42 protein-coding genes and 1 tRNA gene (1 of these 43 only partly in view) are annotated in these 46,190 nt (G+C 68.9%); 23 read left to right on the top strand and 20 right to left on the bottom strand.

Features of this window, described 5'->3' with window-relative positions; all coding sequences use genetic code 11:
- Nucleotides 1-192 precede the first annotated feature (192 nt).
- The 7 genes from thiS (at nucleotide 193) to K344_RS0109795 (ending at nucleotide 5,507) form a co-directional block, all read left to right on the top strand.
- Nucleotides 193-393 (top strand): sulfur carrier protein ThiS, encoded by a 201-nt coding sequence (thiS, locus tag K344_RS0109825; protein WP_028080524.1) that lies wholly within the window; start codon nucleotides 193-195, stop codon nucleotides 391-393.
- 75 nt (nucleotides 394-468) lie between these two features.
- A complete protein-coding gene (locus K344_RS0109820) occupies nucleotides 469-2,742 on the top strand; it encodes an AsmA family protein (RefSeq protein WP_028080523.1) in 2,274 nt (757 codons plus the stop codon).
- On the top strand, nucleotides 2,739-3,320 hold the full coding sequence (locus K344_RS23010; RefSeq protein ID WP_051362089.1) for an SRPBCC family protein: 582 nt from the start codon (nucleotides 2,739-2,741) through the stop codon (nucleotides 3,318-3,320). Before K344_RS0109820 ends, K344_RS23010 begins: the two co-directional genes overlap by 4 nt.
- The gene (mutY, locus tag K344_RS0109810; RefSeq protein WP_028080522.1) at nucleotides 3,317-4,369 is read left to right on the top strand and encodes an A/G-specific adenine glycosylase; all 1,053 of its coding nucleotides are present in this window, start codon (nucleotides 3,317-3,319) and stop codon (nucleotides 4,367-4,369) included. The genes K344_RS23010 and mutY overlap by 4 nt, the downstream gene beginning before the upstream one ends.
- Nucleotides 4,366-4,644, top strand: coding sequence for an oxidative damage protection protein (locus K344_RS0109805; protein WP_028080521.1), 279 nt, complete (start codon nucleotides 4,366-4,368; stop codon nucleotides 4,642-4,644). Before mutY ends, K344_RS0109805 begins: the two co-directional genes overlap by 4 nt.
- Nucleotides 4,645-4,701: 57 nt before the next feature.
- Nucleotides 4,702-4,777: transfer RNA gene (locus tag K344_RS0109800), tRNA-Phe, on the top strand.
- Nucleotides 4,778-4,910: 133 nt separating this feature from the next.
- The gene (locus K344_RS0109795; RefSeq protein WP_028080520.1) at nucleotides 4,911-5,507 is read left to right on the top strand and encodes an Arm DNA-binding domain-containing protein; all 597 of its coding nucleotides are present in this window, start codon (nucleotides 4,911-4,913) and stop codon (nucleotides 5,505-5,507) included.
- Nucleotides 5,508-5,567: 60 nt separating this feature from the next.
- Here K344_RS0109795 and K344_RS0109790 read toward each other — a convergent pair whose 3' ends face one another.
- The 5 genes from K344_RS0109790 to rluD all read right to left on the bottom strand — a co-directional run bounded on the left by K344_RS0109790 (nucleotide 5,568) and on the right by rluD (nucleotide 12,719).
- A complete protein-coding gene (locus K344_RS0109790; protein WP_028080519.1) occupies nucleotides 5,568-8,393 on the bottom strand; it encodes an efflux RND transporter permease subunit in 2,826 nt (941 codons plus the stop codon).
- A 15-nt stretch (nucleotides 8,394-8,408) separates the two neighbouring features.
- Nucleotides 8,409-9,425 (bottom strand): YCF48-related protein, encoded by a 1,017-nt coding sequence (locus K344_RS0109785; RefSeq protein WP_028080518.1) that lies wholly within the window; start codon nucleotides 9,423-9,425, stop codon nucleotides 8,409-8,411.
- A 63-nt stretch (nucleotides 9,426-9,488) separates the two neighbouring features.
- A complete protein-coding gene (locus K344_RS21075; RefSeq protein ID WP_051362088.1) occupies nucleotides 9,489-10,895 on the bottom strand; it encodes a DUF1329 domain-containing protein in 1,407 nt (468 codons plus the stop codon).
- Between the two features lie 103 nt (nucleotides 10,896-10,998).
- The gene (gene pgeF / locus K344_RS0109775) at nucleotides 10,999-11,739 is read right to left on the bottom strand and encodes a peptidoglycan editing factor PgeF (protein WP_028080517.1); all 741 of its coding nucleotides are present in this window, start codon (nucleotides 11,737-11,739) and stop codon (nucleotides 10,999-11,001) included.
- Entirely contained in the window at nucleotides 11,736-12,719 is a 984-nt protein-coding gene (rluD, locus tag K344_RS0109770; RefSeq protein WP_245586180.1) for a 23S rRNA pseudouridine(1911/1915/1917) synthase RluD, read from the bottom strand. The genes pgeF and rluD overlap by 4 nt, the downstream gene beginning before the upstream one ends.
- Nucleotides 12,720-12,757: 38 nt before the next feature.
- Here rluD and K344_RS23005 point away from each other — a divergent pair, with 38 nt between their 5' ends.
- Nucleotides 12,758-13,759: an outer membrane protein assembly factor BamD gene (locus K344_RS23005; RefSeq protein WP_051362087.1), complete on the top strand. Its 1,002-nt coding sequence runs from the start codon at nucleotides 12,758-12,760 to the stop codon at nucleotides 13,757-13,759.
- 112 nt (nucleotides 13,760-13,871) lie between these two features.
- On the opposite strand, the gene K344_RS0109760 is transcribed toward K344_RS23005, so the two are convergent.
- The 3 genes from K344_RS0109760 to sucC form a co-directional block, all read right to left on the bottom strand.
- The gene (locus tag K344_RS0109760) at nucleotides 13,872-15,515 is read right to left on the bottom strand and encodes an NAD+ synthase (protein WP_028080515.1); all 1,644 of its coding nucleotides are present in this window, start codon (nucleotides 15,513-15,515) and stop codon (nucleotides 13,872-13,874) included.
- A 183-nt stretch (nucleotides 15,516-15,698) separates the two neighbouring features.
- A complete protein-coding gene (gene sucD / locus K344_RS0109755; protein ID WP_028080514.1) occupies nucleotides 15,699-16,574 on the bottom strand; it encodes a succinate--CoA ligase subunit alpha in 876 nt (291 codons plus the stop codon).
- Between the two features lie 136 nt (nucleotides 16,575-16,710).
- The gene (gene sucC, locus K344_RS0109750) at nucleotides 16,711-17,874 is read right to left on the bottom strand and encodes an ADP-forming succinate--CoA ligase subunit beta (protein WP_028080513.1); all 1,164 of its coding nucleotides are present in this window, start codon (nucleotides 17,872-17,874) and stop codon (nucleotides 16,711-16,713) included.
- Between the two features lie 164 nt (nucleotides 17,875-18,038).
- Here sucC and K344_RS21065 point away from each other — a divergent pair, with 164 nt between their 5' ends.
- The 6 genes from K344_RS21065 (at nucleotide 18,039) to K344_RS0109720 (ending at nucleotide 23,517) form a co-directional block, all read left to right on the top strand.
- The gene (locus K344_RS21065; RefSeq protein WP_043114215.1) at nucleotides 18,039-18,239 is read left to right on the top strand and encodes a hypothetical protein; all 201 of its coding nucleotides are present in this window, start codon (nucleotides 18,039-18,041) and stop codon (nucleotides 18,237-18,239) included.
- Nucleotides 18,240-18,261: 22 nt separating this feature from the next.
- Complete coding sequence (locus K344_RS21060) at nucleotides 18,262-19,866, top strand: sensor histidine kinase (RefSeq protein ID WP_051362086.1); 1,605 nt, start codon at nucleotides 18,262-18,264, stop codon at nucleotides 19,864-19,866.
- A 1-nt stretch (nucleotide 19,867) separates the two neighbouring features.
- Nucleotides 19,868-21,202, top strand: coding sequence for a sigma-54-dependent transcriptional regulator (locus K344_RS0109735; protein WP_028080512.1), 1,335 nt, complete (start codon nucleotides 19,868-19,870; stop codon nucleotides 21,200-21,202).
- Between the two features lie 226 nt (nucleotides 21,203-21,428).
- A complete protein-coding gene (locus K344_RS0109730) occupies nucleotides 21,429-21,995 on the top strand; it encodes a GAF domain-containing protein (protein ID WP_169729280.1) in 567 nt (188 codons plus the stop codon).
- A gap of 77 nt (nucleotides 21,996-22,072) precedes the next feature.
- Nucleotides 22,073-22,876: a sensor histidine kinase gene (locus K344_RS0109725; RefSeq protein ID WP_051362085.1), complete on the top strand. Its 804-nt coding sequence runs from the start codon at nucleotides 22,073-22,075 to the stop codon at nucleotides 22,874-22,876.
- Nucleotides 22,873-23,517, top strand: a complete 645-nt coding sequence (locus K344_RS0109720; protein WP_028080509.1) for a response regulator transcription factor — start codon at nucleotides 22,873-22,875, stop codon at nucleotides 23,515-23,517. The genes K344_RS0109725 and K344_RS0109720 overlap by 4 nt, the downstream gene beginning before the upstream one ends.
- Before the next feature lie 51 nt (nucleotides 23,518-23,568).
- On the opposite strand, the gene K344_RS0109715 is transcribed toward K344_RS0109720, so the two are convergent.
- The 5 genes from K344_RS0109715 to K344_RS0109695 form a co-directional block, all read right to left on the bottom strand.
- Complete coding sequence (locus K344_RS0109715) at nucleotides 23,569-24,450, bottom strand: 2OG-Fe(II) oxygenase (RefSeq protein ID WP_028080508.1); 882 nt, start codon at nucleotides 24,448-24,450, stop codon at nucleotides 23,569-23,571.
- 4 nt (nucleotides 24,451-24,454) lie between these two features.
- Nucleotides 24,455-25,099: a hypothetical protein gene (locus tag K344_RS0109710; RefSeq protein WP_051362084.1), complete on the bottom strand. Its 645-nt coding sequence runs from the start codon at nucleotides 25,097-25,099 to the stop codon at nucleotides 24,455-24,457.
- A gap of 53 nt (nucleotides 25,100-25,152) precedes the next feature.
- Nucleotides 25,153-25,797, bottom strand: a complete 645-nt coding sequence (locus tag K344_RS0109705) for a hypothetical protein (protein ID WP_211234515.1) — start codon at nucleotides 25,795-25,797, stop codon at nucleotides 25,153-25,155.
- Nucleotides 25,798-25,819: 22 nt separating this feature from the next.
- Entirely contained in the window at nucleotides 25,820-27,244 is a 1,425-nt protein-coding gene (locus tag K344_RS0109700) for a cytochrome-c peroxidase (protein ID WP_028080505.1), read from the bottom strand.
- A 175-nt stretch (nucleotides 27,245-27,419) separates the two neighbouring features.
- Entirely contained in the window at nucleotides 27,420-29,756 is a 2,337-nt protein-coding gene (locus K344_RS0109695) for an alkaline phosphatase family protein (RefSeq protein ID WP_028080504.1), read from the bottom strand.
- Nucleotides 29,757-30,566: 810 nt separating this feature from the next.
- On the opposite strand from K344_RS0109695, the gene petA reads away from it, so the two are divergent.
- The 5 genes from petA (at nucleotide 30,567) to K344_RS0109665 (ending at nucleotide 34,442) form a co-directional block, all read left to right on the top strand.
- Nucleotides 30,567-31,163: a ubiquinol-cytochrome c reductase iron-sulfur subunit gene (gene petA, locus K344_RS0109685; protein ID WP_028080503.1), complete on the top strand. Its 597-nt coding sequence runs from the start codon at nucleotides 30,567-30,569 to the stop codon at nucleotides 31,161-31,163.
- Complete coding sequence (locus K344_RS0109680; RefSeq protein WP_028080502.1) at nucleotides 31,163-32,425, top strand: cytochrome b; 1,263 nt, start codon at nucleotides 31,163-31,165, stop codon at nucleotides 32,423-32,425. The genes petA and K344_RS0109680 overlap by 1 nt, the downstream gene beginning before the upstream one ends.
- Nucleotides 32,412-33,206, top strand: a complete 795-nt coding sequence (locus K344_RS0109675; RefSeq protein ID WP_051362083.1) for a cytochrome c1 — start codon at nucleotides 32,412-32,414, stop codon at nucleotides 33,204-33,206. The genes K344_RS0109680 and K344_RS0109675 overlap by 14 nt, the downstream gene beginning before the upstream one ends.
- Before the next feature lie 157 nt (nucleotides 33,207-33,363).
- Nucleotides 33,364-33,999, top strand: a complete 636-nt coding sequence (locus K344_RS0109670; RefSeq protein WP_084197230.1) for a glutathione S-transferase N-terminal domain-containing protein — start codon at nucleotides 33,364-33,366, stop codon at nucleotides 33,997-33,999.
- 26 nt (nucleotides 34,000-34,025) lie between these two features.
- Nucleotides 34,026-34,442 (top strand): ClpXP protease specificity-enhancing factor, encoded by a 417-nt coding sequence (locus K344_RS0109665; RefSeq protein ID WP_028080499.1) that lies wholly within the window; start codon nucleotides 34,026-34,028, stop codon nucleotides 34,440-34,442.
- 24 nt (nucleotides 34,443-34,466) lie between these two features.
- Here K344_RS0109665 and K344_RS0109660 read toward each other — a convergent pair whose 3' ends face one another.
- From K344_RS0109660 to K344_RS21055, 5 genes are all read right to left on the bottom strand, one after another.
- Nucleotides 34,467-34,757: an EF-hand domain-containing protein gene (locus tag K344_RS0109660; RefSeq protein ID WP_028080498.1), complete on the bottom strand. Its 291-nt coding sequence runs from the start codon at nucleotides 34,755-34,757 to the stop codon at nucleotides 34,467-34,469.
- Between the two features lie 81 nt (nucleotides 34,758-34,838).
- Nucleotides 34,839-36,230 carry an FAD-binding oxidoreductase gene (locus K344_RS0109655; RefSeq protein ID WP_245586178.1) on the bottom strand — a complete coding sequence of 464 codons (1,392 nt, stop codon included), beginning with the start codon at nucleotides 36,228-36,230 and terminating at the stop codon, nucleotides 34,839-34,841.
- A gap of 20 nt (nucleotides 36,231-36,250) precedes the next feature.
- The gene (locus K344_RS0109650; RefSeq protein WP_028080496.1) at nucleotides 36,251-36,859 is read right to left on the bottom strand and encodes a phosphoheptose isomerase; all 609 of its coding nucleotides are present in this window, start codon (nucleotides 36,857-36,859) and stop codon (nucleotides 36,251-36,253) included.
- Between the two features lie 21 nt (nucleotides 36,860-36,880).
- Nucleotides 36,881-37,219 (bottom strand): YraN family protein, encoded by a 339-nt coding sequence (locus tag K344_RS0109645; protein ID WP_028080495.1) that lies wholly within the window; start codon nucleotides 37,217-37,219, stop codon nucleotides 36,881-36,883.
- Nucleotides 37,216-38,481 carry a penicillin-binding protein activator gene (locus K344_RS21055; protein ID WP_169729279.1) on the bottom strand — a complete coding sequence of 422 codons (1,266 nt, stop codon included), beginning with the start codon at nucleotides 38,479-38,481 and terminating at the stop codon, nucleotides 37,216-37,218. The genes K344_RS0109645 and K344_RS21055 overlap by 4 nt, the downstream gene beginning before the upstream one ends.
- 114 nt (nucleotides 38,482-38,595) lie before the next feature.
- Between K344_RS21055 and rsmI the strand changes: the two genes are divergently transcribed.
- From rsmI to K344_RS0109625, 3 genes are all read left to right on the top strand, one after another.
- Nucleotides 38,596-39,468, top strand: coding sequence for a 16S rRNA (cytidine(1402)-2'-O)-methyltransferase (gene rsmI, locus K344_RS0109635; RefSeq protein WP_028080494.1), 873 nt, complete (start codon nucleotides 38,596-38,598; stop codon nucleotides 39,466-39,468).
- A gap of 503 nt (nucleotides 39,469-39,971) precedes the next feature.
- A complete protein-coding gene (locus K344_RS0109630; RefSeq protein WP_028080493.1) occupies nucleotides 39,972-42,188 on the top strand; it encodes a Calx-beta domain-containing protein in 2,217 nt (738 codons plus the stop codon).
- 7 nt (nucleotides 42,189-42,195) lie between these two features.
- The gene (locus K344_RS0109625) at nucleotides 42,196-42,627 is read left to right on the top strand and encodes a hypothetical protein (RefSeq protein ID WP_028080492.1); all 432 of its coding nucleotides are present in this window, start codon (nucleotides 42,196-42,198) and stop codon (nucleotides 42,625-42,627) included.
- 22 nt (nucleotides 42,628-42,649) lie between these two features.
- Here the strand turns inward: K344_RS0109625 and K344_RS23000 are convergent, their stop codons facing one another.
- Nucleotides 42,650-43,216 carry a GDYXXLXY domain-containing protein gene (locus K344_RS23000; protein ID WP_051362081.1) on the bottom strand — a complete coding sequence of 189 codons (567 nt, stop codon included), beginning with the start codon at nucleotides 43,214-43,216 and terminating at the stop codon, nucleotides 42,650-42,652.
- A complete protein-coding gene (locus tag K344_RS0109615) occupies nucleotides 43,213-44,481 on the bottom strand; it encodes a DUF2157 domain-containing protein (protein ID WP_028080491.1) in 1,269 nt (422 codons plus the stop codon). Before K344_RS0109615 ends, K344_RS23000 begins: the two co-directional genes overlap by 4 nt.
- A gap of 104 nt (nucleotides 44,482-44,585) precedes the next feature.
- Between K344_RS0109615 and K344_RS0109610 the strand changes: the two genes are divergently transcribed.
- A protein-coding gene (locus K344_RS0109610; RefSeq protein ID WP_043114212.1) for an MFS transporter crosses the window boundary here: on the top strand, nucleotides 44,586-46,190 show its 5' portion. It continues 300 nt past the right edge of the window; only the first 1,605 of its 1,905 coding nucleotides appear in the window; it begins with the start codon at nucleotides 44,586-44,588; its stop codon lies beyond the right edge, outside the window.

Raw genomic sequence — 46,190 nt, 5'->3', positions numbered from 1 at the left:
CATGCTGCCGCACGCCTATCCGTACCACATCGCCACGGCGGGCCGGGAGCGCTGCCACCGCTACCGGGCCAGAAGCCAGCTTCCTACGGGGCGACGCACACACGGGACCTTGCGCCATTGAACTGCGCGGCCCCAGCGGCGACCATGTTGGTCCCAGCGTCGTCGCGCACGCAGTAATCGCCCCAAAAACCCATGCAGCTGACCGTCAACGGCGAACCCCGCCGCCTCGCCACGTCCCTCAGCATCGAAGCCCTGCTCGCCGAGCTGCAGCTGGCCGGGCGGCGCGTCGCCGTCGAACTCAACGGCGCCATCGTGCCGCGCTCGCGGCACGCGGCGGCGCTGCTCCGCGACGGCGACGAGGTGCTGATCGTGCAGGCGATCGGCGGCGGCTGAGGCCGGGCGCCGTTCATGCGCGGGCCAGACGCCCGCACTAGACTCCGCTGACCCGCCGCCAGGATCCGATCGCTCATGGCCAAACCGCTGAAAATCGCCCTTCTCGTCCTCGGCGGCATCGTGCTGCTGGTGATCGCCGCGCTGGTCGCCGCCGTGCTGCTGTTCGATCCGAACGCTTACCGCGGCCGCATCCAGGACGCGGTGAAGGACGAGACCGGACGCGAGCTGACGCTCGGTGACATCCAGCTGAAGATCTTCCCCTGGCTGCGGGTCTCGCTCGCCGATGCGCGCCTCGGCAACGCGGCCGGCTTCGGCGACCGGCCCTTCGCCGAGGTGAAGAACGTCAGCGTCGGCGTGCAGCTGATGCCGCTGCTGTTCGACAAGCAGATCAAGGTCAGCGCGGTGGAGCTCGACGGCCTGCATCTGAATCTCGCGAAGAACGCTGAAGGCGTCAGTAACTGGCAGGACCTGATCAAGCACCAGGAAGAAAAGCCGAAGGAGCCGAGCGCGCCGAAGAGCGAAACGGAATCGCAGTTCTCGCTCGACAGCATCGATATCGACGGCGTGAAGATTGACGATGCGGCGGTCGTCTACGACGACGCGCAGGCCGGCAAGCACTACGAGCTGCAGAAGCTGAAGCTGAAGACCGGCTCGCTGCGCGCGCGCGATCCCTTCGACGTGGATCTGTCGGCGACCGTATTGTCCAAGGCGCCCGAGGCGCAGGCCGACGTCACGCTGTCCGGCACCATCAAGCCGGATTTCCAGACGAAGAAGCTCGACACCGAGGGCCTCAAGCTCGGCGTCCGCGGCAAGGCGCTCGGCTACGACATCGACAGCACGCTCAAGACCCGCCTGGTCGCCGATCTCGGCGCGAAGATCTTCAACCTCAACCAGCTCGCGCTCGAGGCCAAGCTCGGCGGCAAGGCGATCCCCAACGGCAGTCAGACCGTCCGCCTCGGCGGCGATCTCGCCTACAACCTCGCGCAGGGCGCGCTGCGCTTCCAGAACGTGAAGCTGCAGGCCGCCGATCTGACGCTGAGCAGCGATATCGCCGGCAGCGGCCTCAACGGCGACAGCCCGAAGCTGGCCGGACCGTTGACGATCGCGCCGTTCAGCCCGCGCAAGCTGCTGGCGGACTTCGGCATCAAGCTCAACACGGCCGATCCGCAGGCACTGGCGCAGGCGAGCTTCAACGCGCAGATCGGCGGCACGCCGAAGAGCGTGGCGCTGCAGAACGTCGTCATCACGCTCGACCAGACCCGGCTCAAGGGCAGCTTCAGCGTGCAGGATTTCGCGACGCTGGCGATGGCCTTTGCACTGCAGGTCGACAGCATCGACCTCGATCGCTATCTGCCGCCGAAGGCCAAGGAAGAGGGCAAGGTCGAGACCGCGTCCGGCGAGAAGAAGGACATCAATGCCGTGGAACTGCCGGGCGATACGCTGAACAAGCTCAACGCCGAAGGCACGTTCGACATCGGCAAGCTCAAGGTGAAGAACCTCAAGCTCAGCGACATCCGGCTCAAGCTGACGGGCCGCGGCGCGGGCGCGGCCAAGGAGCAAAATCTCAGCGCGCAGCTCTACGGCGGCAGTGTCACGCTGGCGCATCGCTACAGCCCCGGCGCGACCCCGGGCTATGCCCTGAAGACGCAGCTGTCCTCCTTCCAGGCGGCACCGTTCCTTCTCGACTTCACCGGCAAGGATTCGGTGAGCGGCGTCGCCGATTTCAGTGCCGATCTGTCGGGCCGCGGCAAGACCGTCGGCGACCTGCGGCGCACGCTGGACGGCAAGCTCGCCGCGCAGGCGCGCAACGGCGCGGTCAAGGGCTTCAATCTCGGCGCGCTGATCCGCAAGGCGCAGGCGGCCATGGCCGGCAATCTCGACTACAGCGAAAGCAGCGCGCCGGAAACCGACTTCACGACGATCTCGGTCAGCGGCACGATCAACAATGGCATCCTGCACAGCGAGGACCTCAGCGCCGCGAGCCCGCTGTTCCGCGTCGGCGGCACCGGCGACATCAACCTCGTCGACGAGACCATCAACTACACGGCCAAGCCGACCATCGTCGAGACCAGCAAGGGCCAGGGCGGCAAGGACCTCACGCAGCTCAACGGCGTGACGATCCCGATCCGCCTCACCGGCAGCCTGTGGAAGCCGAAGTACAAGGTCGAGATCGGCGACGCCGTGAAGCAGAAGGCGCAGGAGAAGATCAAGGAGAAGCTCGCCGATCCCGAGGTCAAGCAGAAGATCAACGACAAGCTCAACGAGCTGCTGTTCGGCAAGAAAAAGAAAAAGGACCAGAGCACCGAGCAGCCGGCGGAGCCGCAAACGGAGCCGTCGTCGAATCCGTGAGGCGCGCGGCGCTGCTGCTGCTTTGCGGCCTCGCCGTCGCGCCGGTGCGCGCGGCGACGGTCGACGCGCTCGAGGTGACGCACGAGGACGCGCGTTACCGTATCGAGCTGCGCGCCCGGCTCGACGTGCCGGCGGCCGATGCCTATGCGGTGTTCCGCGATTTCCGCAATCTGCCGCGCATCAACGACGCCGTCGAAGACGTCGAGGCGCAGGCGCCGGCCGCGGCCGGCGGCGAGCGCTGGCGCACGACGGTGCGCGTCTGCATCAGCTTCTTCTGCACCCGCCTGCATCAGGTGCAGGACGTGCGCGACGCCGCCGATGCGCAAGGCTGGCGTCTCGATGCGACGGTGATCCCCGCGCTCAGCAATCTGCGCTACGGCCTCGCCGCCTGGCGGCTCGACCGTTGCGATGCGCAGACCTGCCTGTGGTTCCAGGCCGAACTCGAGCCCGATTTCTGGGTGCCGCCGCTGCTCGGCCCCTGGATGATCGAACGCACCATGCGCCGGCAGGCGCAAGCCACCGCGCAAGGCATCGAACGCCTCGCGCGCGAGCGCGGACAAGGTACGCTGTCGCCATGAAACCCTTCGCGGAACGCCTGCTGGCCTGGTTCGACGACCACGGCCGGCACGACCTGCCGTGGCAGCACCCGCGCACGCCGTATCGCGTGTGGCTGTCGGAAATCATGCTGCAGCAGACGCAGGTCAACACCGTCATCCCCTACTTCGCGCGCTTCCTCGAACGCTTTCCGGATCTGCCGTCGCTTGCCGCCGCGCCGCTCGACGAGGTGCTCGCGTTGTGGGCCGGCCTGGGCTACTACGCGCGGGCGCGCAATCTGCATCGCTGCGCGCAGGTAATCGTCGCCGAGCACGGCGGCGAGTTCCCGCGCGACATCGATGCGGTCGCCGCCCTGCCCGGCATCGGCCGCTCGACGGCCGGCGCCATCCTCGCGCAGTCTTTCGGTGATCGTCACGCGATCCTCGACGGCAATGTGCGCCGCGTGCTCGCGCGGCACGCCGCCGTGTCCGGCTGGCCCGGCGTGCCGGCCGTGCAGAAGAAACTCTGGTCCGAGGCCGAGGCGCGCCTGCCGCACGCACGCCTCGCCGACTACACGCAGGCCCTGATGGATCTCGGCGCCTCGGTGTGCACGGCGCGCAAGCCGAAATGCCTGCTGTGCCCGGTCGCCGCGGACTGCGTGGCGCGGCGCAGCGACACCGTCGCCCAGTATCCCGGCGCCAAGCCGCAGCGCGCGCGACCGCAGCGACGGGCGCAACTGCTGCTCATCGAAGACGCGGATGGCCGCCTGCTGCTCGAGCGCCGTGCGCCGAGCGGCCTGTGGGGCGGCCTCTGGTGCCCGCCGCTGCTCGGCGAGAGCGATCCGCCGCTCGCCGACTGGCTGCATGCGCAGGCGCTGCGCGGCGACGCGCCGCAGCCACTGCCGGCGTTCACGCACGCCTTCACACACTTCGACTACGAGCTGACGCCGATGCGCGTGCGTGCCGCCGCGCACGGCGGCGCCATTGCCGAAGACCGCTGGCAATGGCTCGACGCCGGGCAGCTCGCGCGCTTGGGCCTGCCGGCGCCGATCCGTAAAATGCTCGACTCCCTGCACAAGGCGAATTCCCGATGAGCCGTACCGTTCACTGCGTCAAGCTCGGCATCGATGCCGAAGGTCTCGATCGTCCGCCGATGCCCGGCGCGCTCGGCCAGCGTATCTACGAGCAGGTGTCGAAGCAGGCCTGGCAGATGTGGGTCCAGCACCAGACGCGCCTGATCAACGAATACCGCCTGCAGCTCGCCGACGCCAGCGCGCGCAAGCAGCTCAGCGAGGAGATGGAGAAATTTTTCTTCGGCGGTGAGCTGACGCAGACCGGCTATGTGCCGCCCGCGCCGACGCGCGAATGAAGCACGTCGCTTGACGCGCTCGATGCCCGCCGCTTTAATACGCGGCCCGCAGCACCCGGCCGGGTAGCTCAGTCGGTAGAGCAGGGGATTGAAAATCCCCGTGTCGGCGGTTCGATTCCGTCCCCGGCCACCATTTGGTGTCGTGAGAGGCTGTAAACCCTTGATGTTGCTCAATCGCACCGGCCATCGTGGCGCGTGCGGTTTTGCTGTGCGTGCCGTTCTATGTTCCCCCCGTGTTCCCACGCGGGCTATTGAGGGCACAAGGCATGAGCAAGGGCATGTTGAAGCTGGTGGTGAACAACGACGAAGCGGCCATCGTTGAACCGGAACCCGCACCAGCAGAGGAAATCACCAAGGCAACCATTGACCGACTGGCGAAGCGGCCGAAGTCGGAACGGGACGAGTACGTCCAAGACACTGAGGTTCCGGGCTTCAAGCTGCGACGGACACGACAAGGCACCATCGTCTTCTTCTTCCACGGGCGTGTGCGTGGCGGCGAAGGCACCACCAAAGGCAAGCTGGTCAAACGCACCATCGGGCGAGCCAAGGGCAAGGGCGCCATCAGCGTCGCCAAGGCTCGCGCTGAGGCCGTGGCACTACGTGACGCACTGGCGAAGGGGGTAGACCCCGCCGAGGAACTGCGCGCCAAGGCAGACGCCGCAGAGGCCAAGCAGCGGGAACGTGAGCAGCAGAAGGTTCTGAGTACCTGGACACCAGCCTACGCACTGACGCACATGCTCGAATGGCGAGCCTCGCGCCCCGATTTGGAAGGGCGGACATGCAGCACAAGACTGGCTCCCCGGATAAGGCGGGCGCAGGAACTGCCGCAGCGCTCATTTGAGCGCCTACAAATTGGGGAATGAGAATGGCCCGCGCGAGGCGGGCCATTCGATGCAGCCGGAGAGGTCCTGGCGATGCGGCGATCAGTGCCGCGGCTTGAACACCGGCTCCTCGCCCGGCGCCAGTTCCTTCGGCTTGAGCAGGAAGGAGGCGATCGCCGGCAGCAGCAGGATGGCGCCGAACATGTTGGCGGTGAACATGAAGACCAGCAGCTTGCCCATGTCGCGCTGGAACTGCAGGCCCGACCACAGCCAGGTCGCCACGCCGATGCCGAGCGTGATGCCGGTGAAGACCACTGCCTTGCCGGTCATCTTCAGGGTCTTGAAGTAGGCGTCGCGCAGCCGATACCCGCCGGCCGTGGCATCGGCCAGCGTCGCGTACACGTAGATGCCGTAGTCGACGCCGATGCCGGCGGCGAGCGCGACCACCGGCAGCGTCGCCACCTTCATGCCGATGCCGAGCAGCACCATCACCGCGTAGGCCATGAACGACACCACCGACAGCGGCAGCATGATGCAGACGATGGACTTCAGCTCGAAGAACGACAGGAACACGCAGATCGCGATGCCGAAGTAGACGATGTAGAGGATCGGCCGCTCGAGGCGATGCACTTCCTCGTTGGTCGCCGCCATCACGCCGACGTTGCCGGTGGCCAGCGCGAAGTTCACCGGGCAGGCCTTGTCCATGCCCTTGAGCTTGTCCTTGGCGGCGTCGAACTTCGCGGTCAGATCCTTGACCGTGCCGTTGTTGGCGATGTCTTCGTCGCTGAGTTTCTTGCCGCTCTTCTTCAGCTTCTCGACGTACTTCTCCATCTTCACGCGCGTGACGCCGACCTCGCGCCGCGCCTCGAGCTTGTCGCCGCAGTATTTGGCGTCGACGTCCTTGTGCGTTTCATAGAACTCCGCGGCGTTGCTCTGGTTGAACGCCTTGGTCTTGTCGACGATGCGCTCCAGCGTCGCCGCCGTGTGGTCCTTGGTGAACACGAACACCGCGAGCGCCGAGCAATCCTGGTTGAGCAGGCCGGTCGAGGTCGGGATCGGCGTGATCGCCTGCACCATGGTGTACTGGTTGCGCGGCAGCACGCGGAATTTCGGCGAGCCTTCGGAGAAAGCCGAGTTGGCCTGCTTGGCCGCCCAGGGCAGCGACATCACGCCCTGCACGCCGACGGTGTTCTCCATCTGCGTGTCGAAGCGGTCGATCTGCTCCATCATGTCGTAGCGCACGCAGGACTCGGGGTCCATCTCGGCGACGATCTTGAAGATGTCGGTGCCGATCGAGAAGTTGTCGGTGATCGCCACCATGTCCTTGTTGAAGCGCGAATCCGGCAGCAGCTCCGGCGCGCCTTTCTGGCTGTCGCCGACCTGCAGTTCCTCGCCCTTCCAGAAGCTCCAGCCGTACAGCACCGCGCCGATCATGATGGCGATGATCGCCGGCTTGGGCTGCACGATGCCGGAGATCCAGCGCCACAGCGGATCGAAGATGCCGTCGCGCTGGTCCTGCTTGGCCTGGAAGGCGACCGGATCGCCGATGTCGACCCAGGTGAGCATGATCGGCATCATCACCTTGTTGGTGATGATGATCGCCAGCATGCCGAGCGTGGCGTTGAGCGCCATCTCGCGGATGATGTCGATCGGGATCAGGCCGATCAGCGCGAAGCCGACGACGTCGGTCATGATCGCCATCGTTCCGTAGATGGCGAGCCGCCGCCAGGTTTCGAGCGAGGCGTCGAAGCTGTTGCGGCGGTTCATGGTGATCTCGCCGACCCAGGCGTTGACGTACTGCACGCCGTGGCTGACGGATACCGCGAGAATCAGGAAGGGCACGAGGATCGCGAACGGATCGAGGCCCTTGCCCATCAGGCGCAGCAGGCCGAATTCCCAGATCACGGCGGTGATCGAGCAGATCAGCGGCAGCACCGCGAGCTTGAAGCTGCCGGTGTAGAGCCACAGCAGGATCAGCGTCATCACCAGCGTCAGCAGGAAGAACAGCACGACCTGCATGGTGGCGTCGATGACGTCGCCGACCGCCTTGGCGAAGCCGACGATGTGCACGTCGACGTCCGGGTTGTACTGCGGATTGTCGACCTGCTCGGTCGAAACCTCGTAGCCGTGCACGACGATCGGCGGCGCGTTCGGATCCTGCGGATCCTGTACCTTGAAGTCCTTCAGCGCGAGCTTCCAGCCGTAGTCGACGAAGCCCTCGGCGACCTGCGTGCCGGCCTTCAGCGAACCCTTGTCCTTCTTCAGCTTGTAGAGGATCTTCCGTGGACTCATGAAGCGCCCGCGCAGCTTCTCCTCGAGGCCGTCCGCCACCTGCGCGTAGTCGAGCTTCTCGCCGGTGACCGGATCGATCTCCAGCAGCTCCGAGTAGATCATCGCGCCGTTCTGGTCCTTGGCGACGTAGCGGCCGACGTGGCCGCCCTTGCCGACATTGGCGCGCACCTTGTCGAAATATTCCTGGGTCGGCTGGTAGTCGGCGGGAATGACATTGCCGCCGGCGAAGCCGCCTTCGATGACCTCGATGTAGCGCACGTCCGGCGTGAAGATCGACGACACGCGCGAGCGGTCGACGCCGGGCAGGAAGAACAGCTCGTCGGTCGCCGTCTTCAGCGAGGCCAGGAACTTCTCGTTGTAGATGTCGCCCTTGCCGGGCTTCTGGATCAGCGCGACGAGCACCGTGTTGGCGCCGCCGAACTCCGCCATGTACTGCTTGAGCACCTGCATGTACGGATGCTCGAGCGGAATCGACTTGTCGAAGCCGGCGTCGCGCTTGATGTGCATCATCTGCCAGAACAGGAAAACAGTGGCGATGACGAGGATTGCCATCGTCAAGCCGCGCCTGGCGTAGATTAGCGGTTCGATGGCGCGCAGCACGCGCTGCGTGCGGGTCAGTTCGTGGTCGTTGCTCATGGATGCGGGCCCGTTCTACTGCAGCGGATTGTCGAGCTTGATCGCCTGCACGCCGGACTCGCCGACCGCCAGCAGAAGATCGTTGCCGTACGGCAGCACGCCCGACAGCGGCGTGCCGGCCGGCGCCTGCACCAGCGTCGGCTGGCCCTTGCCGGAAACCAGCATGACCAGGCCATTCAGACCCACGAGCACTTCGCCGTCGCCCGGCACCGCGGCGCCGCCGAACATCGAGGCGACGGTGCCGGTCTCGAGCTTGCTCCAGCGCCCGGCGCGCGCGTCGTCGCTCAGGTACACGTTGCCGCGCAGGCCGTAGATCAGCGCACCCTTCTCGCCGTGCGGCAGCACGCCGAAGTACGAACCCTCGTAAGGCGAATCCTCCTTCTTCCAGGTCGCGCCGGCGTCGGTGGACACCGCGAGCAGGCCCTGCTCGCCGGCGATGAACAGATCGCCGTTGTTGAGCTTGGCGATCGAGTTGAGGTGCAGTTCCTCGTCATTGAAGCCGTGCGTGTCGACAGCGTTCCAGCTGGCGCCGCCGTCCTTGGTTTCCATCATCAGGCCGTAGGCACCGACCGCGAGCACGTGCTGCGCATCGAGCGCGAGCACGCCGAGCAGGGGCTTCTCCAGTTCCGGCTGGAAGTTCTGCAGCTTCCAGCTGCGGCCGCCGTCGCTGGTGGCCACCACCGTCGCGTCATGGCCGACCGCCCAGCCGTGCTGCGGGTCGGCGAAGGCGACGGCCGTCAAGGCGGCGCGCACCGGCACGTCGACCTGCGCCCAGTTCTTGCCGTCGTTGGAGACCAGGATCGCGCCGCGGTCGCCGACCGCGACCAGATGCGCGCCGGTGTTCTTGATGTCGAGCAGCAGCGACTGCGGTGTGCGCGGCATGATCTCGGCCGGCATCGGCTTGACGCTGCCCTGGTTCGCCGGCTTGTCGGCGCTGTCGCCGCCGCCTTCGTCCTGCGCGTAGGCCGCGCCGCCGGACAGCAGGCCGAGCGCGAGCGCGCCGGCCAAGCTCCACACCTTGTTCACGTTCATGAAACCCCCAACGCACGCGGCCGTCGCCGCTTCAGAGATGATTCTTTGTTCCCCATGCGCGCCTTAGCGTTGCGCGGCACGATTCAGTTTTCTTCCGCGCCGCGCCAGCTCGCTCGCGTCGAAGTCGGCGGCGTCCAGTTCCGGATAGGAGACTTCCGCGCCTTCGTTGTTCAATGACTGCACAAGATAGCGACTGTCCTTCAGATCGTACACCGTCTGTGCGACCGGCAATTCGTACTGCCGGTCGTAGGCCATCACCGTGTGCGCCTCCTGCACGCGCCACGGTTCGTCGTCGGCGTCATAGACGTCGACGATGCGGATCTGCCAGCCGTCCTCGTCGAGATAGAAGCGGCGGTGCCGGTACGGATGAATGCGGCCGCGCGCGACCACGGCGTCGACCACCCAGACGCGACGCCGCTCGTAGCGCGTCTTCTCGGGATTGAGATGCCGGGGGCCGACGAGATCGCCGTACGACACGGTCTCGTCGTGCAGCGCATAGCTGTTCGCCGGCACCAGCAGTTCCTGCTTGCCGATCAGCTTGAGGTCGTAACGGTCGAGCGGCCCGAAGAAGGTGTCGAGCTGATCGTTGCTGGCGAGATCGTCGCTGGCGATCGCCGCCGTCTCGTAGCCGAGATTCGGCACGCGCTCGACGTGCTCGGCGCCGCTGCCGAACTGCCAGGCATGGCGCGCCAGATCGGCGGGCCGCGCGACATCGTCGATCAGCATGCCGACGCCGGCCAGGCTCGCCGGCTGTTCGACCCAGCGCATCAGTCGCGTCAGCACGCCGCGCGCCGATTTCAGATCGTAGCCGTCGGCGCCATACGGGAAGCGGATTCGCTCGCGGATCAGCGTCGGCGTCTTCTCGCCGCTGGCGGCGACGACGAACTGCGTCGCCAGACGCTCGCTGACCAGCGGCCGCCAGCGCAGGCGGTGATTCCACATTGCCTCGGCGCCGTTGGCCGGCAGCGGGAACGGCACGCCGGTCGCCGCGTCGCGCAGCGTGCCCTCGTCGAGGAAGGCGCGCGCGGCATTGGCGACCGAAGCCGCGTACACCGCCGGCGGATTGGCGAAGCTGCGCCGCGTCGGGAACACGCGCATGCGGAAGCTGTCCGGATAGCGCGCCAGGAGGGCGCGCTGGCCGGCGCTGAGCAGATCGGCGTATTGCGCGACGTTCTCGGCGGTGACGACGAACAGCGGCGCGTCGTCGGCATACGGATCGCAGTAGCGGCCATGCGAATCCGCGAAGCACGGCGGCACGGCCGTGAGCCCGCCGATCCACGGCGGGATGCTGCCGCTGGCGTTGCCGGCCGCCTCGGCGCCGAACGGCGTCAGGCGCGCGCCGAGCTGCGCGACATCCTGCGGCGCGGCATTGGCACGCGCAGCCGCCGGCGCACCGCAGGCGACGGCGACGGCACAGAGCAGCCACGCTGACGGAGCGCGCCTTCTCGTTATCGTGGCGCTCCGGTCCACTCCTCGTTCTCGGACCATGGCGGCCAGTGTAGGCAGCGCCGCGCGCGGCGGCCATCGCCCGAGCGCAAAGACCGCCGGTCAGCCGGGCAAAGCCGACGGCGCCTCAATCGCGCCAGATCAGCGCCGCCATGCGGCCGGTGTGCGGCTCGCGGCGGAAGGAGTAGAAGCGCACGGCGTCCGCATAGGTGCACAAGCCGCCGCCGTGGACCCGCAGCAGACCGGCGCCGGCCAGACGCAGGCGCGCCAGGGCATAAAGATCGGCCTGCCAGCGATCGCCGCGGCCCGGCGCGAAGGCGGCGCCGGCCTCGGGCCGGGCGCCGACGAACGCCTCGCGCACTTCCGGCCCGACCTCGAAATGACCGGGACCGATCGCCGCGCCGAGCCAGGCCATGAGCCGCGCCGGCGGCAGCGGCGCGCAGCGCAGCGTCGCCTCGAGCACGCCGGCCGCCAGACCGCGCCAGCCGGCGTGCGCGGCGGCCACCCAGGAACCATCGTCGGCGCAGAACAGCACCGGCAGGCAGTCCGCCGTCAGCACCGCGCAGACCACGCCCGGCAGGCCGCTCTGCCCGGCGTCGGCGGCCGGCGCTTCGCCGGCGACCGTCGCCGCGTCGACGACCGTGCAGCCGTGCACCTGACGCAGCCAGGCCGGCTCGCGCGGCAGGGCCAGCGCCGCGCGCAGGCGCGCGCGATTGCTCGCGACCCGCGCCGGATCGTCGGCGGTGTTGCTGCCGAGATTGAGGCTCGCATACGGTCCCGCCGACACGCCGCCGAGCCGCGTCGTCTGCAGCGCATGCACGCCCGCCGGCGCCGGCCAGTCGGCGTGCAGGAAGGCGGCGGCGTTCATGCCTTGAGTTCACCGCGCGCGTGCGCGCGCAGCAGGGCGAGCAGTTCCTGCATGTCGGCCGGCGGTTCGGCGATGGCGCCGACGCGCTTGCCGCTAGCCGGATGCGTGACCTCGAGCTCGCGGGCGTGCAGGGCCTGGCGCGGAAACGCTTTCAGCAGCTCGCGCAGCGACGCCGGCAGGCCGGCGCCGCGCATCGGTCCGCCATAGGAAAAATCGCCGACGATCGGCTTGCGGATATGGGCGAGATGGACGCGGATCTGGTGCGTGCGGCCGGTTTCGAGACGCACGCGCAGATGCGTGTGCTGCGCGAAGCGCTCCTGCACGCGGTAATGCGTGACGGCCGGCCGGCCGTCGTCGACCACCGCCATCTTCAGGCGATCGCGCGGATGACGGCCGATCGGCGCGTCGACGGTGCCGCCGGCGATCATCTCGCCCTGCACGATGGCGTCGTATTCGCGCGTGAACTCGCGACGCGCCAGCTCGTCGACCAGACGATGGTGCGCCTTCAGGGTCAGCGCGACGACCAGCAGGCCCGAGGTGTCCTTGTCGAGCCGATGCACGATGCCGGCGCGCGGCACCGCCGCCGTCTGCGGGAAGTGATGCAGCAGCGCGTTCTGCAGGGTGCCGGCGCGCTGGCCGGCGCCCGGATGCACGGTGAGCCCGGCCGGCTTGTTGACGATGGCGATCGCCTTGTCGGCCAGCACCACGTCGAGCGGGATGTCCTGCGGCGTGATGCCGCTGTCCTCCTCGGGCTCGGCGTCGAGCTCGATGCGGTCGCCGACCGCGACCGGCAGCCGCGTCTTCAGCTCGGTGCGGCCGTTGACGCGCACGCGCCCGCGCTCGATCCAGGTCTGCAGGCGGGCCCGCGAATACTGGTCGAACAGGCGCGCGCAGGCCAGGTCGAGACGCCCGCCGTCGAGGTGCTCGGGAACCTCCGCGCTCAGTGACAGGTCTTCTTCGTCCGTGTGGGCGGGGCTCAAGCTATACTCCGGGGACATCGCTGGATGTTTTGCAATCAATGAAACTCAGACACTTCGCCGTGGCACTCGCGGCCATCGGCTTCGCTGCGTGCAGCTCCAACCCGGACAAGCTGCCGGGCCGCAATCCGTTCAAACCGGAACAGGTTTCGCAGCGCGAGCAGCGTGCGCAGGCCGCGCAATTGTACGCGGCGGCGCGCGACGCGCTCGATTCGAGCGATTACGGCACGGCCGCCGAGCGCTACGACAACCTCGCCAAGCGCTTCCCCTTCACCGATTACGCGATCCAGGGCCAGCTCGAGAAGGTCTACGCCGAATACCGGGCCTTCAAGCCCGATGAAGCGCTGACCGACGCCGACCATTTCCTGCGCGACTACCCGCGCCATGCCAACGCCGATTACGTCCAGTACCTCAAGGGCCTGATCAATTTCGACCGCGACCGCGGCTTCGAGGCGATGCTCGGCATCGACGTGTCCAAGCGCGACATCACCAACCTGCGTCGCTCCTTCGACGATTTCCAGCTGCTGATCCAGAAATACCCGAACAGCCGCTACAACGGCGACGCGCGCCTGCGCATGATCGACCTGCGCAACCGCATCGCCGATCACGACATGACCGTGGTCCGCTACTACATGCGGCGCGGCGCCTACATCGCCGCCGCGCGGCGCGCCGAACAGATCGTCGCGCAGTACCCGGGCTCGCCGGCGACGCTCGAGGCACTGACGGCGCTGGAGACGGCCTACAGGAATATCGGCCTCAATGATCAGGCCGCCAACGCGCACCAGCTGCACCAGGCCTACATCGACGCCGCGGCGCGCTCGAACTTCCTCAAGACCGGCAAGATGCCGAAGAAGAAGAACTGGTTCGTGCGCGTGGTGACGCTGGACTTCCGCTCGCACAATGACTTCAACGTCAGCGAAGACATCATCAAGGGCATGCAGAACGGCGCCGATGGCCCGAGCGCGCCCGCCACGCCGCCGACGCTGCCGCCGGCCAGCGACGCCTCGCAGTCGCCGGCTTCGCAGAAGCCGCCGCAACAGTAGTCGCGGGTCCTGTGCGCAAAAATGCCCGCGTCAGCGGGCATTTTCGTCGAGGACGCCGCGCGGGCGACGTTCAGATCGCCGGAGACGCTGCCGTCGCGCCAGGGAAGGCGGATCAGATGTCGCCGTAGACGGCGGTCAGCGGATACCTGCGCTCGCGGCCGAACGCGCAGCGCGTGACCTTCGGTCCCGGCGGCGCCTGGCGGCGCTTGTACTCGGAGCGGCGCACGAGACCGGCGACGCGCTTGACGGTCGCCTCGTCGAAACCGCGCGCGACGATTTCCGGGATCGACAGCTGGTTTTCGACGTACAGCTCGAGCAGCGGATCGAGCACCTCGTATGGCGGCAGGGAATCCGAATCCTTCTGGTCGGGGCGCAGCTCGGCGCTCGGCGGCCGCGTGATGACACGTTCCGGGATGACCGGCCGGCCGGGCGGCGCGATCGCGTTGCGGTAGACCGCGAGCTTGTAGACCAGCGTCTTGTAGACGTCCTTGATCGGCGCGAAGCCGCCGCACATGTCGCCGTACAGCGTCGAGTAGCCGACCGCCATCTCGCTCTTGTTGCCGGTCGTCAGCACGACGTGGCCGAACTTGTTCGACAGCGCCATCAGCAGCACGCCGCGCGAACGCGACTGGATGTTCTCCTCGGTCAGGTCGACGGCCTTGCCCTTGAAGGTCTCCGCAAGTGTGCTGGTGATGGTCTCGAAGGTCGGCTCGATCGGCAGGATCGAATAGCGGATGCCGAGCGCCTCGGCTTCCCGGCGCGCGTCGTCGTTCGACATGTCCGCCGTGTAGCGCGACGGCAGCGACACGCCCCACACGCGCTCGGCGCCGAGCGCGTCGGCGGCGATCGTCGCCACCAGCGCCGAATCGATGCCGCCCGACAGGCCGATCAGCGCACCGGGAAAACCGTTGCGATTGACGTAGTCGCGCACCGACTGCACGAGCCCCTTGTAGACGACCGCCTCGAGCGGCTGCTCCTCGCGCCGCGCGCCGCCCTGCCAGCGGCCGTCGGCGAAGCGCAGCGCGAACACGCCCTCCTCGAACAGCGGCGCCAAGAAGGCGATGCGGCCGTCGCCGTCGATGGCCGTCGAGTCGCCGTCGAACAGCACATCGTCCTGGCCGCCGACGCAGTTGACGTAGGCGATCGGCAGGCCGGACTCGGCGACGCGCGAATCGAACACGCGGCGGCGGCCGGCGGTCTTGCCGATATCGAACGGCGAAGCATTGATGTTGAGCAGCAGCTCGGCACCGGCCTTTTTCGCCGATGCGGCGGGATTCGGACCCCAGAGGTCCTCGCAGATGCACAGGCCGACGCGCACGCCGTTCTGCTCGAACACCAGCGTACCGGCGCGGCCGGCGCGGAAGTGGCGGCGCTCGTCGAACACGCCGTAGTTCGGCAGCAGCTGCTTGCGCGTGCGCGCGACGATGCGGCCGTCGCGGATCACGTAGGCGGCGTTGTAGATCACTCTCTCGCCGGCTTCCTCGGCGTACTCCGGAAGACCGACCACGACGGTGATGCCGCGCACCTCGTCGAGCAGGCGCTGCACGCCATCGCCGATCACGCGCGGCATCGCCGAGCGCAGCAACAGGTCATCCGGCGGATAACCGATCAGCGACAGCTCGGGCGTCGCCACCAGATCGGCCTTGAGCACGTCGCGCGCCTGCGTCGCGGCGTCGATGATCTTCTGGACGTTGCCTTCGACGTCACCGACCCAGAGGTTGAGTTGCGCGAGTGCGAGTTTGAGCGGTTTCGACATGAGCGGAACTTTAGCCTGTAAACGAAACGGCGGCCCGAGGGCCGCCGTTTCTCAGTGCACCGCGAGCAGCGCGCAGATTCGCGACGCCGGGATCCCCATGCATGCGCATGGGCGAGGGCCCAACTCGGACTGACATTGAGTCAGTCCTCGCCGAAGCCATCGCCCTCCACGCTGCTCACTGCGCTACTTGAGCAGCGACAGCATCGCCGCGCCGAGATCGGCCGGCGAACGGACGGTCTTGACGCCGGCCGCTTCAAGCGCCGCGAACTTCTCGTCGGCCGTGCCCTTGCCGCCGGCGATGATCGCGCCGGCATGGCCCATGCGCTTGCCCGGCGGCGCGGTGACGCCGGCGATGTAGGCGACGACCGGCTTCTTGACGTTGGTCTTGATGTAGGCCGCCGCTTCTTCTTCCGACGAGCCGCCGATTTCGCCGACCATGATGATGCCTTCGGTCTGCGGGTCCTTCTCGAACAGCGCGATCACGTCGATGAAGCCCATGCCGCGCACCGGATCGCCGCCGATGCCGACGCAGGTCGACTGGCCGAGACCGTTCTGCGTGGTCTGGTAGACGGTTTCGTAGGTCAGCGTGCCCGAGCGCGAGACGACGCCGATCTTGCCCGGCTTGTGGATGTGGCCCGGCATGATGCCGATCTTGCACTGGCCCGGCGTGATCACGCCGGGGCAGTTCGGGCCCACCAGCACGGCGCCCGGATACTGCGAACGCAGCGTGGCCTTGACCTTGATCATGTCGTTGACCGGGATGCCTTCGGTGATGCAGATGATCACCTTGATGCCGGCATCGGCCGCTTCGAGGATCGCGTCGGCGGCGCCCGGCGCCGGCACGTAGATCATCGTCGCGTCGGCGCCGGTTTCCTTGACGGCATCGTGCGCGGTGTTGAAGACCGGCAGGTTGAGATGCTTGCCGCCGCCCTTGCCGGGCGACACGCCGCCGACCATCTTGGTGCCGTAGGCGATCGCCTGTTCGGAGTGGAAGGTGCCCTGCTTGCCGGTGAAGCCCTGGCAGATGACCTTGGTGTTCTTGTCGATGAGGATGCTCATTTCATCTCTCTGAAAATTTAAGTTGGCCGTCCCTGGCGCGACGGTAGTCAATTCTTTCCGGCCCCGGCCCGGCCATGCATGGCCGCGCGTTCGCCGGGCCGGACTGCCATTCCAGGCAGTCCGGCGCAGATCCGGCTCACCCCTGGGCGAGCTTGACGACGGTCTGGGCCGCCTCGGTGAGATCGGAAACCGGCGTGATCGCGAAACCCGACTCGCGCAGCAGCGCCTGACCCTTTTCCATATTGGTGCCCTGCAGGCGGGCGACGACCGGGATCTTCAGGCCGGTCTGCTTGACCGCGGCGATGATGCCTTCGGCGATCAGATCGCAGCGCACGATGCCGCCGAAGATGTTGATGAAGATCGCCTTCACTTCCGGCGACGAGGTGATCAGCTTGAACGCCTCCGTCACCTTCTCCGCCGTGGTGCCGCCGCCGACGTCGAGGAAATTGGCCGGCTGGCCGCCGTGCAGCTTGACGATGTCCATGGTCGCCATGGCGAGGCCGGCGCCGTTGACCATGCAGCCGATGTTGCCCTCGAGCGTGACGTAGTTGAGGTCGTACTTCGAGGCCAGGCGCTCGCGCTCGTCTTCCTGCGAGGGATCGCGCTGCGCGGCGATCTCCTTCTGGCGGAACAGCGCGTTGTCGTCGAAGTTCAGCTTGCCGTCGAGCGCGACGATGTTGCCTTCCTTGGTGACGATCAGCGGGTTGATCTCGACCAGCGACGCGTCGCATTCGGTGAAGATCTTGTAGAGCCCGGTCAGGACCTTGGTGAACTGGTCGACCTGCTCCTTGTTGAGATCGAGGAAGAAGCCGAGTTCGCGCGCCTGGTAGGGCTGCAGGCCGGCGGTCGGCGAGACGAACACGTGCTTGATGCGCTCCGGCGTCTCGTGCGCGACCTTCTCGATGTCCATGCCGCCGTCCGGCGAGGCCATGAACACGATCTTCTCCTGCGTGCGGTCGACCAGCGCCGACAGATACAGCTCGCGGGCGATGTTCGACGGCTTCTCGACGTACACCGAATTCACCGGCAGACCCTTGGCGTCGGTCTGGATGGTGACGAGATTCTTGCCGAGCATGCCCTTGGCGGCTTCCTCGGCGGCATCCGGGCCGTCGACCAGCTTCACGCCGCCCGCCTTGCCGCGCGCGCCGGCGTGGATCTGCGCCTTGACGACGACCTTTTCGGTGCCGAGCGCCTTGGCGGCCGCGCGAGCCTGTTCCGGGCTCGACGCCAGCTGGCCTTGCGGAACCGGAATGCCATAGCGCGCAAAGAGTTCTTTTGCTTGATATTCGTGGAGATTCATTGCCTGTTACCAGAGAGGGGGCGTGCGTAGCGCGCGGCATTCTCGCGCAGCGCCGCCGCAGACGCAAAAAAGTCCTGCCCTGACATTGGCCGTGGCGGCAGCTGCACCACGGCTGTGCGGTGCGGGCGACGATAGAATGGGCGATCTTCGTGCCGCATCGATCTATGAACCTGTTCCGCCTGCTACTGTTGGCCGCCGCCGCATACGTCTTCTGGCGCCTGCTGAAAATCTCGAGCCGCGCGCCGCTGCCGCCGGCGCAGGACGAGCCGCACTACGAAGCCATGGCCCGCTGCGCCGGCTGCGGCACCTATCTGCCGGCGCGCTCGCTGTCGCGCAGCGGGCGCTGCGGCCGTTGCAGCGGCTAGGCGACGCCGCTTGACGAGCGCCATGACCCGGGCGGACGCGGCCGGCCGCAGCGAGGACTGGCGCATCCTCGCGATTCTCGGCCCGTACCGCCTGCTGCTGGTCGCGGTGCTGCTGTTCCTGTTCCGCTTCAACTTCGCGCCGGACTATTTCCGCGACGTTCCGCCGAAGCTCTTCAGCTTCTGCTGTCTGGCCTACGCCGCGCTCGCGCTCGGCTTGCAGCTGCTGTCGCTGTACCAGCGCCTCGCGCTGCTGGCGCAGACACTGCTGCATTTCGGCGTCGATCTGGCGGCGATCGGCCTGCTCGTCTACACGACCGGCGGCGTCGGCGGCGGCCTCGGCATTCTGCTGGTGCCGCCGCTGGTCGGCTGCAGCCTCGTCCTGGCGCCGCGCTCGGCCGCCTTCCTCGCCGCCGCCGCGACGCTGTCGGTATTCAGCGAGGAAGCACTGCGCCAGTTGCACATCCGCCAGTTCGACAGCGGCGACTATTCGCAGGCCGGCCTGCTCGGCCTGATGTTCTTCGCCAGCGGCCTGACCGCCGCCATGGTCGGCCAGCGCGCGCGGCGCAGCGAGGCGGTCGCGCAGCGCGTCGGCAGCGAGTTCGTCAATCTCACGCGGCTCAACGACAACATCATCGCGGCGATGCAGTCGGGCGTGCTGGTGGTCGACATCGACGGTCGCGTGCGCACCGCCAACGCCGCGGCCCTGCGCCTCACCGCCGGACGCGCGCGCGTCGACGCGCTGCTCGCCGATGCCGTGCCGGCGCTGCGGACCGCGCTCGACGACTGGCGCTACGGCTTCGATCTCGAGACCGCGCCGGCCATCGAGGGCCCGGACGGCCGCGAACTGATGCCGCGCTTCACGCGCCTCGGCTGGGCGGAGGATGCGCCGGTGCTGATCATGCTCGACGACGCGGCGGCGCTGCGCGCGCAGGCGCAGCAGATGAAGCTGGCGTCGCTCGGCCGCTTGTCGGCCAACATCGCGCACGAGATCCGCAATCCCCTGTCGGCCATCACCCAGGCCGGCCAGCTGCTCGCCGAACAGCCCGAGCTGCCGGCCGACAACCGCCACCTGCTCGACATGATCCAGCGTCACGCCGCGCGCATCGAGCAGATCGTGCGCAACGTGCTGGAGATCAGCCGGCGCGAGGCGGCGACGCGGCAGAGCATCCCGCTGCGCGAAGCGCTGCGCCGCGGCGCGGCGCTGTATCACGAGAGCCATCCGCAGCAGTTGCGGCCGATCGAGCTGGGCGACGTGCCGGCGTCGCTGTACGTCGCCTTCGCGCCGGACCAGCTGCAGCAGGTGCTGTGCAATCTCTGGGACAACAGCTTCCAACACGGGGCGCGCGACAACGTGGTCAACGTGCTGCTCGAAGCCGGCATCGACGACGCCAGCGGCCTGCCGTATCTCGACGTCAGCGACGACGGCATCGGCGTACCGGCCGAACTGCGCGAGCGCCTGTTCGAACCCTTCTTCACCACGCACCATGCCGGCACCGGACTCGGCCTTTATCTCTCGCGCGAGCTCTGCGAATACAATCGGGCCCGCCTGAGCTGCATGCCGCGCACGCGCGGTGCCTGCTTCCGCATCGTCTTCTCCCTGCCCGAGCCGCGCGCCGCGCTGCAATGAAATGACCGCTGTGCCCAAGCCCGCCGTCCTCATCGTCGACGACGAAGCCGATATCCGCGAACTCGTCGAGATCGCGCTCGGCCGCATGAACCTGGTGACACGTCCGGCCGCCACCATCGCCGAAGCGCGCGCGCTGCTGGCGCAGCAGCGCTTCGACCTCTGCATCACCGACATGCGCCTGCCGGACGGCAACGGCATCGAGCTCGTCGCGCAGATCGGCAGGCAGTATCCGCAGACGCCGGTCGCCGTCATCACCGCCTACGGCAATGCCGAAGCGGCGGTCGAAAGCCTGAAGGCGGGCGCCTTCGACTTCGTGTCGAAGCCCGTCGATCTCGCCGTGCTGCGCAAGCTGGTCGACAGCGCGCTGAAGCTGCGCGGCGAAGCCGCGAACGCCGGCGGTCCCGCGCTGCTCGGCGAGCACGAGAGCATCCGCCAGCTGCGCGCGCTGATCGAACGCCTGGCGCGCAGCCAGGCGCCGGTGCACATCGCCGGCGAATCCGGCACCGGCAAGGAGCTGGTGGCGCGGCTGATCCATCAGAAAGGTCCGCGCGCCGCGGGGCCCTTCGTGCCGGTCAACTGCGGCGCGATTCCGTCGGATCTGATGGAGAGCGAATTCTTCGGCCACCTGAAGGGCAGCTTCACCGGCGCGCATCGCGACAAGGCCGGCCTGTTCCAGGCCGCCGAGGGCGGCACGCTGTTCCTCGACGAAGTCGCCGACCTGCCGGCGCACATGCAGGTCAAGCTGCTGCGCGCGCTGCAGGAGCGCTCGATCCGCCCGGTCGGCGCCGAGAGCGAAACGCCGGTCAACGTGCGCGTCATTTCCGCGACGCACAAGAATCTTGCCGAGCTGGTCGCCGGCGGCCAGTTCCGCCAGGACCTCTACTACCGTCTCAACGTCATCGAGGTGCGCACGCCGCCGCTGCGCGCGCGGCCGAGCGACATCCCGCTGCTGGCCACGCACGTGCTCGGCAAGCTGGCGCGCGAACTGGGCCTGTCGCGCCTGCCGGCGCTGTCCACCGACGCCATCGCCGCCCTGCAGGGCTATGCCTTTCCCGGCAACGTGCGCGAACTCGAGAACATTCTCGAGCGTGCCGCCACCTTGTCCGACGGCGAGCAGATCACCGCCGCCGACCTGCAGCTGCGCGAGTCCTCGGCGCTGCCCGTCGTGCCGGCGGCCTCGGCGCTCGGCGACCAGATCGAAGAAATCGAGAAGCGCGCGATCCGCGAGGCGCTGCAGAAGACGCGCTACAACAAGACGCGCGCCGCCGAACTGCTCGGCATGTCGTTCCGCGCCCTGCGGTACCGCATCAAGAAGCTCGGACTCGACGAGGAATGAAAGAGGCGCGCCCATGCCTGTGCCGAGCGTCGCGCAGGACCGACGAACGGGCGGGACGGCCATGACGCTTCTGTTACACTCCGGCCACAAACGGGACGGAGAACGATCCCGGGTACAGTGGCTGCGTTGAGGGGTCGCAGGCAGTGGCACGGAGCTTGCGGATGCGCAAGCCTCCAGGAGAAAAGAATTGTCGAACCGGCATCCGCAAGCTGCGCATCTGCGTGGCGTGAGAGCGTTTTCGAGAAACACGCAGCGTCGACGCCGTCCGCCGCTCTCCGGGCAGACGCCGGCGGGTATCGCCTGGGCCTCGATCTCGGCGGATGACAGCGTCCAGCAAGTCCTCCACAACACCCTGCGCTCCGCCTGCGGCGTGATCGGCGCGCGCGGCGGCTTCGTCGTGCAGCTGCGCGACGACACCGTGCTGGAAATCGCCTGTGCGCATGCGCTCAACGGCGAGGCGGTGCTCGATGCCGTGTTCGGCCGCGCTTCGCGGGCCCTGCATCGCGCCCTGCTCGACGCCGAACGCGGCCTCGCCTGCCCGCGCGGCGAACTGCTCGCCGAACCGCTGCAGGCGGCGCCGGCCGTCATCAGCCTGCCGCTCGAACTCGGCGTGCGCCGCCAGGGCGCGTTCTGCCTGCTGCGCGACAACGCCGACCGCAAGCTCAGCGCCCTCGACTTCGAGATTCTCGACGCGCTCGCCGACCAGGCGGCGCTCGCCCTCGCCGCCGCCTGCCAGCGCAGCGCGCTGAGCCAGCTCGAGGCGAGCCTCAACGCCACGCCGCCCACGAATTGATCGACACGGCCGCAAATCCCGCTGCCGTGACCGGCGGCACGCGTGATGCGTATAAAGTGGGGGCCGTGGAAACCACCATGACCGGCCGCGCCGACGACAAGCCCGAGGATTTTCGCCAGGCCGTCCTGCGCCAGGTGCAGGAACTGACGGCGGACAACCAGCGCCTGCTGCAGTCCGTGGTGCGCAGCGAGAAGCGCTTCCGCACGCTGGCGAAATCGGTGTGGCACGTGCAGGAGGAGGAGCGTCGGCGCCTCGCCCGCGATCTGCACGATGGCATCGGCCAGACGCTGACGGCGCTCGCCAACCAGTTGCAGCGCATCTACGACGACGCGCGCGGCGCCGGCAATCTCGGTCTCGAACATCGCCTCGCCGACGCGCTCGACATCACGCGCGGCACCCTGCGCGACACCCGCGAGCTGTCGCGCCTGCTGCGTCCGACCCTGCTCGACGATCTCGGCCTCGACGCTGCACTGGCCTGGCTCGCGCGCACGCTTTCGGAGCGCACCGGCCTGATCATCGGCTTCCAGTCCGAGCTCGAAGAACAGCGCCTGCATCCGGACGTCGAAACCCTGCTGTTCCGCATCACGCAGGAGGCGCTGACCAACGTCATCCGCCACAGTGACGCGCGGACCGCGCGCATCATCGTCAAGCACACGCCGATGCTGCTGATCCTGCGTGTCGAGGACGACGGTCACGGCTTCGACGCCGCCCAGGTCGCGCACGCCGAGCGCAACGCTTCCAGTTCCGGCCTGCGCGGCATGCGCGACCGTGCCGAGCTGTTCGGCGGCCGTGTCGAAATCCGCTCGGCGCCGGGCCAGGGTACCGTGGTACAACTGACGCTCACGCTCGACGGCCCCGACACCGACGCTCCCCCGCCATGAATCCAATCCGCCTGCTGGTCGCCGACGACCACACCATCGTTCGCGAAGGCCTGGTCTCGATGCTCGAGGAAACCGGCGAATGCCAGGTCGTCGCGCAGGCCGCCGACGGCTATGAAGCGGTGTCGCTCGCCACGCGCACCAGGCCCGATGTCGTCGTCACCGACATCTCGATGCCGCGCATGTCGGGCCTGGAAGTCGTCAAGCGCGTGCGCGCCGAGCTGCCCGGCACGCGCACCCTGGTGCTGACCGTGCACGAGGAGGACGAGTACATCCTGCCGATCCTGCGCGCCGGCGCCAACGGCTTTCTCAACAAGGACACCTCGGTCGCCGAGCTGATGACGGCGATCAAGTCGATCCACGGCGGCAAACCCTACTTCGGGCCGCGCGCCACCAAGGCGCTGGCCGAACGCCAGCACCGCTCGCGCGAGCACAGCGACGATCCCTACATGAGCCTCACCGCGCGCGAGCGCGAGGCTTTCCATCTCGTGATCCAGGGCAAGACCACGAAGGAGATCGCGCAGATTCTCGACATCGGCGTGAAGACCGCCGAGAACCATCGTGCGCGCATGATGGAGAAGCTCGGCCTGCGCAATACCGCCGAAGTGGTGCGCTTCGCCGCGCTGCGCGGCTTGCTGTCGTGATCGTCTCTGCCGCCTAGGGCCGGCGCCGGCCTTTTGCGTGGCGCGCCGGCTTCAGGATGCCGCCGCCACGAACCTTCGCTGCCGCATCCACTTCGTCACCACCCATTTCTCGCCCTGCGTGACCGGCGCGCTGGCATGCAGCGAGCGCGGATCGACGCGGCCCGCGGCGTCGCCATATTCGAAGTAGACGGCGTTGCCGCGCAGCGGCGATACCGCGCGGCCGAGGACGGGAAATTCCGTCTGTCCGCCGCCCGGCACGTCGTTGAGGTAGGTGACGAGCGTGCTGACGCGCTGGCCGCTGCGCGCGATCGACTCGCGGTTGGCGGCATTGCCCGGCTGCAGATAGTCGAGATGCGGATCGCTGCCGGCGCCGGTCGGGTAATGCAGCACCTGCAGGCCCTCGCCGTTCTCGAGCGGCAGGTTCATCAGCGCCGACACGCGGCGATCGATGCGGGCGATGAAGTCGTTCTCGGCGAGGCGGAAGAACATGCCGTGGCTGCCGCGCCGTTCGCTGACGATATCGGCGCCGCTCAGCGGATCGACCAGCGTCGACGGCCGCAGCCGCGGCCGCGCCATCTCGATCAGCCGGCGGCACTCCTCGGCATCGAGCACCTGGCCGAGCACGGCGAATGGCGGATCGTCGCTGCGCATGTGGACCACGATCTCGCGGTCGAACGCCTGCAGGCGCGTGCCGGGCGCGAGGCGCGAAGCAGCGGCCGGCGCGTCGTCGTCCGGCAGCTCGACGCTGTCGACCGGCGGCGCGCCGCGGCCTTCGCGTGCGGCGACGAATGCCGCCACGATCGCCTGCGCGGCGCGCGCCTCCATGCCGCGCTCGCGCATGATGCCGATCAGCGCCTGCGGCGGCTGGCCGCGTTCGAGATGCTGGCTCAGCCAGCGGCCGAGTTCCGGCGCGAAGCGAACGAGCAGGCCCATGCCTTCACACCGGGCCGCTGCTGGCGACCCAGCCCTGCTCGCCGAGCGTGAAGCCCTGGCGCAGCTGCAGGCGACCGCCGGCGCCCTCGATGGCGCGCGCCACCATCGGCAGTACACGTCGCGCGTCCGCATCCTGCAGCCATGGCGCCGGATCGATCTCGTAGGTGTAGCTCACCACCGCCGCGGGATGTGCGGCGTCGTGCGTGTCGAGCTGCCAGCCGACGATGCGCTCGAGCCTGACGTGGGCGACGCAGAAGTCCCTCGCATGCCCGGCGCCATCGCGGCTCGTATAGGGATGCGGCTTGTAGTACTTGCGGCCCTCGCCGGTCAGCGCGTAGCGCTTGACGACGCCCTGCGGATTGTCCGCGGTCTTCGGCACGTCGACGACGGTGCTGGTCGCCAGGCCCAGCTTCTCGAACACCGGCAGCTGCACGGCGTGGCGCGTGCCGGCGCCGGCTTCGGCGGGCGTCAGCTCGAGCGGCCAGTCGAACATGGCGAGACAGATGTCGCCGCGCTCGGCAAGCGTGTCTTCCAGCGCATGCCTGAAATTCTGGCGCGTCGCCGCGCGCGGATCGTGGTTCAGATCGCAGGCGGCCGGCAGCAAGACGAGCAAGCCGGTCGTGAGGATCTTGCGCAACATCGACGTCATTTCAGCATTTCCGTTGGTGGGAACATCGCATTCGCGGCCGGCACGCGGCGCATTCAATCCGACAACTCGTCGGCCACCCAGCCGCGCGGCGTCAGATGCACGCCGAGACGCAGCGGCCGGATACCGGCGTTTTCGATCGCGCGTGCCAGCAGCGGAAACACGCGGCGCGCGTCCGGCGCCTGCGTCCACGGCGCCGGAGCGATCCGGTAGGTGAACAGCACCGACGTGACCGTGCGGCCGTCGAGCGTCAGCGGCTTTTCCCAGCCGACCACACGATCGAGCGACAGCGTGGCCGCGCAGAGATCCGCCGCATGCGTCACATGGCGCGTCGCCGTGACGATCACCACCGGGACGTGCAGGTAGTACTTCAGGCCTTCGCGCGTCAGCGTGTACACGCGCGCGTTCGCGGCGCCGTCCGCGGGCTCCGATGCGCCGGCGTCATGGCCGGCGACCAGTCCCAGGGCTTCGAGCACCGGCATCTGCTGCGCATCGAGACTGCGCGCCTGCCGATCGGCGGGCGTCACCGTGATCGGCCAGTCGTACTTGGCCAGGCACAGATGCCCGCGCTGCGCGAGATAGTCGCTGACCGCGGCCGTGAAACTGGCGCGGTCCGGCAGCCGCGCGCGCTGCCGGTCGCCGCAGCCGCCGAGCGCCGCCAGGATCGAGAGACACATCGCCAGCGCGGCGGAGTTGAGCATCGCGTCATTCATCCGCGTCGTGTCATTCCACGCAGGGGCCGCTGCTCGGCGCCGCATCGGGCACCTGATAGCCGTCGGTGAGCGTGCCGAGAAAGCAGGCCAGATCGGCCATCTGCTCTTCGCTCATCGCCGGCTCGGCGCCGACCTCGCGCGGCCGCACGCCATCGCCGAGCGTCGTCGCATTGACGTTGTCGTCCGGCGTGATGCCGCTGCCGAGCGGCACTTCCTCGTCGACATTGCCCTGTTCCGCCGCCGGCAGATCGTTGAACTTCGCCACGCTGGCACCGGGCACGTAGCGGGGCTGCAATGCGTAGTCCGGATTGGCGACCGGCGTCCCCGAGCCGCCGCTGCCCGGATACCAGTATTCGGGATGGGTATCGCGCGTGTTGTAGAAATGCAGCACCTGATTCAGCGAATGGAACACGCCGTTGTGGAAGAAGGCGCTGCGCGTCGCCACGTTGCGCAGGGTCGGCACCTTGAACTGGCCGCAGTACGGATCCGGCGTGCCGAGCTGCGCCGGCGTGTGGTCCTCGCGGTACGGCCCGCACAGGCCCATGTCGTCGTAGGCCGGATCGTCGTTGGCCGGGATCGGATCGGGATTGCCGGGAATCGAGCGATCGTTGCGCGGCGCGCCGAGCGCCTGGTAGGTGAAGTCCGTCATCAGACCCTGGTTGCCGTCGAAGCTGACGCCGGCGTAATGGCAGGCCGCGCAATTGCCGGTCTCGGCCGTGTTGAAAACCACGAGGCCGCGCATTTCGGCGGCGCTCAGCGTGCCGCCGATCTTGTTGAACACATAGAGATCGAATTTGCTGCTGTAGGGATGGAAGCTGACATCCTCGTGCTCGAAGGCCTCGATCGCCTCGCCGAGCGCGGTGAACGCCGCGTCGCTGTCGTCGAGGACGTTCGCGCCGAAGGCCTGCCTGAACAGCTCGGCGTAGCTGCCGTTTTTCACCGCCTGCACGACGGCGTCCTTCGACGGATTGTTCATCTCCACCGGGTTGAGCAGCGGCAGCGCCACCTGCGCCGCCAGCGTCGCGGCGCGGCCGTCCCACATGAAGCCGCCGCCGGCCGATGCCAGGGTCACGCCATCCGGATTGGCGGCGTTGTCGTCATACGGCGGCGTGGCGTCCTTGTAACGCAGCGACGGCACCGCGCGAACGCCGGCCTGCTCGGGATCGGAGCCGAGCTGCACGGCGAGACTGTTAGGCGGTCCGTAGGCGTACTGCGGCGAGTGGCAACTCGCGCACGACATGTTCTTGCCGCTCGACAGGGTCTTGTCGAAGAAAGCCTTCTGTCCGACCTGGGCGGCGAGACTGAGGGCCGGCGACGTGCCGCCCCCGCCATCGCCGCCAGCAGCGGCGCCGCCGGTCGAGCGCGCGCCGCCGCCGTCGCACGCGGTGAGCGCCAGCAGGGTCGTGCCGAGCACGGCGGCAAGCCGGAATTTCATGTACATCCGCATCTCGACCTCTTGCGGGCTGCCGCCCGGCAATCGCGAAAGCGCTGCCGGCGGCGGCGACGAGCGAAATCGGCAAAGGCGGGCCGCCGCGGCCCGCCCGAAAATGGTTCGTTGCAGGAGAACGTGGGGCGGCACGCCGCCCCACGCCGATCAACTGCCTGACTGCTTACTTGAGTGCCCAGACGTTGTTCTGATTGGCGTCCGGGCCGGTCTGCGGGGTGACGACGGTGCCGTCGGTGCCGAGGCTGCCGTTGACGTCGACCGGATTGAGACGCTGCACGTAGTTCGCCGGAATCACGTAGGCGTGATTGATCGGACGCACCGAATCGAAGTGCGTGTCGGCGCTGCCGGCAAACTCCGGCAGTGCCGTGAGGTTCTGGGCGATGAAGGCCTCGGTGTACTTCGCGCGGTTCAGATAGGACGCATCGACGCCCGGATCGGCGATCTGGAACATGTCCTGCAGCGTGCGCACCAGCGAGAAATGGCTGTAGGCGTCGCTGTCCTTCACGCCCTTGGCCGCCGTGCCGACGTCCTGCTGGTTGGTGATCACGCTGAAGATCGAGTTGCCGTGGCCGATGTTGCCGTTGCCGTAGCCGCTCGGCTGCGAGGTCGCCGTGGCCGTGCCGATGGCATCGACGGTCACCGGCGCATCGCCCGAGTTCTTGCCGCCGGCGTTCCAGCCGCAGCAGGAAGTGCTGGAGCCTTCGCCCTCGTCGAACATGATGACGATCGCCACGCGCTTCTGCGGATTCTTCCACAGCGCCGAGCTGCGGATCGCGCTGACCACCTTGCCGACGTAGATGTCGCTGCGGGTGATGCCGTCGGTCTTGCCGTTGTTGTTGTTGCTGCAGCTCGTGTCGCTGCCGACGCCGTGCATGTCGTCGCACTGGTCCGGCACCACGAAGTTGACGGTACCCACGTCGCCGGCCGCGAGGTCGGCACCGAACTGGTCATACATCCAGCCGTCCGGCACGGTGTAGACGGAGGTCTTCTTCCAGTCGGCCTCGGTGTACTGCGTGCCGAAGATGGTGCGGTTGTCGGCGACGAACTCCGGCAGCTTGCGCGCCGTCTGGTAGGCGATCGACGGACCGTGCTTGACCTTGTACAGGCCGTTGACCACCGCGTAGTTGCTGGTGCCGACCAGGTGGGTGCCGTCGCTGTCGGTTTCGTCGTAGGTGTCGACGACCGCGGGGTCGGCGATGCTGTCGGCGCGCACGTCCTGGCCCGGGTTCATCGATTCGCTGTAGGTGCGCCAGGTCAGGCCGGCCTTCGACAGCAGGGTGAACAGGTTGTCGCCCGGCGCATTGTGATTGGTGCCGCCGGTCGGCGAGGTGCTGCAGGGCGCGCCGGCGGTGGTGCTGAAACCGGCGAGGTGCTTGCTGTCCAGCGGCGGCAGCGCGTCCTGCTTGGGCAGCGGCTGGCCATCCGACGCGCTGCCGCCGGCGAAAGCGCTGTCCGTCGGCGCGTTCGCGCCGGCGGCGCCGCAACCGAACCAGTTGTCATCGGTGATGCCCCAGTCGTCGCCGCCGCCGAGCGCCGTGTAGTTCGGCTCGGACGGATTGCCGGTCGAGTAGTACGTCGTCAGCTGGTTGTACTGCGCGAGATAGCCGTTGACCTGCGGCGCGCGCGAATTGCCGAGCACCGCGTCGGTCGACTTGTTCTCCAGCATGATGATGAAGATGTTGTCGTAGGCCGGCACGCCTTCGATGTTGAACGCGGCCTGCTGCGCCTGCTCGAAGCTGATCGCCTTGCGCGTGTCGGCCGGGACCGTCTCGCCGGCCGTGATGCCGGACAGGCCGGACAGGCGCGGATCGCCACCGGCGACCGCCAGCGCGTCCGGATACTTGTCGCCGCGATCGAACTTGGTGGTGGCGTAGGTATAGCGGTTGCCCAGCTCGTTGTAGGCATACAGCAGCGCGTATTGCGCAGCGCCGCTCAGCGTGTTGACGTCGGCGAGCACATCCGTGCCGCTGAGGGTCGCCGTGCCCTGATTGAAGGCCGGGCCGCTCAGGCGCGTCGCGAGATTGGCCTTCTCGGTCGCGTAGCTCGAGCCATTCGCCTCGACGAGCCGCTGCACTTCGCTCGATGCCGGGCTGATCACGATGCCGGCGTCGCCCTGGTCCTTCACCTGGTCGGCAGACGCCCGCAGGATCAGGTGGCGGCTCACGGCGGCACCGTCCGCCGTGTTGATCGCGGACGTCGTGATGTCGGCGATGAAGTCGCCGCTGTCGGCGGTCTTCAGCGAGAAATGTCCGGCGCTGTCGGTCGTCGCCGACTTCTCCGCGCTGTCGCACTTGCCGTTGCCATTGGCGTCGACGCAGACCGTGGCACCCTGGTAGTGGCCGGCCTTCAGCGTCGGATCGCCCGTCGCGCTGCCGGCGACGTAGGCGCTGGACGCCACGAGGCCGCCATACGTCGTGCCGTTGTCGTCGTTGCCGCATGCGGCGAGCATGCAGCAGGCGGCTGCAATCGGGGTGAGGGTGAGCGCATTGCGACTGAACATTTCTGTCGTCCTTGTAAGGTAGGGGTCAGGATCAGCGTCTCGCCGCGGGCGACGGCGAAAAACCGCGTCAATATCGCGCGGCGACGTGACAGATTCGTTGCGCTGCGCTTTGGCACCTCGCCGCCGGCCACCGCGGCGGCGCCCGTGCGGCGCAGGAATTTCCTGGTAAAACACCGGGAAGCGGCCGCTGCGCGGGCGCGCGGCGCCGGCTTTCGCCGGCCACGCCGACCCTCGACACCGACGCCGCCGAACGCCGCCGCTATGCGCTTTTTCCGCCCGGCGTCTCGCTGTCATCCTTCCTCAGCCTTCTTTCAATGGCGCGAGGCTTGCTACAGCGCCGCGACAATGGCCGCGACCGCCGGCGACCGGGGCCGCCCGCGACGCGCGGCGGCAGGACCTCGCCGCGCGGCGCGACGCTTCCGCCGGTGACCGCGCTGGCCGCGGTCGGCGGCGCCGGCGGATTCCACGGGGCACCGATCCGTCGCGCGCCGCTCTGACCGGCGATACCGAGCGCAGCCATGCGCACTTCGCAGGCGCGCGCGCCACGCCGAAGTCCGCTTGCCGATGCGCCGCGCGCCAGCGCCGATCGTCGACCGCCGGGGCCGCGCGCGATCGCGCGTTCCATCGCGGCGGGCCGGCGCCGACACGCGGCCGACGCGCAGACCTGCGCAGCGCCGGCGCGGCGCGATGCTTACGCTCGGCCGCGACAGGCCGTTATACTTGTCGGGTTTCACGGGCGCAGTACCTCGTGCCGGTGCGGCAGACGCCCGCGACAGCGTTCAAAAACATCCCGTAAAGAGGCCTTCTGGAATGAGCAATCAAGGCGTGGATCCCGGCCGGCGCCGGTTCCTGACGCTGGCGACCACGGTCGTGGGCGGCGCAGGTGTGGTCGCAGCCGCCGTCCCGTTTCTCGCATCGTGGAAACCGAGCGAGCGCGCCAAGGCGCTCGGCGCCCCGGTCGAAGTCGACATCAGCAATCTCGAATTGGGCCAGCGTCTGGTCGTCGCCTGGCGCGGCAAGCCGATCTGGGTGCTGCGGCGCACGCCGGAGATGCTCGAAAGCCTGAAGAAGGTCGACAGCAGCCTGCTCGACCCGGAGTCCAAGGCCAAGCAGCAGCCGGACTACATCAAGGGCGAGGCGCGCGCGATCAAGCCGGAAGTGCTGGTGCTGATCGGCTCGTGCACGCATCTCGGCTGCTCGCCGGGCTTCCGTCCCGAGCATCCGGCGCCGGATATCGACCCGAACTGGCAGGGCGGCTTCTACTGCCCGTGCCACGGCTCGAAGTTCGACCTCTCCGGCCGCGTCTTCAAGGGCGTGCCGGCCCCGCTCAATCTCGTCGTGCCGCCGTACCGCTTCGAAAGCGACGTCAAGATCGTGATCGGCGAAGACCCCAAGGGAGTGGCGTAATGGCGATCACACCGAACCCGTACAAGACGACCGGCTTCCTCGGCTGGATCGACGACCGCTTCCCGCTGACCAAGCTGTGGAAGGATCATCTCTCGGAGTACTACGCTCCGAAGAACTTCAACTTCTGGTACTTCTTCGGCTCGCTGGCCCTGCTGGTGCTGGTCAACCAGCTGCTGACCGGCATCTGGCTGGTGATGCACTACAAGCCGGACGCAACGCAGGCCTGGGACTCGGTCGAATACATCATGCGCGACGTGCCCTGGGGCAACGTGCTGCGCTATCTGCATTCGACGGGCGCCAGCGCGTTCTTCATCGTCGTCTACCTGCACATGTTCCGCGGCATCATCTACGGCTCGCACCGCAAGCCGCGCGAGCTGATCTGGATCTTCGGCTGCCTGATCTTCCTGATGCTGATGGCCGAAGCGTTCTGCGGCTACGTGCTGCCCTGGGGCAACATGAGCTACTGGGGCGCGCAGGTGATCATCAACCTGTTCGGCACGATTCCGTTCGTCGGTCCGGACCTCGTGGTCTGGATCCAGGGCGACTACATCCCCTCGGATGCCACGCTGAACCGCCTGTTCTCGCTGCACGTCATCGCCCTGCCGTTCGTGCTCGTCGGCCTGGTCGTCGCGCATCTGATCGCGCTGCATGAAGTCGGCTCGAACAACCCGGACGGCGTCGAGATCAAGAAGCACAAGGATCCGAACACCGGCATCCCGCTCGACGGCATCGGCTTCCACCCGTACTACACGGTCAAGGATCTGGTCGGCGTCGGCGTGTTCCTGATCATCTTCCTCGGCATCGTGTTCTTCGCGCCGGACGGCGGCGGCTACTTCCTCGAGAAGCCGAACTTCACGCCGGCCAATCCGCTGTCGACGCCGGAGCACATCACGCCGGCCTGGTACTTCGGCTCGTTCTACGCGATGTTGCGCGCCACGCCGTCGTTCGCCGGCACGCAGATCTGGGGCGTCATCGTCATGGGCGCCGCGGTCGTGATCCTGTTCTTCCTGCCCTGGCTCGACCGCTCGCCGGTCAAGTCGATCCGCTACAAGGGGCCGATCTTCAAGATCGCGCTGACCCTGTTCACGATCTTCTTCGTGCTGCTCAACTACTACGGCATGCAGCCGCCGAGCCCGACCGGCACGCTGATCTCGCGCATCGGCACGATCGTGTACTTCGCGTTCTTCCTGCTGATGCCTTACTACTCCAAGATCGACAAGACCAAGCCCGTTCCGGAGCGCGTGACCTATGAAGCCCACTAACTCCGTGCGCAAGGCCATGCTCAAGACCAGCCTCAAGTCCCTGCTCGCGGCGGCCACGCTCGTGGTCGCCGGCCAGGCCTTCGCCGAAGGCCATGCCCTGCCCTACCCGTTCAAGCCGGACACCGGCAACGAGGCCTCGGTGCAGCGCGGCGCGCGCAACTTCATGAACTACTGCTCGGGCTGCCACTCGATGCGGAACCTGCGCTACAGCCGCGTCGGCCAGGATCTCGGCATTTCCGACGATCTGCTCAAGGCCAACCTGATGTTCACCTCGGAGAAGGTCGGCGATCACATCCTGTCGTCGATGCCGGCCGACGCCTCGAAGAGCTGGTTCGGCCAGCAGCCGCCGGATCTGACCGTGGAAGCGCGCTACCGCGGCCCGGACTGGGTCTACAACTACCTGATGACCTTCTACGTCGATCCGTCGCGTCCGCTCGGCACCAACAACCTCGTGCTGCCGGGCGCCTCGATGCCGCACGTGCTGTGGGAGCTGCAGGGCCTGCAGGTGAAGAAGGCCGAAGGCGAACATGGCGCGGCGGATGGCGAAGGCGAACACGGCGGCCACGAGGCCGGCGCGCCCTTCGAACTCGCCAGCAAGGGCAAGCTGACGCCGGACGAGTACAAGAAGTTCGTCGCCGATACCGTCAACTTCATGGTCTATGCCGCCGAACCGGGCCGCGCGCATCGCGTGTCGGTCGGCTACAAGGTCATCCTGTTCCTGCTGCTGTTCACCGTGCTCGCCTACTTCCTGAAGCGCGAATACTGGAAGGACGTGCACTAAAAGTCGTGCCTGCATCGAAGACGGCGCCCCCGGCTGATCCGGCGGCGCCGTTTCTTTTTGCGCGCGGGTCCGCGCGTCGACGCCTGCCGATATTTGGGGAAGGCCGGCCTGAGCGGTTAATCTTTGTTCACCCCCGCTGCGCTGGTGGAATGAACCGATGCCGATCCCGGGCAAGAGCCGCTACATGATCGATGCACGCCCGGCACCGCGGGCCGGCGTCACGCTGTACTGCTCGCGCGACGAGATCGGCAGCCGCTGGACGCGCATCGTGCTCGCCGAGAAGGATGTCGACGGCGCGCGCGTCGAATGGAGCAGCGCGGCCAAGCCGCATCACGATCTGCTGCTGCTGAACCCCTCGGCGCAGCTGCCGACGCTGGCCGATCGCGACACCGTGCTGTATCCCGCGCACATCGTCGTCGAGTATCTCGACGAGCGCTATCCTCACCCGCGCCTGCTGCCCGCCGATCCGGCGCAACGCGCGCTGCTGCGCATGCTGCTGGGCCGTCTCGACCGCGAGCTGTTCCCGCTTGCGGAAACCATCCGCCTCGCGCCGAAGTCGCCGGAGGCCAAGGCGGCGCGCAAGCAGCTGCAGGAGACGCTCGCCGGCAGCGCACGCCTGTTCGCCGGACGCGGCTGGTGCCTGGGCCTCGACTACAACCTGGTCGACTGTGCCTGGGCCGCGCTGCTCGGTGCGCTGCCGCAGCTCGGCATCAAGTTGCCGCCGGACCCGGCACTGCAGCGCTACGCGGAACGCCTGCTGGCGCGACAAGCCGTACAATCGGCGTTTCGTTGAGTGCTGCGCTGAACATGCCGAAAGCGATGTCCAAATCCCGCCGTCCGTATCTGATCCGCGCCATCCACGAATGGGCCTGCGACAACGGCCACACGCCGCACTTGCTGGTGGCGGCCGATTATCCGGGCGTGATCGTGCCGCGCGAATACGTGCAGGACGGCCGCATCACCCTCAACGTCAGCCCGATGGCGATTCAGGGCCTGAACCTCGAGAGCGAGCCGATCTGGTTCTCGGCGCGCTTCGGCGGCCGTCCCTTCGAGGTGCAGGTGCCGACCGGCGCGGTGCTCGCCATCTTCGCGCGCGAGAACGGCGAAGGTGTGATCTTCGGCGAGACCGAACCCGCCGATCCGAAGACCGCCGCATCGAGCGCGGAAACCACGCCGGAGCCGGAGCCGCCGAAACCGACCCGACCGGGCCGGCCGAACCTGCGCGTCGTCAAATAGCGCGGCAGACGCCGCGCGCGGCCGCTAGTTGGCGCCCGCCGCGTACTCGGCGGAATCCACCTTGCCGTCGTGATTGGCGTCGTACTTCGACCAGGCCTTGCGCAGCCGGGCGTCGGCCTCGTCCTTGGTCACGACGCCGTCGTGATTCTTGTCGAGCTTGACGAACGGATCGCTGGCGATCGACGCGGCGAGATCGGGCGACGCGGCCTGCGAGGCCGCATGCCCGGCGGCGGACGGCGCGGTGGTCTGCGCCAAGGCCGGCATCGCCGCCAGCGCGGCGAGCACGAAGACGGAAGAGAGAACCGGAATTTTCATCGCTGACTCCCGAAGCAGGCAGGGGCCGGCAGATCAGCACAGGGCCGGTGAATCGGTCCTGAACCCGGCGCGCCGGCCGCCTCAGTCCGGCAGCGCCTTGCCCGGGTTGAGGATGCCGCGCGGGTCGAGCGTCTTCTTCAGCGCGCGCATCACGTCCAGCGTATCGGCGGCGATCTCCCAGCCGACGAAATCGCGCTTCTCGATGCCGACGCCGTGCTCGCCCGACAGCGTGCCCTCGAGATCGAGCACCAGACGGAACACCTCGCGCAGACAGGCCTGCACGGCCTGCATCTGCGCCGGGTCTTCCGGATCGGCGAGCAGATTGGTGTGCATGTTGCCGTTGCCGGCGTGGCCGAAGTTGACGATGCGGATGCCGTGCTTCCGCGACAGCGCCGCGAGCCCGGTCACCAGCTCCGGGATGCGCGTCACCGGCACGACCACGTCCTCGTTGACCTTCTTCGGCGCGATCCTGCGCAAGGACGGCGACAGCGCCTTGCGGCAGGCCCACAGCGCCTCGGTTTCGGCGGCGTTCGCCGCGCTCTTCAGCTCGACCAGGCCCGGCCCTTCGGCGGCGGCGACGACGGCGCGCAGCGCGACGTCGATCGACGCCGGCTGACCGTCGACTTCCATCAGCAGCATGGCGCCGACGCCGGCCGGCACGCCGGTCGGCTGATAGGCCTCGGCGAGCTGCACGGCGTCGCCGTCGAGGAATTCGAGCGCGCTCGGCGTCTCCGGCTGATTCATCACGCGCGACACCGCCTCGGCCGCCGAGCGCACGTCGGCGTAGCAGGCGCGCAGGGTCTTGGTCGTCTGCGGCTTCGGCAACAGCTTCAGCGTCGCCTCGGTGATGATGCCCAGCGTGCCTTCGCTGCCGACCAGCAGACGCGTGAGGTCGTAGCCGACGACGCCCTTGGTCGTCGTGCAGCCGGTCTTGATCGAGGTGCCGGCGCCGGTCACCGCGCGCAGGCCGAGCACATTGTCGCGCGCCGTGCCGTACTTCACCGCACGCGGTCCGCCGGCGCAGCAGCCGAGATTGCCGCCGACCGTCGAGTACGCAAGGCTGGTCGGATCGGGCGCCCAGAACAGGCCGTGCGCGGCGGCCGCCGCCTGCACATCGCCATTCAGCACACCGGCCTCGCATTCGATCAGCCGATCGCCCGGCGAGATGCGCAGGATGCGGTTCATGCGCTCCAGCGACAGCACCACGCCGCCGGCGATCGGCACCGTCGCGCCGGTCGTGTTGGTGCCGCGGCCGCGCACGACGAGCGGGAGCGCGAAGGCGTTGCAGACCTGCACGACGGCGACGACCTCGTCGTGCGACTGCGCGAACGCCACCGCCTGCGGCAGCGCCACGCGCTTGGAATTGTCGTAGCCGTAGGCGAGACACTCGGCCGGATCGGTCAGCACGCGCTCGGCGCCGAGCGCGGCCTGCAGGCGGGCGACGGCGGCCGGCGGCAGGGGGCCGCGCGGCACGGGCGTCGTCGCCGGCGCGCTCACGGCCGCGGGAACAGCAGCTCGTCGAGCGCGTCGCAGAGGCAGTGCAGCAGCACGATGTGCACTTCCTGGATGCGCGCGGTGACGCTGGCGGCGGCGCGCAGCTCGACGTCGCCGTCCTTGAGCATCGTCGCCATCGCCCCGCCGTCCTTGCCGGTCAGCGCCAGCACGCGCAGGCCCTGCGCGTGCGCCGCTTCGAGGGCCTTGATGACATTCGGCGAGTTGCCGGACGTCGAGATCGCCAGCAGCCAGTCGCCGTCGCGGCCCAGCGCCTCGACCTGCTTGGCGAACACGCGTTCGAAGCCGTAGTCATTGCCGATCGCGGTCAGTGCCGAGGTGTCGACGGTCAGCGACAGGCCGGGCAGGCCGCGACGCTCGCGCTCGAAGCGGCCGGTCAGCTCGGCGGCGAAGTGCTGCGCGTCGGCGGCCGAACCGCCGTTGCCGCAGGCCAGGATCTTCCGGTCGCGGCGCAGCGCGTCGGCCATCGCCGTGGCGGCGCGCGTCAGCGCCGGCAACACCTGCGCGAGCGTCGCCTGCTGCGCGGCGATGCTGGCCTCGAAATGCCGGCGGAAGCGTTGTTCGATGGCCTGTTCGATGAAAGTGCTCATGCGCCTATTGTGGCGCGGACGCTAGCCGGCGTCGAAGGCGGCCTTCAGCCACTGCGGCCGGCCCTCGTCGAAGGCGACGACGTCGAAGCGGACGGCGCGTTCGGCGTGTTCCGGATGCGCGGCGAGGAACAGCTGCGCGGCGAGCAGAACCTTGCCGCGCTTGCGCGCGTCGACCGACTCCAGTGCCGAGGCGAAACGGCTCGCGCCGCGCGCGCGCACCTCGACGATCACCAGCGTCTCGCCCTCGCGCATCACCAGATCAAGTTCGCCGCCGCGGAAGCGCGCATTGCGCGCGACCAGCTTCAGGCCCTGCCGCTCGAGCAGCCGCAGCGCGGCGTCCTCGGCGGCGGCGCCGTTCACGGACTCGAGGGCGGCGCGCCGGCCATCGACAGCGCGCGCAGGCCGTCGCCGTTGATCTGCGCGCACTCGAGGCTGCGGCCGACCACGCTGCGGTCGCGCCACTCGAGACGCCCGCTGGCGCCGTCGATCGCATCGCCGACGCGCAGCGCGCCGCGCTGCAGGCCGGCGGCCAGCGTGTATGCGTCGCGGCCGAGCGCGAACAGGCGAGGCGTCGCCGTCGACAGTCCGTTCGCGGCGCTGCGCTGCGCGCTGAGCGCGTCCGACTGCCCGATCAGCCAGGGCGCATCGCAGAAACGCAGGCCATTGAGATCGCCGCCCGGCTTGCCGTCGTAGATCAGCGCCGTCGCGTAGATCGGCAGATCGCCGGCGCGGTTGAAGCGCAGCTGCGGAATCAGCAGCTGCGCGTCCTGCGGGCGCGCCGCCAGAAAGACCAGATCGATGTCGCCGCGCCGCGCCGACTCGAACTCGCTCTTCTCGCCGAGCACCGCGGTCAGCGCCTTGTGGCGATCCTCGCTGGCACTGACGCCCATGAGGTCGGCGATGGTCTTCGACACGTCGATCGCGCCCTGCGCGTAGCGCTGCGAGCGCACCACCGCGCCGCCGTTGGCGCGCAAGGTCTCGTCGAAGGCGGCGAGCACGCGCGCGCCCCAGTCGGCATCCGGCACCAGAGCGACGGCGCGGCGCTGGCCGAGCGCCAGCGCCTGACGCGCGGCAGCGCGCGCCTCGTCCTCCGGCGCGACGCCGAGCTGGAAGAAGTTGAACGGCGCCGCGACGCCGGCATCGAGATAGTTGAGCGCCAGCACCGGCACCGGCGGCACGAAGCCGGCGAGCGCGGTGACGTCTTCCTTGCGCAGCGGCCCGACGATGAAGCCGGCGCCGTCGTTGAGCGCCTGCTGATAGGCGGCGCGCAGTGTATCGACCGTGGCGCCGATGTCGTAAACGCGCAGGCGCGCGTGCGCGGCATCGCCGAAATAGGCGCTGACGAAGCCGTCGCGCACCGATTCCGCCGCCGCCGAATAGGCGCCGCTCAGCGGCAGCAGCAGGGCCAGGCCGCCGCCGCTGCGCGCCGGCGCGGGCGCGGGCGCGGCATAGGCCGCCGGCGGCGGCGCCGTTACGCCGGCCGGCGCGGGCGGCGCGGCCTGCACGCGCGGGCTCGTGCGCTGCACCGTGCCCGGCGGCGGCTTCGACGGAATCTCCGAGCAGGCGTAGAGCAGCGCCGGCAAGAGCGCGACAATGGCTTTGGGGAGCAGAGCGTTCGGCACCATAATGTCGAGTATGACACGCCGCCAAAGCATTCCGGCCGCAGGCCCGCGCTCGCCGCGCTCCCGCCTCGGCGGCGCGCAGGCCGGCAAGGCACGCGACGCACGAGTCCGCCCATGAGCGGCAGCCCGCGCATCGCGCCCGGTCATCTTTATGTCGTCGCCACGCCGATCGGCAATCTCGACGATCTTGCGCCGCGCGCGCAGGAAGTGCTCGACGGTGTCGCCGCGATCTGCGCCGAGGACACGCGCAACACCGCCAACCTGCTCACGCATTTCGGCATCCGCAAACCGCTGATCGCGGTGCACGAGCACAACGAGGACGAAATCTGCGCGCGCCTGGTTGCGCGGCTGCAGGGCGGCGACGCGCTGGCCCTGGTGTCCGACGCCGGCACGCCGCTGATCTCCGATCCCGGCTTCGCCGTGGTACGCGCGGCGCGCAAGGCGAACCTGCCGGTGCTGGCCATTCCGGGGCCCTGCGCGGCGATCGCCGCGCTGTCGATTTCCGGCATCGCCTCCGACCGCTTCGTGTTCGAAGGCTTCCTGCCGGCGAAGGGTGCGGCGCGGCGCGAACGGCTCGCCGAGCTGGCGCCGGAAACGCGCACCCTGATCGTCTACGAATCGAGCCACCGCATCGCCGACTGCGTCGCCGACATCGCCGCCGTGCTCGGCGGCGAACGGCCGCTGTGCCTGGCGCGCGAGCTGACCAAGCTCTACGAACAGAGCGTGCGCGCCGGCGCGGCCGAGGTCGCGGCCTGGCTCGCCGCCGACGTCAACCGCGCGCGCGGCGAATTCGTGCTGGTGATCGGCGGCGCGCCGCCGGCCGACGATCCGCGCGCCGGCGAAGGCGAGCGCGTGCTGCGCCTGCTGCTCCGCGAAATGCCGGCCTCGCGCGCGGCGCGCGTCGCCGCCGAGATCACCGGCGCCCGCAAGAAGGAGCTGTACGCGCTGGCGCTGCAGCTCGGCGGCGGCGGCGCAGCCGCCGACTGAACGCGCGGGCGCGCGGCGCGCGCCAAGCCGACGCGTGTACGCGCGACGCGCCGCGCGCGTCGGCCGCAACCGGCGTTCGACCGCTGCGCGCATTTTCGTGAGCGGCACGCGAGCCTCGGCGGTGCGACCGTGGCCGGCGCGCGCGGGCGCCGCATCGATCCCGCCGACCGGCATCGCCGGCGATTGCCGGTTCCCCTCACGCTCGTAGACCGGCACCACCCGTTCCATCGGCGGCAGCGCTGCGCCTTGCCTCGGCCGCCAAGCCTGGCAGGCCACCCCGGCACGATCAGCCGCGCGGACTGCGAACCCGTTCACGCGCCGGGCCGCCGATCGCCGCGCAAACCGCGACGCAGCGCACGCGCTGCGCGATGTGTGAGGTTTCTGTCAGGACTTCCCGTCCCCGCTTCGCCACTCTCGCCGCCCTGTCGGGGATCGGCGGCCGGTCCGGCACGCACCCCCGGGCGTGGCGATTCGGACCGGCTTTCATGTCAAGGAGATTGGGAATGTTCACCGTGGTCTCGCGCCATTTCTGGCGCCTCTGTCTGTTCGGCCTGCTGGCCGCGCTCGCGCTCGACGCCGGGGCGGCGGCGCCGCAGGTCACCACCATCAGCGGCAATCCGCTGACCATCCGCATCGGCAGCGACACCTCGTTCCAGATTCTCAACGCCGAGAATCCGGGCGTCGGCCAGATGTTCCCGGACAATGCCGAGCAGACCGCGGACCTCGGCTGGTTCATCGCCACCGGCGGCGAGCTGTACGCGCCGAACTTCGAGGAGCACCCGGACGGCACCGCGACCGGCGGCCTGGCGCTCGGGCTCGGCAAGCCCTACCAGGTGCTGACGCCGGTTTCGATCAGCGGCGTCACCGGCAGCGGCACGGCCAACGACCCGTATCGCGTAACCGTCGTCACCGATGCCGGCGCCACCGGCCTGCGCGCGACGCTGCAGGTCAGCTACGTCAACGGCCGCAACTACTACAGCGCCAGCTGGACGGTACGCAACACCGACAACATGCCTCGCACCTTCAAGGCCTTCTTCGCCGGCGACATCTACCTCGCCAATGACGACAGCGGCTTTCCGTACGTCGACACCACCTCGTCGAGCCCGGGCGGCCGCAATTGCACGGAGGGCGATCAGCAAAGCGACTACTTCATCCTGCTGATCCCGCAGACGCCGGCCGACGCCTACGCGGCCAAGGGCTACAGCGAAATCTGGCAGCTGATCGGCGCCGGCCAGCTCGACAACGTGGTGCGCGACGAATGCCTCGACAACGGCGCGGCGCTGCAGTGGAACCGCACGCTCGATGCCGGTGCCAGCACGGTGCTGCAGACCGGCACCTCGTTCGGCGCGGTGCCGGACATCGCGCAGTTCAACATCACCGAAATCGCGCCGAACAGCGGCCGTCCCGGCCAGAGCCTCGACGTGACGCTGAGCGGCATCGGCTTCTTCGGTGGCTCGGGCTTCGAGATCGGCGACGGCGTGACGCTCTCGAACCTCCATCTCGTCAACGGCACCACGGCGACCGCGCGCCTGACGATCGCCGCCGACGCGACGCCGGGCCCGCGCGACGTGCGCGGCGGCCAGTCGGCCGAAGGCCCGTTCGCGACGCTCGAAAACGGTTTCACCGTGCTAGATCCGGAAGCGCCGCAGAACGGCAGCCTGCAGCTCAACGCGGCGACTTACAGCGTCAACGAAGGCGCCGGCACGCTGACGATCAGCGTCACGCGCAGCGACGGCAGCGACGGCGCGGCCAGCGTCCACTACGCGACGGCCAATGGCACGGCGCAGGCGGGCAGCGACTACGGCGCGGCGAGCGGCACGCTCGACTGGGCGGACGGCGACGGCGCGACCAAGACCTTCACCATCGCCATCACCAACGATGCCGACATCGAGAGCAACGAGACCTTCACCGTCACCCTCAGTGCCGCGACCGGCGCCACGCTCGGCGCACGCAGCAACGCGACGGTGACGATCGTCGACAACGACAGCCAGCAGCTGCCGGGCGAGGAAGGCAAGGCCCGGCGCGGCGGCGGTGCGCTGGGCCTGCCGCTGCTGGCCGGACTCGCGCTGCTGCTGGCGCTGCGCCGCGCGGCGCGGCGTCTGGCGGCGCCGCTCGCCGCGCTCGGTCTCGCCGCCGCGCTGCTGCCCAGCACGGCGGCGGCCGGCGACTGGTACGCCGGCCTGCGCGCCGGCTTCAGCGACGGCAGCAGCACCGGCCGCGGTCTGACGCAGGAACTGCGCGACGCCGGTCACGACGTCAGCGCGCGCCTCGACGATCGCCATCCCGGCGGCGGCCTCTACGTCGGCTATCACTGGCTGCCGCTCGCCGACGTCGAACTCGGCTGGCTGCGCTTCGGCCAGAGCAAGGCGCAGATCAGCGGCGATCTCGGCGACGGCCGGGCCCTGGTCCGCGAACTGGCCGACGAGTTGCCGGTCGGCGGCGACATGGCGCTGGCCGCGCTGCGCCTGCGCCTGCCGATCACCGGGCCGGTGGCCTTCACGCCGCGCTTCGGCGCCTACTGGTGGACCAGCAGGACCGAGCTGCGCACCGCGCAGCGCACGTACAGCCGGCGCGACGACGGCGTCGGCGTCGACGTCGGCCTCGGCGTGTCGCTGACCTTGGCGCGGCGCTTCCGCCTCGGCCTCAACGGCGAACTGCTGCGCTCGCACGGCGCTGGCACGCAGCAGCTGTACACGCTGCAGTTCGAATCCGATTTCTGAGCCGGCCGTGCGCGCCCTCGTCCTGCTGCTCGCCGTCGCCGCTTCCGGCGCGCCCTCGCTCGTCGCCGCGGCCGCCGGCTGCGATCTCGCCGCGCCGCCGGCCTACGTGGCGCAGCACGGCGAGGCGGCGCGCGCCGCCGGCGCCGCGGTCCGCATGGCCGGCGAGCGCGGTTCGCGCGACACCTGGATCGACGGCGCCGCTTGCACGCGGCGCTGGGTGCCGCGCGTGGATCGCGATCGCCGCGCACTCACCGAGATCCACTGGCACTACCGGCGCGAGCTGCAGGCGCTCGGCGCGCAGCTGTTGTTCCGCGACTGGCGGCATACCGTCGCGCGGCTGCCGCTGCCCGGCGGCACGCGCTGGATCCAGGTGTATTCGCCGCCCGGCGCGATCGACGTCACGGTGATCGACGTCGTGGCGAGCGACCACGGCCGCTGAGCCGCCGCCGGCCGGCGCCGTCTCAGCGCGGCGGCGGCGCCTCGCGCAGGTACTGGCGCAGCGGCCGGTTGTCGATGAACAGCTCCTCGAGCGCGGCATGGCCGCCGCGCACGCGGATCGAGACGTAGGCCTCGACCTTGGCGTCGCGGCCGTTGGCCTCGCGATAGGCGCGCTCGGCGGCCGGCGCGGCGTGTTCGTCGAGGTAGTAGCGATCGAAGGGCAGGCGCAGGCTGATCACACCGTCGGCGGGAAATCCGCCGACGCGCGCCTCCAGGTAATCACCCTCGGCCGGCGCCGTGCGCGACGGAGCGCCGAAGCTCGCGTAGCGATCGGCGCCGGTGCGGATCGGCACGTAGACGCGTTCGCCGTACTGCCAGGCATCGGCGGCGCGGACCGGCGCGCGCGCGTCGAAGCTCAGCGTCACGTAGCGGCCGCGAAAAGGATCGAGCGGATCGAGCGGTGCGGTACGCAGGTAGTAGCGCGCGCCGCTGCGCAAGGCCTGCTCGCTGCGCAGCGCCAGTGCCGCCGGCAGCGCCCACTGCAAGGCGCAGGCGAGGAGCAGCAGCGCGAGGGCCCAGGCGCGCCTCATGGCCGCAGCCTGCGCCGCAGCCAGGCGTGCGCGCCGAGAAAGGCCAGGCCGACGCCGACGAAGGCGACGCCGCGCATCACGAACGGCCACTCGCTGCCGAAGAAGCGCAGCAGCACCAGCACGGCGAGCAGCGTCAGGCCGCTGCTGATCACGCGCAGCGCGCGCTCGCGCAGGCCGCCGGCGATCAGCGCGACGCCGATCGCCAGCACGTAGGCGTTGAAGAACACGGCGAGCGGCAGCGGCGCCAGCGGCAGGCCTTCGGCGAGCACGAGGCCGGCGACCGGCAGCGCCAGTGCGGCGGGCAGCCAGCGCCGCCGCAGCAGGGCACGCAGCACGAGCGCGGCGGCGACGGCCAGCACCAGCCACTGCACGGCGCCGATCTGCGCGAGCGCCGCGCGCTCGCCGTTGCCGAACCAGCCGCGCGAGCTCCAGAACTCGGGGAAGGTCGCACCGAGCGCGACCAGCGCCCAGCCGAGCTCGCCGTAGGCGCGCAGCGGGCGGCGCACGAAGGCGCCGCCGGCGCCGGACACGTCATCGAGCAGGATCAGCAGCAGCGCGCAGCTGCCGAGCCACAGGGCGGCCAGCTGCCGCGCCAGCGGCATCGCCAGAGTCAGCGCCGCGAACAGCAGCGGCACCAGCCAGCCGACCAGCATCACGCTGCGCAGACCCGCGGGTTCGCGGCGATGCACCGACACCGCGTGCGGCAGCAGCGTCGCGTAGGCGAGCAGCACCAGCAAGGGTTCGCGCGCGCCGGCGGCCTGGGCGGCGACCCAGCCGAGCCAGGCGCCGCCGACCAGCACCGCGAGCAGGCTGGCGTCGAGCGCGTAGACCAGCGGCAGCGCGACCAGCGCACAGCTCAGCAGGTAGCGATCGAGGTCGCCGCCGAACTGGAAAATCTGCGCCACCAGCGCCAGCGCCGCGGCGAAGGCCAGCGCCGAGAACACCGCGGCGCCTTCGCGCCAGACGCGCGAATCGGCGCGGCGCCGCAGCGCGAACCAGCAGGCGCCCTGGCCGGCGGCCAGCGGCAGCGCGGTCACCAACAGACGCAGGCCGCGGCTCCAGGCATCCCAGTTGTGGGCGACCAGCAGGATCACGCCGAGGCCGACCAGCAGCGCGCCGAGCACCGCCGACACGCCGAGCGCGGCGCCGCGCTCGGGCGCGTCGGCGTAGTGCGCGCGCAGGCGCGCGGCGGTCGCGGCATCGACGACTCCGGCGCGTTCGAGTTCAGGCAGTTCGGCCAGCAGCCAGGCGGCGTTCTTCGCCATCGGCGGTGCAGCTCCTCGCATGTCTTGCGGGCAGCCTAGCAGACGCCGTGTCGCGAACCGATATGCTGTTGCGGCCATCGGCAGGGATCGGGGGATCGCGGCGCATGAGCCAGCCAGCGCAGGATTCGCATCAGGAAACTTCGCAGTTCGCATTGCTCGGCGAGCGCCGCTACGCGCCGCTGTTCGTCACGCAGGCGCTCGGCGCCTTCAACGACAACGTCTACAAGAACGCGCTGGTGATCCTGATCGGCTTCGGCATCGCGCGGCTGACGCCGGCGCAGATCGACTTCTACGTGAATCTCGCCGGCGGCCTGTTCATCCTGCCGTTCTTCCTGTTCTCGGCGACCGCCGGGCAGATTGCCGAGAAGTACGACAAGGCGCTGCTGATCCGCTTCACCAAGGTCTTCGAAATCGCCGTGATGCTGCTCGCGGCGGCCGGCTTCGCGCTGCAGTCGCTGCCCTTCCTGCTCGCCGTGCTGTTCCTGATGGGCACGCAGGCGGCGCTGTTCGGGCCGGTGAAGTACTCGATCCTGCCGCAGCATCTGCGCAGCGAGGAACTGGTCGGCGGCAACGCCATGATCGAGGCCGCGACGTTCCTCGCCATCCTGCTCGGCACCATGCTCGGCGGCTGGCTGATCGCGCGCGGCAACGGCGCCCCCTGGGTCAGCGCCGTGCTGATCGCCGTCACCGTCGCCGGCTGGCTCGCCGCGCGCTTCATTCCGCCGGCGCCGCCGGCCGTCGCCGAACTGCGCATCAACTGGAATCCGTACAGCGAGACGCGCGACAACCTGCGCTTCCTGCGCGGCAACCGCGTCGTGCTGCTGGCGGTGCTCGGCATCTCATGGTTCTGGTTCTACGGCGCGATGTTCCTGTCGCAGCTGCCGAACTACACCAAGCAGTTCCTCGGCGGCGATGCCTCGGTCGTGACGCTGCTGCTGACCATCTTCTCGGTCGGCATCGGCATCGGCTCGCTGCTCTGCGAACGCATGTCCGGCCGTCAGGTCGAGATCGGCCTCGTGCCGCTCGGCTCGATCGGCCTGACGATCTTCGGCATCGATCTGTTCTTCGCCGCGCCGAATCTCGCCACGGTGCACGAGCAGACGGCGATGCAGTTCCTCTCCGCCGCCAGCAATCACCGCATCGCCTGGGATCTGCTGCTGACCGGCGTGTTCGGCGGCTTCTACATCGTGCCGCTCTACGCGCTGATCCAGCTGCGCACGGCGGCGACGCACCGCTCGCGCGTGATCGCCGGCAACAACATCCTCAACGCGCTGTTCATGGTCGGCGCCGCATTGCTGGCGATCGTCTTCCTCAAGGCCGGCCTGACGATTCCGCAGCTGCTGCTGACCACGGCGCTGATGAACGCCGCGGTGGCGGTGTTCATCTACACGCTGGCGCCGGAATTCCTCATGCGCCTGCTGGTGTGGCTGCTGATCAACACGCTCTACCGCATCCGCAAGACTGGCCTCGAGCACATTCCCGACGAAGGTCCGGTGATCGTCGCCGCCAATCACGTCAGCTACGTCGACGCGCTGATCATCGGCGGCAATGTGCGCCGGCCGATCCGCTTCGTGATGTACCACAAGATCTTCCGGATTCCGGTGCTCAGCTTCATCTTCCGCACCGCGCGCGCGATCCCGATCGCACCGGCCAAGGAAGACGAAGCGCTAATGCATCGCGCCTTCGACGAGATCGCCGCCGCGCTCGAG

Origin of the sequence: Solimonas soli DSM 21787 (assembly GCF_000474945.1) — a bacterium.
Lineage (GTDB): Bacteria > Pseudomonadota > Gammaproteobacteria > Nevskiales > Nevskiaceae > Solimonas > Solimonas soli.
Note: the sequence above shows the minus strand (reverse complement) of the source record. Positions and strands in the feature narration are given on the sequence as shown.

Bases quoted from the DNA above. Each gene is read 5' to 3' on its own strand.
- thiS (WP_028080524.1), top strand. From the start codon at position 193: ATGCAGCTGACCGTCAACGGCGAACCCCGCCGCCTCGCCACGTCCCTC.
- K344_RS0109615 (WP_028080491.1), bottom strand. From the start codon at position 44,481: ATGGCGAAGAACGCCGCCTGGCTGCTGGCCGAACTGCCTGAACTCGAA.
- K344_RS0109805 (WP_028080521.1), top strand. From the start codon at position 4,366: ATGAGCCGTACCGTTCACTGCGTCAAGCTCGGCATCGATGCCGAAGGT.
- K344_RS0109710 (WP_051362084.1), bottom strand. From the start codon at position 25,099: ATGACGTCGATGTTGCGCAAGATCCTCACGACCGGCTTGCTCGTCTTG.
- K344_RS0109680 (WP_028080502.1), top strand. From the start codon at position 31,163: ATGGCGATCACACCGAACCCGTACAAGACGACCGGCTTCCTCGGCTGG.
- K344_RS23000 (WP_051362081.1), bottom strand. From the start codon at position 43,216: ATGAGGCGCGCCTGGGCCCTCGCGCTGCTGCTCCTCGCCTGCGCCTTG.
- K344_RS0109670 (WP_084197230.1), top strand. From the start codon at position 33,364: ATGCCGATCCCGGGCAAGAGCCGCTACATGATCGATGCACGCCCGGCA.
- K344_RS0109735 (WP_028080512.1), top strand. From the start codon at position 19,868: ATGACCGCTGTGCCCAAGCCCGCCGTCCTCATCGTCGACGACGAAGCC.
- K344_RS0109675 (WP_051362083.1), top strand. From the start codon at position 32,412: ATGAAGCCCACTAACTCCGTGCGCAAGGCCATGCTCAAGACCAGCCTC.
- K344_RS0109795 (WP_028080520.1), top strand. From the start codon at position 4,911: ATGAGCAAGGGCATGTTGAAGCTGGTGGTGAACAACGACGAAGCGGCC.
- K344_RS0109760 (WP_028080515.1), bottom strand. From the start codon at position 15,515: ATGTCGAAACCGCTCAAACTCGCACTCGCGCAACTCAACCTCTGGGTC.
- K344_RS23005 (WP_051362087.1), top strand. From the start codon at position 12,758: ATGAAACTCAGACACTTCGCCGTGGCACTCGCGGCCATCGGCTTCGCT.
- K344_RS0109650 (WP_028080496.1), bottom strand. From the start codon at position 36,859: ATGAGCACTTTCATCGAACAGGCCATCGAACAACGCTTCCGCCGGCAT.
- K344_RS0109695 (WP_028080504.1), bottom strand. From the start codon at position 29,756: ATGTTCAGTCGCAATGCGCTCACCCTCACCCCGATTGCAGCCGCCTGC.
- sucD (WP_028080514.1), bottom strand. From the start codon at position 16,574: ATGAGCATCCTCATCGACAAGAACACCAAGGTCATCTGCCAGGGCTTC.
- K344_RS21065 (WP_043114215.1), top strand. From the start codon at position 18,039: ATGAACCTGTTCCGCCTGCTACTGTTGGCCGCCGCCGCATACGTCTTC.
- K344_RS21060 (WP_051362086.1), top strand. From the start codon at position 18,262: ATGACCCGGGCGGACGCGGCCGGCCGCAGCGAGGACTGGCGCATCCTC.
- petA (WP_028080503.1), top strand. From the start codon at position 30,567: ATGAGCAATCAAGGCGTGGATCCCGGCCGGCGCCGGTTCCTGACGCTG.
- K344_RS0109725 (WP_051362085.1), top strand. From the start codon at position 22,073: ATGACCGGCCGCGCCGACGACAAGCCCGAGGATTTTCGCCAGGCCGTC.
- K344_RS0109630 (WP_028080493.1), top strand. From the start codon at position 39,972: ATGTTCACCGTGGTCTCGCGCCATTTCTGGCGCCTCTGTCTGTTCGGC.
- sucC (WP_028080513.1), bottom strand. From the start codon at position 17,874: ATGAATCTCCACGAATATCAAGCAAAAGAACTCTTTGCGCGCTATGGC.
- rsmI (WP_028080494.1), top strand. From the start codon at position 38,596: ATGAGCGGCAGCCCGCGCATCGCGCCCGGTCATCTTTATGTCGTCGCC.
- mutY (WP_028080522.1), top strand. From the start codon at position 3,317: ATGAAACCCTTCGCGGAACGCCTGCTGGCCTGGTTCGACGACCACGGC.
- K344_RS0109790 (WP_028080519.1), bottom strand. From the start codon at position 8,393: ATGAGCAACGACCACGAACTGACCCGCACGCAGCGCGTGCTGCGCGCC.
- K344_RS0109715 (WP_028080508.1), bottom strand. From the start codon at position 24,450: ATGGGCCTGCTCGTTCGCTTCGCGCCGGAACTCGGCCGCTGGCTGAGC.
- K344_RS0109705 (WP_211234515.1), bottom strand. From the start codon at position 25,797: ATGCTCAACTCCGCCGCGCTGGCGATGTGTCTCTCGATCCTGGCGGCG.
- K344_RS0109820 (WP_028080523.1), top strand. From the start codon at position 469: ATGGCCAAACCGCTGAAAATCGCCCTTCTCGTCCTCGGCGGCATCGTG.
- K344_RS0109720 (WP_028080509.1), top strand. From the start codon at position 22,873: ATGAATCCAATCCGCCTGCTGGTCGCCGACGACCACACCATCGTTCGC.
- pgeF (WP_028080517.1), bottom strand. From the start codon at position 11,739: ATGAACGCCGCCGCCTTCCTGCACGCCGACTGGCCGGCGCCGGCGGGC.
- K344_RS0109785 (WP_028080518.1), bottom strand. From the start codon at position 9,425: ATGAACGTGAACAAGGTGTGGAGCTTGGCCGGCGCGCTCGCGCTCGGC.
- K344_RS0109660 (WP_028080498.1), bottom strand. From the start codon at position 34,757: ATGAAAATTCCGGTTCTCTCTTCCGTCTTCGTGCTCGCCGCGCTGGCG.
- K344_RS0109700 (WP_028080505.1), bottom strand. From the start codon at position 27,244: ATGAAATTCCGGCTTGCCGCCGTGCTCGGCACGACCCTGCTGGCGCTC.
- K344_RS0109665 (WP_028080499.1), top strand. From the start codon at position 34,026: ATGTCCAAATCCCGCCGTCCGTATCTGATCCGCGCCATCCACGAATGG.